General features: G+C 36.4%; 53 protein-coding genes, 1 pseudogene and 1 other annotated feature (1 of these 55 running past the window's edge). Of the genes and pseudogenes, 34 read left to right on the top strand and 20 right to left on the bottom strand.

Going from position 1 to position 57,671, the window contains the following annotated elements:
- The 5 genes from ACMW72_RS09055 to serA form a co-directional block, all read left to right on the top strand.
- A protein-coding gene (locus tag ACMW72_RS09055; protein WP_418368511.1) for a metallophosphoesterase crosses the window boundary here: on the top strand, positions 1-584 show its 3' portion. Its footprint begins 217 nt before the window's first position; only the last 584 of its 801 coding nucleotides appear in the window; its start codon lies beyond the left edge, outside the window; its stop codon occupies positions 582-584.
- Positions 585-675: 91 nt separating this feature from the next.
- Positions 676-2,523, top strand: a complete 1,848-nt coding sequence (gene pepF, locus ACMW72_RS09050) for an oligoendopeptidase F (protein WP_418368510.1) — start codon at positions 676-678, stop codon at positions 2,521-2,523.
- An 87-nt stretch (positions 2,524-2,610) separates the two neighbouring features.
- On the top strand, positions 2,611-3,963 hold the full coding sequence (locus tag ACMW72_RS09045) for a glucose-6-phosphate isomerase (protein ID WP_418368509.1): 1,353 nt from the start codon (positions 2,611-2,613) through the stop codon (positions 3,961-3,963).
- A gap of 115 nt (positions 3,964-4,078) precedes the next feature.
- Positions 4,079-4,320, top strand: a binding site (T-box leader).
- A 75-nt stretch (positions 4,321-4,395) separates the two neighbouring features.
- On the top strand, positions 4,396-5,559 hold the full coding sequence (locus tag ACMW72_RS09040; RefSeq protein ID WP_418368508.1) for a pyridoxal-phosphate-dependent aminotransferase family protein: 1,164 nt from the start codon (positions 4,396-4,398) through the stop codon (positions 5,557-5,559).
- Entirely contained in the window at positions 5,540-7,129 is a 1,590-nt protein-coding gene (gene serA, locus ACMW72_RS09035; protein WP_418368507.1) for a phosphoglycerate dehydrogenase, read from the top strand. Before ACMW72_RS09040 ends, serA begins: the two co-directional genes overlap by 20 nt.
- A gap of 118 nt (positions 7,130-7,247) precedes the next feature.
- Here the strand turns inward: serA and ACMW72_RS09030 are convergent, their stop codons facing one another.
- Positions 7,248-8,066, bottom strand: coding sequence for a histidinol-phosphatase HisJ family protein (locus tag ACMW72_RS09030; RefSeq protein ID WP_418368506.1), 819 nt, complete (start codon positions 8,064-8,066; stop codon positions 7,248-7,250).
- A 162-nt stretch (positions 8,067-8,228) separates the two neighbouring features.
- Between ACMW72_RS09030 and ACMW72_RS09025 the strand changes: the two genes are divergently transcribed.
- Positions 8,229-9,704, top strand: a complete 1,476-nt coding sequence (locus ACMW72_RS09025) for an alkaline phosphatase family protein (RefSeq protein WP_418368505.1) — start codon at positions 8,229-8,231, stop codon at positions 9,702-9,704.
- Positions 9,705-9,728: 24 nt separating this feature from the next.
- On the opposite strand, the gene ACMW72_RS09020 is transcribed toward ACMW72_RS09025, so the two are convergent.
- Positions 9,729-10,409 carry an endonuclease/exonuclease/phosphatase family protein gene (locus tag ACMW72_RS09020; protein ID WP_418368504.1) on the bottom strand — a complete coding sequence of 227 codons (681 nt, stop codon included), beginning with the start codon at positions 10,407-10,409 and terminating at the stop codon, positions 9,729-9,731.
- Positions 10,410-10,506: 97 nt separating this feature from the next.
- Here ACMW72_RS09020 and ACMW72_RS09015 point away from each other — a divergent pair, with 97 nt between their 5' ends.
- Together ACMW72_RS09015 and trmB are read left to right on the top strand one after the other, a co-directional pair.
- Positions 10,507-11,250 (top strand): glycerophosphodiester phosphodiesterase, encoded by a 744-nt coding sequence (locus ACMW72_RS09015; protein ID WP_418368503.1) that lies wholly within the window; start codon positions 10,507-10,509, stop codon positions 11,248-11,250.
- Positions 11,247-11,894: a tRNA (guanosine(46)-N7)-methyltransferase TrmB gene (trmB, locus tag ACMW72_RS09010; RefSeq protein WP_418368502.1), complete on the top strand. Its 648-nt coding sequence runs from the start codon at positions 11,247-11,249 to the stop codon at positions 11,892-11,894. Before ACMW72_RS09015 ends, trmB begins: the two co-directional genes overlap by 4 nt.
- A gap of 130 nt (positions 11,895-12,024) precedes the next feature.
- On the opposite strand, the gene ACMW72_RS09005 is transcribed toward trmB, so the two are convergent.
- Positions 12,025-13,350 (bottom strand): dicarboxylate/amino acid:cation symporter, encoded by a 1,326-nt coding sequence (locus ACMW72_RS09005; RefSeq protein WP_418368501.1) that lies wholly within the window; start codon positions 13,348-13,350, stop codon positions 12,025-12,027.
- Between the two features lie 303 nt (positions 13,351-13,653).
- Between ACMW72_RS09005 and ACMW72_RS09000 the strand changes: the two genes are divergently transcribed.
- The 6 genes from ACMW72_RS09000 to ACMW72_RS08975 all read left to right on the top strand — a co-directional run bounded on the left by ACMW72_RS09000 (position 13,654) and on the right by ACMW72_RS08975 (position 21,525).
- On the top strand, positions 13,654-14,349 hold the full coding sequence (locus ACMW72_RS09000; protein ID WP_132768624.1) for a FadR/GntR family transcriptional regulator: 696 nt from the start codon (positions 13,654-13,656) through the stop codon (positions 14,347-14,349).
- Between the two features lie 120 nt (positions 14,350-14,469).
- Positions 14,470-15,495 carry a TAXI family TRAP transporter solute-binding subunit gene (locus ACMW72_RS08995; RefSeq protein WP_418368500.1) on the top strand — a complete coding sequence of 342 codons (1,026 nt, stop codon included), beginning with the start codon at positions 14,470-14,472 and terminating at the stop codon, positions 15,493-15,495.
- Between the two features lie 63 nt (positions 15,496-15,558).
- On the top strand, positions 15,559-17,511 hold the full coding sequence (locus ACMW72_RS08990; RefSeq protein ID WP_418368499.1) for a TRAP transporter permease: 1,953 nt from the start codon (positions 15,559-15,561) through the stop codon (positions 17,509-17,511).
- Positions 17,495-18,760, top strand: a complete 1,266-nt coding sequence (locus ACMW72_RS08985; RefSeq protein WP_418368498.1) for a lactate racemase domain-containing protein — start codon at positions 17,495-17,497, stop codon at positions 18,758-18,760. Before ACMW72_RS08990 ends, ACMW72_RS08985 begins: the two co-directional genes overlap by 17 nt.
- A 63-nt stretch (positions 18,761-18,823) precedes the next feature.
- A complete protein-coding gene (locus ACMW72_RS08980; RefSeq protein ID WP_418368497.1) occupies positions 18,824-20,230 on the top strand; it encodes an FAD-binding oxidoreductase in 1,407 nt (468 codons plus the stop codon).
- Positions 20,227-21,525, top strand: a complete 1,299-nt coding sequence (locus ACMW72_RS08975; protein ID WP_418368496.1) for a (Fe-S)-binding protein — start codon at positions 20,227-20,229, stop codon at positions 21,523-21,525. Before ACMW72_RS08980 ends, ACMW72_RS08975 begins: the two co-directional genes overlap by 4 nt.
- Before the next feature lie 110 nt (positions 21,526-21,635).
- Here ACMW72_RS08975 and ACMW72_RS08970 read toward each other — a convergent pair whose 3' ends face one another.
- Positions 21,636-22,265, bottom strand: a complete 630-nt coding sequence (locus tag ACMW72_RS08970) for a hypothetical protein (protein WP_418368495.1) — start codon at positions 22,263-22,265, stop codon at positions 21,636-21,638.
- 141 nt (positions 22,266-22,406) lie between these two features.
- Entirely contained in the window at positions 22,407-23,771 is a 1,365-nt protein-coding gene (locus ACMW72_RS08965) for an alanine/glycine:cation symporter family protein (protein ID WP_418368494.1), read from the bottom strand.
- A 223-nt stretch (positions 23,772-23,994) separates the two neighbouring features.
- On the opposite strand from ACMW72_RS08965, the gene rlmD reads away from it, so the two are divergent.
- Positions 23,995-25,383 carry a 23S rRNA (uracil(1939)-C(5))-methyltransferase RlmD gene (gene rlmD / locus ACMW72_RS08960; RefSeq protein WP_418368493.1) on the top strand — a complete coding sequence of 463 codons (1,389 nt, stop codon included), beginning with the start codon at positions 23,995-23,997 and terminating at the stop codon, positions 25,381-25,383.
- Here rlmD and ACMW72_RS08955 read toward each other — a convergent pair.
- Both ACMW72_RS08955 and ACMW72_RS08950 read right to left on the bottom strand, forming a co-directional pair.
- Positions 25,380-26,777, bottom strand: a complete 1,398-nt coding sequence (locus ACMW72_RS08955) for a recombinase family protein (protein WP_418368492.1) — start codon at positions 26,775-26,777, stop codon at positions 25,380-25,382. The genes rlmD and ACMW72_RS08955 overlap by 4 nt on opposite strands.
- Positions 26,774-26,923: a hypothetical protein gene (locus tag ACMW72_RS08950; RefSeq protein ID WP_418368491.1), complete on the bottom strand. Its 150-nt coding sequence runs from the start codon at positions 26,921-26,923 to the stop codon at positions 26,774-26,776. Before ACMW72_RS08950 ends, ACMW72_RS08955 begins: the two co-directional genes overlap by 4 nt.
- A gap of 144 nt (positions 26,924-27,067) precedes the next feature.
- Here ACMW72_RS08950 and ACMW72_RS08945 point away from each other — a divergent pair, with 144 nt between their 5' ends.
- Positions 27,068-27,412: a hypothetical protein gene (locus ACMW72_RS08945; RefSeq protein ID WP_418368490.1), complete on the top strand. Its 345-nt coding sequence runs from the start codon at positions 27,068-27,070 to the stop codon at positions 27,410-27,412.
- Positions 27,413-27,820: 408 nt separating this feature from the next.
- Here ACMW72_RS08945 and ACMW72_RS08940 read toward each other — a convergent pair whose 3' ends face one another.
- The 4 genes from ACMW72_RS08940 to ACMW72_RS08925 form a co-directional block, all read right to left on the bottom strand.
- Entirely contained in the window at positions 27,821-28,531 is a 711-nt protein-coding gene (locus tag ACMW72_RS08940; RefSeq protein WP_418368489.1) for a helix-turn-helix domain-containing protein, read from the bottom strand.
- 329 nt (positions 28,532-28,860) lie between these two features.
- A complete protein-coding gene (locus ACMW72_RS08935; RefSeq protein ID WP_418368488.1) occupies positions 28,861-29,100 on the bottom strand; it encodes a hypothetical protein in 240 nt (79 codons plus the stop codon).
- Position 29,101: 1 nt separating this feature from the next.
- Positions 29,102-29,302, bottom strand: coding sequence for a helix-turn-helix domain-containing protein (locus tag ACMW72_RS08930; RefSeq protein ID WP_012749084.1), 201 nt, complete (start codon positions 29,300-29,302; stop codon positions 29,102-29,104).
- A complete protein-coding gene (locus tag ACMW72_RS08925; protein ID WP_012749085.1) occupies positions 29,299-29,469 on the bottom strand; it encodes a helix-turn-helix domain-containing protein in 171 nt (56 codons plus the stop codon). Before ACMW72_RS08925 ends, ACMW72_RS08930 begins: the two co-directional genes overlap by 4 nt.
- Positions 29,470-29,900: 431 nt before the next feature.
- Here ACMW72_RS08925 and ACMW72_RS08920 point away from each other — a divergent pair, with 431 nt between their 5' ends.
- On the top strand, positions 29,901-30,506 hold the full coding sequence (locus ACMW72_RS08920) for a hypothetical protein (protein ID WP_418368487.1): 606 nt from the start codon (positions 29,901-29,903) through the stop codon (positions 30,504-30,506).
- A gap of 164 nt (positions 30,507-30,670) precedes the next feature.
- Here ACMW72_RS08920 and ACMW72_RS08915 read toward each other — a convergent pair whose 3' ends face one another.
- Positions 30,671-31,909, bottom strand: a complete 1,239-nt coding sequence (locus tag ACMW72_RS08915) for an HNH endonuclease (protein WP_418368486.1) — start codon at positions 31,907-31,909, stop codon at positions 30,671-30,673.
- Positions 31,910-32,055: 146 nt separating this feature from the next.
- On the opposite strand from ACMW72_RS08915, the gene ACMW72_RS08910 reads away from it, so the two are divergent.
- The 3 genes from ACMW72_RS08910 (at position 32,056) to ACMW72_RS08900 (ending at position 34,074) form a co-directional block, all read left to right on the top strand.
- Entirely contained in the window at positions 32,056-32,958 is a 903-nt protein-coding gene (locus ACMW72_RS08910) for a restriction endonuclease (RefSeq protein ID WP_418368570.1), read from the top strand.
- 92 nt (positions 32,959-33,050) lie between these two features.
- Positions 33,051-33,368: a hypothetical protein gene (locus ACMW72_RS08905; RefSeq protein ID WP_418368485.1), complete on the top strand. Its 318-nt coding sequence runs from the start codon at positions 33,051-33,053 to the stop codon at positions 33,366-33,368.
- 286 nt (positions 33,369-33,654) lie between these two features.
- A complete protein-coding gene (locus ACMW72_RS08900) occupies positions 33,655-34,074 on the top strand; it encodes a hypothetical protein (RefSeq protein ID WP_418368484.1) in 420 nt (139 codons plus the stop codon).
- A gap of 437 nt (positions 34,075-34,511) precedes the next feature.
- Here the strand turns inward: ACMW72_RS08900 and ACMW72_RS08895 are convergent, their stop codons facing one another.
- Positions 34,512-35,366 carry a YitT family protein gene (locus ACMW72_RS08895; protein WP_418368483.1) on the bottom strand — a complete coding sequence of 285 codons (855 nt, stop codon included), beginning with the start codon at positions 35,364-35,366 and terminating at the stop codon, positions 34,512-34,514.
- A 371-nt stretch (positions 35,367-35,737) separates the two neighbouring features.
- On the opposite strand from ACMW72_RS08895, the gene ACMW72_RS08890 reads away from it, so the two are divergent.
- Positions 35,738-36,601: a sugar diacid recognition domain-containing protein gene (locus ACMW72_RS08890; protein ID WP_418368482.1), complete on the top strand. Its 864-nt coding sequence runs from the start codon at positions 35,738-35,740 to the stop codon at positions 36,599-36,601.
- A 44-nt stretch (positions 36,602-36,645) separates the two neighbouring features.
- Here the strand turns inward: ACMW72_RS08890 and ACMW72_RS08885 are convergent, their stop codons facing one another.
- The gene (locus tag ACMW72_RS08885; protein ID WP_418368481.1) at positions 36,646-36,825 is read right to left on the bottom strand and encodes a hypothetical protein; all 180 of its coding nucleotides are present in this window, start codon (positions 36,823-36,825) and stop codon (positions 36,646-36,648) included.
- Positions 36,826-37,148: 323 nt separating this feature from the next.
- Here ACMW72_RS08885 and ACMW72_RS08880 point away from each other — a divergent pair.
- Positions 37,149-37,736 (top strand): annotated as a pseudogene (locus ACMW72_RS08880) (superoxide dismutase); the annotation flags it as partial.
- Positions 37,737-37,796: 60 nt separating this feature from the next.
- On the opposite strand, the gene ACMW72_RS08875 reads toward ACMW72_RS08880, so the two are convergent.
- Positions 37,797-38,789 (bottom strand): metal-dependent hydrolase, encoded by a 993-nt coding sequence (locus tag ACMW72_RS08875; RefSeq protein ID WP_418368480.1) that lies wholly within the window; start codon positions 38,787-38,789, stop codon positions 37,797-37,799.
- 97 nt (positions 38,790-38,886) lie between these two features.
- Here ACMW72_RS08875 and mutY point away from each other — a divergent pair, with 97 nt between their 5' ends.
- Both mutY and ACMW72_RS08865 read left to right on the top strand, forming a co-directional pair.
- Positions 38,887-39,942, top strand: a complete 1,056-nt coding sequence (mutY, locus tag ACMW72_RS08870; protein ID WP_418368479.1) for an A/G-specific adenine glycosylase — start codon at positions 38,887-38,889, stop codon at positions 39,940-39,942.
- A 67-nt stretch (positions 39,943-40,009) separates the two neighbouring features.
- Positions 40,010-41,479, top strand: coding sequence for an esterase/lipase family protein (locus ACMW72_RS08865; protein WP_418368478.1), 1,470 nt, complete (start codon positions 40,010-40,012; stop codon positions 41,477-41,479).
- Here ACMW72_RS08865 and ACMW72_RS08860 read toward each other — a convergent pair.
- The 5 genes from ACMW72_RS08860 to ACMW72_RS08840 form a co-directional block, all read right to left on the bottom strand.
- Positions 41,474-41,776 carry an AzlD domain-containing protein gene (locus tag ACMW72_RS08860; RefSeq protein ID WP_418368477.1) on the bottom strand — a complete coding sequence of 101 codons (303 nt, stop codon included), beginning with the start codon at positions 41,774-41,776 and terminating at the stop codon, positions 41,474-41,476. The two genes, ACMW72_RS08865 and ACMW72_RS08860, sit on opposite strands and share 6 nt — an antisense overlap.
- Positions 41,773-42,465: an AzlC family ABC transporter permease gene (locus ACMW72_RS08855; RefSeq protein ID WP_418368476.1), complete on the bottom strand. Its 693-nt coding sequence runs from the start codon at positions 42,463-42,465 to the stop codon at positions 41,773-41,775. The genes ACMW72_RS08860 and ACMW72_RS08855 overlap by 4 nt, the downstream gene beginning before the upstream one ends.
- Positions 42,466-42,492: 27 nt before the next feature.
- Positions 42,493-43,530 carry an FUSC family protein gene (locus ACMW72_RS08850; RefSeq protein WP_418368475.1) on the bottom strand — a complete coding sequence of 346 codons (1,038 nt, stop codon included), beginning with the start codon at positions 43,528-43,530 and terminating at the stop codon, positions 42,493-42,495.
- 161 nt (positions 43,531-43,691) lie between these two features.
- Positions 43,692-48,191 (bottom strand): glutamate synthase-related protein, encoded by a 4,500-nt coding sequence (locus ACMW72_RS08845; protein ID WP_418368474.1) that lies wholly within the window; start codon positions 48,189-48,191, stop codon positions 43,692-43,694.
- Between the two features lie 258 nt (positions 48,192-48,449).
- A complete protein-coding gene (locus ACMW72_RS08840) occupies positions 48,450-49,748 on the bottom strand; it encodes a glutamate-1-semialdehyde 2,1-aminomutase (RefSeq protein WP_418368569.1) in 1,299 nt (432 codons plus the stop codon).
- 268 nt (positions 49,749-50,016) lie between these two features.
- Here ACMW72_RS08840 and ACMW72_RS08835 point away from each other — a divergent pair, with 268 nt between their 5' ends.
- From ACMW72_RS08835 to ACMW72_RS08790, 10 genes are all read left to right on the top strand, one after another.
- Positions 50,017-51,402 carry a class II fumarate hydratase gene (locus tag ACMW72_RS08835; protein WP_418368473.1) on the top strand — a complete coding sequence of 462 codons (1,386 nt, stop codon included), beginning with the start codon at positions 50,017-50,019 and terminating at the stop codon, positions 51,400-51,402.
- A 110-nt stretch (positions 51,403-51,512) separates the two neighbouring features.
- Positions 51,513-52,322: a DUF421 domain-containing protein gene (locus tag ACMW72_RS08830; protein ID WP_418368472.1), complete on the top strand. Its 810-nt coding sequence runs from the start codon at positions 51,513-51,515 to the stop codon at positions 52,320-52,322.
- Between the two features lie 12 nt (positions 52,323-52,334).
- Complete coding sequence (locus tag ACMW72_RS08825; RefSeq protein WP_418368471.1) at positions 52,335-53,060, top strand: DUF421 domain-containing protein; 726 nt, start codon at positions 52,335-52,337, stop codon at positions 53,058-53,060.
- A gap of 15 nt (positions 53,061-53,075) precedes the next feature.
- Complete coding sequence (locus ACMW72_RS08820) at positions 53,076-53,441, top strand: DUF4363 family protein (protein ID WP_418368470.1); 366 nt, start codon at positions 53,076-53,078, stop codon at positions 53,439-53,441.
- 139 nt (positions 53,442-53,580) lie between these two features.
- Entirely contained in the window at positions 53,581-54,081 is a 501-nt protein-coding gene (gene bcp, locus ACMW72_RS08815; protein ID WP_418368469.1) for a thioredoxin-dependent thiol peroxidase, read from the top strand.
- Between the two features lie 190 nt (positions 54,082-54,271).
- Positions 54,272-55,225 (top strand): D-2-hydroxyacid dehydrogenase, encoded by a 954-nt coding sequence (locus ACMW72_RS08810; RefSeq protein ID WP_418368468.1) that lies wholly within the window; start codon positions 54,272-54,274, stop codon positions 55,223-55,225.
- A 20-nt stretch (positions 55,226-55,245) separates the two neighbouring features.
- Positions 55,246-55,800, top strand: coding sequence for a cob(I)yrinic acid a,c-diamide adenosyltransferase (locus ACMW72_RS08805; RefSeq protein WP_418368467.1), 555 nt, complete (start codon positions 55,246-55,248; stop codon positions 55,798-55,800).
- An 86-nt stretch (positions 55,801-55,886) separates the two neighbouring features.
- Entirely contained in the window at positions 55,887-56,054 is a 168-nt protein-coding gene (locus ACMW72_RS08800) for a hypothetical protein (RefSeq protein ID WP_418368466.1), read from the top strand.
- 214 nt (positions 56,055-56,268) lie between these two features.
- Complete coding sequence (gene nth / locus ACMW72_RS08795) at positions 56,269-56,925, top strand: endonuclease III (protein WP_418368465.1); 657 nt, start codon at positions 56,269-56,271, stop codon at positions 56,923-56,925.
- Positions 56,926-56,960: 35 nt separating this feature from the next.
- Positions 56,961-57,410: a Fur family transcriptional regulator gene (locus ACMW72_RS08790; RefSeq protein WP_418368464.1), complete on the top strand. Its 450-nt coding sequence runs from the start codon at positions 56,961-56,963 to the stop codon at positions 57,408-57,410.
- Positions 57,411-57,671: the final 261 nt, after the last annotated feature.

The raw sequence follows: 57,671 nt of genomic DNA, 5'->3' as shown, positions 1-57,671 counted from the left end.
TGAAGAACAAGCAAGCCTATGCCATCGATGGAAACCATAATTGGAAAGTGGTTCGCTACCTAATGGGAAGAAATGTCACAATGGCTAACGGGGATGAACGATTTGTTGAAGAACTTGAACGATACGAAAAAGAACATGGGAAAGAAAAGGCTGAAGTCTTTAAAGAAGAAATGAAAAAATTCTTATTATCTTTGCCCTCTCATTACATCATTACAGATAGAGGGAAAGATCTAGCAGTCGCCGTTCATGCAGGAATCCGTGATCAAGATATTGGCAAAGATACTCATGCGATCCGTTCGTTTACTCGTTATGGCGATACAGATGGTGTTGATGAAAAAGGGAGACCAATCCGTAAAGACTGGACCGTGAATCATCGCAATGATCTACTGATTATTTGGGGACATGATCCTAAGCCAGAGGCAAAAGTCATTAATCGCACCATCAACATTGATCAGGGTTGTGTCTTTGGTGGGCGATTAACATTTTTGCGTTATCCTGAAATGGAGATTGTGCAAGTGGATGCCAAAGAGAATTATGCCAATGATCAAGAACACCCGATTACCAAACACTTTGGCAGAGCGTAAGTTTTTTTCTAAACCTATGATCCCAAAAGAAAAAGTGATATGATGGGAATAACAGATTTTAGCAATTTTTTAGAAGAAGGAGGAAAGTGTCATGTTAGAACAGCAGAAGAAATCCTTACCAAAAAGGAGCGAAATTGATCCCAAATATAAATGGGATCTTGAAGCCATCTATGCTACAGATCAGGACTGGGAAAATGATTTTAGAAAAGCAAAAGATTTGGCCGATCAATTAAAAGAATATGAGGGAAAGCTTCAGAACTCACCTCAAGTTTTACTCTATGTTTTAAGATTATCGGATCAAGTTTCTGAATTGGTTGAACGGATTTTTGTTTATGCGAGAATGAGAAAAGATGAAGACAATACCAATGCCAAATATCAGGCACTAGCTGATCGAGCTAGTAGCCTTAGTATCGAGGTAAATAGCGCAAGTTCCTATATAGTTCCAGAAATTTTAGCGATGCCAACAGAAACGTTAGAAAAATATATTCAAGAAGAAAAAGGACTGCAACTGTATCGACAATATTTAGATGAAATCATTCGTACCAAACCTCATGTCTTATCGACAGAAGAAGAAAAATTATTGGCACAAGTTGGTGAAGTAGCACAAGCGCCAGATCATATCTTTGGAATGTTAAATAATGCCGATATTAAGTTCCCAACGATTAAAGATGAAAATGGGGAAGAAGTGGAGTTAACCAAAGGCCGTTACATTCAATTTATGGAAAGCGAGGATCGCCGAGTTCGCAAAGATGCCTTTGAGGCATTATATCAAACCTATGGAAGTTTGAAAAATACTTTTGCTGCAACCTTAAATGCGAATGTAAAGAAAAATGTCTTTTATGCCAAAGTAAGAAAATATCCATCCGCTTTAGTGGCTTCACTTGATGATGATAATGTTTCCCAAGAGGTTTATGATAACTTGATCGCGACTGTACATAAGAATTTAGATTTGATGTATCGTTATGTGAAACTGCGTAAAAAACTTCTTTGTATCGACGAGCTTCATATGTATGACCTTTATAACCCGATTGTGAAAGATGTGAAAATCAATGTTCCTTACGAAGAAGCGAAGGAAATAGTGAAAAAGGGGCTAGCACCATTAGGTGAAGAATATCTCGCTCTATTACAAAAAGGATTTGAATCACGATGGATTGATGTTTATGAGAATCAAGGGAAGACAAGCGGAGCCTATTCATGGGGGGCTTATGGCACACATCCTTATATCTTGTTGAATTATCAAGATAATGTCAACGATTTATTTACATTGGCCCATGAACTTGGCCATTCTATGCACACTTACTATTCCCACACCAATCAGCCATATATTTATGCTCATTACAAAATTTTTGTCGCGGAAGTCGCCTCAACTTTAAACGAAGCACTATTAATGAATTACTTATTAAAAATAACGACGGATAAAAATGAAAAACTATATTATCTCAATCACTATTTAGAACAATTCCGTACAACGGTTTATCGTCAAACCATGTTTGCTGAATTTGAAAAAATGATTCATGAAAAAGTAGAATCAGGTGAGGCGCTAACACCAGAATTGTTAAATCAAATGTACCATGAATTAAATGTGAAATATTATGGTCCAGATATTGTAGTTGACGATTTAATTGATCTGGAATGGGCAAGAATTCCCCATTTCTATATGAATTTCTATGTTTACAAATATGCGACAGGATTCTCTGCAGCGATCAGTTTATCCCAACAAATTTTAGAAGAAGGTCAGCCAGCTGTAGAGCGGTATCTTAACTTTTTAAAATCAGGAAGCTCCGATTATCCAGTTAATCTCTTGAAAAAAGCAGGAGTCGATATGAATACCCCAGAGCCGATCCAAAAAGCTTTAGATGTATTTAGGGAAATTCTTGACGAAATGGAACAGCTCCTTAGGAACAAAGAGGCAAAGAATCAGCAAAAATCCATAGATTGATTTTATTTTTAAGTTTAGTAAAATTTTCTTTGTATTATTTTTGTATTATTTTTTATGACCTTTTTTAAAAATATTGGAGGTGTCGTCGTGGTCAGACCAGTACAATTTGATTACAGTAAAGCCAATCCTTTTTTAAAACAACATGAGCTTGATCAAATGAAAGATATGGTTAAAACCGCTCATCAAATGTTACATAACAAAACAGGGGCAGGGAATGATTTTGTTGGTTGGGTTGATTTACCTGTAAACTATGATAAAGAAGAATTTGAACGAATCAAACAAGCGGCGAAGAGGATCCAAGAGAACTCTGATGCCTTTGTTGTGATTGGAATTGGGGGTTCTTATCTAGGAGCAAGAGCAGCGATTGAAATGCTAACTCACAGCTTCTACAATCAATTACCCAAGGAAAAACGGAAAACCCCTGAAATCTATTTTGTTGGTCATCATATTAGTTCTACTTATACCAAGCATCTTTTAGAAATTATTGAAGGGAAAGACGTTTCCGTTAATGTCATTTCTAAATCAGGAACCACAACGGAGCCAGCTATTGCCTTCCGTATCTTTAAGGACTATCTTGAAAAGAAATATGGAAAAGATGAGGCCAAGAAAAGAATATATGCCACTACGGATCAAGCAAAAGGAGCATTGCGCAGATTAGCCGAAGAAGAAGGATATGAAACGTTTATTATCCCTGATGATGTGGGTGGAAGATATTCTGTATTAACGGCAGTAGGATTATTACCAATTGCCGTAGCCGGACTTAATATCGATCAAATGATGGCTGGGGCTAAGAATGCTTACGAGGAATATTCTAATGATGATCTTTCTCAAAATGAAGCGTATCAGTATGCAGTAGCAAGAAATGTGCTTTATCGCAAAGGCAAAACTATTGAGATCATGGTCAATTATGAACCAAGCCTTCATTATTTCTCTGAGTGGTGGAAACAACTTTTTGGGGAAAGTGAAGGAAAAGACCATAAAGGAATTTATCCTGCATCTGTCGATTTCACAACGGACCTTCATTCGATGGGACAATATATTCAAGAAGGTCGTCGTGATTTAATGGAGACTGTACTTGTGGTAGAACAACCAAAAGAAGAGATCACCATTGAAGAGACCTCAGATAATTTGGACGGCTTAAATTATTTAGCAGGCAAAACCATGGATTTTGTCAATAAGAAAGCCTTTGAAGGAACCCTTCTTGCCCATACCGATGGAAAAGTGCCAAATCTTGTGGTTCGATTAGATCAATTAAATGAGTTCACCTTTGGTCATTTAGTCTATTTCTTTGAAAAAGCATGTGGAATTAGCGGATATCTCCTTGGTGTCAATCCATTTGATCAGCCTGGTGTAGAAGCTTATAAGAAGAATATGTTTGCCCTTCTTGGTAAGCCTGGATATGAGGAAGAAAAAGCAAAATTAGAGGAAAGATTGAAATAAAAAAAAAATAAAAAAAATAACAAATTTTTATCTTGACGAATGATTCAATTCGTCTTAAAATCTTACATAAAATCAAAGATTTTAACGTTGCAATTCTTTAAATAATAAAAATACGTTAACAACGAGGAAGGAAAGTTTTGCTGTACGAGGATCACAGAGAGCCAGTGGGTGGTGCAAACTGGTAGAATCGACAGCAAAATAGCGCTCTGGAGTTGTCAAGCTGAACAAAGAGTAGGTTTGATCGGTGAAAGCCGTTATCGTTGTAGATAGTGTTTTTAACACTACCTACCGAGGTCGTTATTGCGAAATAACGGCGAATTAGGGTGGCATCACGGAAACTAGCCTTCCGTCCCTATTGGTAAAAAGACCAATGTGGGATTGGAAGGCTTTTCATTTTATGCAAAAGATTAATGGAGAAGAGGAGTGAAGAGGATGTTTAAAGAGTATCAACATCTGCGAATTCCTGGTCCAACGCCCATTCATCCAGAAGTAGGGCGGGCGATGGAACGTACCATTTTAGGCCATCGGAGTGGCGAGTTCTCGAAGATTTTTGCTGAAACGCTCAAGAAAGCCAAGAGGATTTTTCAAACGGAACAAGACGTATTGATTGTTGCTTCAAGTGGAACAGGAGCCTTAGAAATGGCTGTAGCCAATATTGTCGAACCAGGGGACAAAGTTCTCGTGATTGTAACAGGAGTATTTGGTGGCCGCTTTGCTAAAATTGCAAAAGCTTATCATGCAGAAGTGCTAACCGCCGATTTTGAATTTGGAACAGCCGCAGATCCCAATCAAATAAGAGAAATTCTAAAACAACATCCTGATATTAAAGCTGTCTTTGCAACCCATTGCGAAACCTCAACAGGAGTTGTCAATCCCATTCAAGAATTAGCCCATATCGTTAAAGAGACAAATGCTGTCTTTGTTGTCGATAGCGTCTCTGCTCTTGTTGGAATGGATCTCAAGTTTGACGAATGGGGAGTCGATATCGCAGTTACAGCGTCGCATAAAGCACTTGGATTACCTCCCGGTTTGGCTTTAATTGCGGTTAGTCAAAAGGCATGGAAGGTGATCGATGAAAATCAGGGTACTCGCTTCTATTTTGATTTACGCTCTTATCGAGATAATGCAGCTAAGGATACAACTCCATTTACCGGACCTGTTTCCCTCGTTTTTGGTCTTTCCAAATCTCTTGATTTGATTGAAGAAGAAGGGTTAGAACAAGGATTTAAACGCCATTTCTTATTAAGAAATATGGTTCGAGCAGCCGTTACTGCCTTAGGTTTAGAATTATTGGTAAAAAATGATCAGGATGCATCCTGCACTGTAACCGCAATTAAGGGAAATGAGCGTTTCGATCCTGAGAAATTAAGAAAAGTATTGCGTGAAGATTATAAGATTGTAGCAGCAGGTGGACAACAACATCTAAAAGGGCAAATTTTCCGCATAGGTCATATGGGTTATACCCATCCAATGGATATCTTAACCACAATTGCTGGATTAGAATTAGCGTTAAAACAAGTTGGTTATCCAGTAGAATTAGGTGCAGGAGTAAAAGCCGCACAGGAGGTATGGGCAAATGAAAAAAATATTGGTTAGTGATCCTATTTCTGAGATTGGTTTAAAAAAACTAAGAGAAGCAGAGGATATTGAATTAGATATCAAAACCGATTTGTCACCAGAAGAGTTAAGGAATATTATTGGAGAATATGATGGACTTTTAGTTCGGAGCCAGACAAAAGTAACCAAGGAGATTTTGGATGCTGCGACGAATCTGCAGGTGATTGGTCGAGCAGGGGTTGGCGTCGATAATATCGATGTACAAGCAGCGACGGAACGAGGGATCGTTGTCATTAACGCTCCAGATGGGAATACCATCTCTACTGCAGAACATAGCTTTGCCATGTTGATTGCCATGGCAAGATGGATCCCCCAAGCTCATCAAGATTTGAAACAAGGGATCTGGAATCGGAAGAAATATGTAGGGGTTGAATTAAACCGCAAAACCTTAGGGATAATTGGTATGGGAAGAATCGGTTCAGAAGTAGCAAAACGGGCAAAAGCGTTCAATATGAAAGTCATTGCCTATGATCCCTATATTACAAAAGAGCGAGCAGAAAAAATGGGAGTTATATTAGGTACTGTGGAAGATGTCGTGAAACAGGCGGACTTTATTACTGTGCATACTCCTCTTACAAAAGAAACAAAGTATCTCATTGATGACAAAGAATTTGCCATGATGAAAAAGGGCGTGCGGATCATTAACTGTGCTAGAGGTGGAATCATCCGCGAAGAAGCTTTACTTCGGGCGTTAAATGAAGGAATTGTAGCAGCAGCGGCATTAGACGTTTTTGAACAAGAACCGCCAAATGAAAGTCCTTTGATTAAACATCCCCATGTTGTGATTACTCCCCATTTAGGAGCTTCGACAGAAGAAGCCCAATTAAATGTTGCTATCGACGTGGCCGAAGAAGTTTACAATAAACTAACAGGCAAACCTTTCCGTAATGCGGTCAATATGCCATCGTTATCTCTTGAAACATTGAATCATGTACGTCCATATATCCAATTAGCAGAGAAATTAGGGATTATTGTTGAAAATGTGACCTTTGGGGCAATTGAAAAGGTAGAGATTAGTTTTTCCGGTGACATTGCTGAAAAAGAAATCGACATCTTAACACGAACCGTCTTAAAAGGAATTCTCTCTCAACATTTAGGAAGTGTAGGAGTCGTAAATGATGTCAATGCCCCAATCCTAGCCAAAGGGCGAGGAATTGATGTCGTTGAGAGTCGTACCTCAAAGACGCATGGTTTCACGAACTTGATGACGGTCAAAGTGAAAACGAACCATGAAGAAAAGTATTTATCTGGTACACTGTTAAATGGTTATGGTGCAAGAATTGTGAACTTTAATGGTTATACCATTGATTTCATTCCTGAAGGACATTTAATTGTTATGGAACATATCGATCAACCTGGAATCATCGGCAAAATGGGTACTATATTAGGCAATGCAAACATTAACATTGCTACAATGCAGGTTGGACGAAATGAAGTTGGCGGAAGAGCGATTGCCTTTTTAGGAGTGGATAAGGAAGTAGGAAAAGAGACGATTGAACAATTAAAACAAGTAGATTATGTGCAAAATGTATATCAGGTAGAATTGTAGAACTTTAAGGGGCTATTGGAAATGATCAAATGGCCCCTTTATATTTGACGCTAAACAATCATAAGCCCTGTTAGTAAAATGACAGGGCTATTTTTGTGTGCGGAAACGTATGGCGGACTCACCCCAACGGAACCATTTTCCGCTTTCTTTGTTCAAAAATACTTATCTGATTCACACCATAACTTTGCAAATAATCAATTCCCTTATCATAATCTTCTCCAACATGTTCAGGGCGGTGAGCATCAGAATTGATCATCATCGGAACTTGCGCCTTTGTTAACCGTTCCATTAATAGGGGGGCTGGGTATAGCTCACCTACAGGTTTTCTTAAACCAGCAGTACTCATTTCCACAGTGATTCCGCTTTGCTGAATCAATGGAACAAGACGGTCATAAAGAGACAATAGCTGTTCTTGTTCCTCTTTAGTTGGTCGATGGCCAAACACCTTAATCACATCCACATGGCCAAGAATATCAAAAAGTCCAGACTCCAATAATTTCTCAATCCGCCAGAAATATTCTTCATAAGTTTTGAGAATGGACCGTCGTTTCCATTCATCTCTCATTTCGGTTAAATCAAATCCCCAATCGTCAATCCAATGAACTGACCCGATTACAAAGTCCCAAGGATAAGGACGGAGAAATTCTTCGATCTCTTTTTCTTTCCCAGGGATATAATCCATTTCAATCCCTAATTTGACAGGGAGTCCTTTCTCTTTCCCTTGCAATACTAAATTCACATAATCATCGATATCCTCTGTTTGGCGCTTTGCAACCCAAGGATTGTACAAAATCGCCTTTGATTGAATAAATCGATACCCATGTTCCGAAAAACCTAAATCTGTAATTCCCCGTTGTTTTGCAACTTCTACATACTTTTCCAACCAATCGATGGTGTATGGCCCCGTTTCTAAATGGACATGATAGTCTGTAATCATTGTCAAAACCCCTTCATTGTTTTTTATCCATTTTAGCAAAATAGGTTTGAAACTTCGACCACTTTCTGTCATATAATCCGAATAAAAGAGCAATTTTCGCCAATAATATCTAGACGATAAGAAATATTTAAGTCTAGATCAAACAGTTGGGGAGCTTTTCATATGAAAAAAATCATCTTAATCCTTATTGATGCACTTATGCCTGAGGCACTAGAGAATGGAATAAAGTCTGGGAAAACTCCCGGCCTTAAATTTCTGATGGAAAATGGGGTGTATCAGCCTCATTGTGTAACCTCATTTCCAACAATGACAGCTTCTGTTGATTCCTCCTTAATGACGGGGACCTATTCAGATCAGCATAAGATCCCTGGATTGGTTTGGTATGACCCTAAAGAAAAACGCATCATCAACTACGTCAATGGAGCAAAAACGGTTCTCGCTTTAGGTATTCGAAAAGCTGCAAAAGATGTCCTTTATCATCTTAATCAAGTTCATCTTAATTCAAAAACAAAAACCATTTATGAAGAATTAGCCGATCATGGGAAAACCTCTGGTGCAGTTAATTTTATCATTCATCGGGGTCGAACCGTACATACCTTAAAACTGCCTTTTCTTTTAAATCTGATTACTAGGTTTTCGTTACAAAATAAGAAAATAAAAGCTGCCGATATTCTGAGTATCGGTGCATTGCATAAACCCCGTTTTCCTGGCAGAAAAATCTTTTGGAACTGGAATCAATCAGTATTTTCACATTTTGGAATCAATGACAATTATACAACGGAAGTGGTGAAATTTATTATTGAAAGTGGGCACCAACCAGATTTTTTAATGGTTTATCTTCCTGATCACGATCATTATTTACATAAACATATTGATCAGCCTTTACCCAGTTTAGAGAAAGTCGATCAAAAAATTGTTCAGATCTTAAATTTATTTGGAACTTGGGAACAAGCTTTAAAACAGAACACGTTTATTATTATTGGCGATCATGGTCAAACAAAAATTGGAAAAACCCAAAACCATAATATTGATTTAGATCAAATCTTAGCCCAATTTCAAGTCGTGAAATTAGGGAAAAAAGTTCATCCTAACGATCAGCTAGTGATTGGAAATAATGAACGAATGGTGTATCTTTATCCATTAAAGAAAGAGATTGAAAAGGATCTATTAAACGTTTTACTGCAAGATGAGCGAATTGATTTTATAGCGAGAAAAGAAGGAGAAACTGTTATTGTGGAAAATCACAAGGGTTTGAAACTTCGTTTTGCCAAAAATGGAGCTTATCAAGATCCCTATGATGTCAATTGGCATGTGGATGGAGATTTAGGGGTTTTAGATGTGAGGCTTGATGGAAATACGATAGAATTTGGCGAGTACCCAGATGCTTTTTCTCGTTTATACGGGGCATTATTCTCCCAAGATGTTCAAATGTTTGTTTTAAATGCAAAACCTTCCTATGAATTTATTACCAAGACATTCCCTGTTCATCTCGGGGGTGGAAGTCATGGTTCTTTACATAAGACAGATTCAATTGTCCCTTTATTGGTAGCTGGTGCAAAGAAATGGCCAAAACCAAACACAAGGATTGTTGATCTTAAACAATATATTCTTGATTTGTTAGAGGTTCCTACAACATAATCAATAGCGGTAGAACATACAAGCCTAAATGATCTGAACTTGTACAGAAATGGGATAATGATCAGACAGGTTTATTTTGAATACATCGTAATCAATGACGCGAATGTTCGCTGAATGAAAGATATAGTCAATCCGTTGTTTAGAAAAGGGCATCGTGGGTAAATGCCCTTTTTTCATCGTTAGAGCGGCGTCAAAACAACCAAATCGATCAAGTGAGAGAGAGGGTGTATTGAAATCCCCCATCAAAAGAAAAGGGGAAGTAAGTGCCTGAATATATTCAGTGATTCGCTGAAGTTGCTGAATTCTCTCTACATAAGACAAGCCTAAATGGGTATTTAAAATATGAACCTTTCTCTCGTTCACCTGTATTACAGTATCTAAAAGGCCCCGTTGTTCTTTTTGACTTGGGAGAAAAAGATGTGAAGTAGACAAGATGGGAAAACGACTAAAAGTAGCTAGGCCATAGTTGCCATTGCCAATAGGTACATGAGGGGCAAAACGGCCTGTAAGTTTGAGGGCGTTTTGTAAAGCGGTAAATTGGTATCCGCGTTTATTATTTTCATTTATCTCTTGGATGGTGATAATATCGGCATCTTGATCGGCTAAAAAACGGATTAAAGGGCGAAATGTCGGGACTAGCCAAAAATTCTTTCCACTATGGATATTGTAACTTATGATTTTTAACAGGTTGTGCTGGTTAACCATTTGTTGAATCTCCTTCCCATAGAAGAACAATCATACTATACTATAGTATGAGTATAGGGTTATAATACCATTCAATCATAGATAGGAGCTTTGGGCCATGAGAAGGGTTCAAGTCATTGCACATCGTGGAGCTTCAGCCATTAGTCCAGAAAATACAATGATTGCTTTTCAAAGGGCGATTGACATTGGAATAGATGCAATAGAAACTGATGTTCAAATGACAAAAGATGGGCACCTTGTTCTCATCCATGATGAGCGTGTAGATCGAACGACAAATGGGAGTGGATTTGTAAAAGATTATACGTTAAACGAACTTAGAAAACTTGATGCAGGAAGTTGGTTTTCCTCTGTTTACCAGAACGAAAAAATACCGATGATCGATGAATTTTTTACTTTGATCAAATCAACCGATATATGGGTAAATGTTGAGATCAAAAATGGCTACTTTATGTACCCGGGAATCGAAGAAAAGTTGGTTAAAAAAATAAATGAATATGGTTTGATTTCTCGTGTCGTTGTTTCTAGTTTTAATCATTATTCTTTATTAAAAATCCATCAAATTGCCCCTTACATCAAAACGGCAATACTCTATATGACAAACCTATTTGAACCATGGAACTATGCGCGAATGATCGGTGCAAGTAGTTTGCATCCATATAAAAAATCCTTGTCGAAAGAGATTGTTGATTATGCCCATCAAATGGGATTCACGGTCTATCCTTTTACTGTTGATGACAAGGAAGAGATGAAGAATTTGATTCAAATGGGAGTCGATGGTATCATGACGAATGTGCCAGACCGATTGATTTTGCTCATTCGTGAATTAGGAGGAGAAGCATGAGACTACGCAGAAAACCATGGGTTAAAGATGAAATTTTCCAGTATACTTCTTATTCTGTAAAAGAACCAAGGGAATGGAAAGGAAAATGGAATGAACTCTTTGGAAATAGCCATCCCATTCATGCAGAGTTTGGTACGGGAAGAGGGCGTTTTATTACGATACTAGCTGAGCAAAATCCTCATATTAATTATATTGCCCTTGAGCAAAAACAAGAGGTGCTTGTACAAGCTGTTCGTAAAGCTGTAGCACTTGAACTGAAGAATATCCGCTTTATTTTAGGGAATGTGAATTCTCTTTTAGAATTTTTATCACCAAATGAAATTGAAAGAATTTATTTGAATTTTGTCGACCCATGGCCAAAAAAACGACATGCAAAACGCCGGTTAACCCATCACAATTATTTAAATATGTATCAACAAATTTTACAAAAAAATGGGTCGATTCATTTGAAAACTGACAATGAAATTCTATTTGAATTTTCTTTAAATGAATTTAGTAACCATCCATCCTACCAATTGCATGATATATCGCTAAACTTATATCGCAATGAAGAAAATCTAGAGAAATATGTGCAAACTGAATATGAGATGAAATTCATTGAACAAGGCAAACCCATCTATCGACTCGAGGCGACATTGATCTAGTTAAGAAACTGGCTTGTATGATTCTATAAGCTGCGACTTTCGTGAGCGAGCTTTCCCATTTGCTGTTTATTCATGGAAAGCCGTAAGGTTAGGAGCAGCGTTAGAACATACAAGCCTTTTTTACCGCAAACTATTTCGTTGCAAGATTCTGTGGATCACTGACCGATGCAACATCTGAAATGGATGGTAATTTTTCACCATTTAAGATTTTCTTTGCTCGATTTTCGTCAAATTCTTTTTCCCATTTTGCAACAACAATGGTAGCGACACCATTACCGATTAAATTGGTGATCGCACGAGCTTCTGACATAAAGCGGTCAACACCTAAGAGCAGTGTTAATGCAGCAACAGGTAATGTATGAATACTAGATAATGTAGCAGCAAGTGTAATGAATCCGCCGCCAGTAACTGCGGCAGCTCCTTTTGATGTTAACATGAGTACGGCTAAGATCGTTAATTCTTGACCAAGTGTTAATGGTGTATTGGTTGCTTGTGCGATGAAGATCGCAGCCATGGTTAAATAAATTGATGTTCCATCAAGGTTGAAGGAATAACCCGTTGGAATCACCATACCGACAACAGATTTGGAAGCACCAAGCTCCTCCATTTTTGTCATCATTCGCGGAAGAACCGATTCAGAAGATGAAGTTCCTAGAACGATAAAAATTTCTTCTTTTATATATTTTAAGTACTTCCAGATACTAAAACCATTCATTTTGGCAATTAGACCAAGAACGACAAATACAAACAATCCACTTGTTGTATAAACCCCTGCCATTAGTTTACCAAGTGAAACTAATGTATGAATTCCATATTTTCCAATCGTAAAGGACATTGCACCAAAGGCGCCTAAAGGAGCTAATTTCATAATCATACCGACAATACCAAATAATCCATGAGAGAATTGGTCGATGATATTGATTAAAGGTTTTGCTTTTTCTCCCATTGCAGATAATGAAAGCCCGAGCAAGATCGAAAATAATAAGACCTGTAAAATCTCTCCTTCAGCAAAAGCACCCACAACATTTGAAGGAATGATATTCATTAGGAATTCGGTTGTACTTAAATGTTTCGCAGCATTCGTGTAACTTGCGATTGCCGAAGCATCCATTGTTGAAACATCGGCATTGATTCCAGCACCTGGTTGATAAATTTTCACAACGATTAATCCAATGACAAGTGCAATTGTTGTAACCACTTCAAAATAGATCAATGCTTTTAGTCCGACACGCCCTACCTTTTTCATATCTCCCATATTGGCAATTCCCACAACAACGGTTGAGAAAATAATTGGAGCAATCAACATTTTGATCAATTTAATGAATCCATCACCTAGTGGCTTCATTTTCACCGCTACATCAGGATAGAAGAAACCAAGGAGTATTCCGATGAGAATAGCGACTAAAACGCGAAAATAAAGACTGTGATAAATTTTTTTCTTTTTTGTTTGTTCCATACTTACTCCCCCACTTTCAATATTAGGCGTAAAATTTCAAATATTTTCTCTCTTTCTAATAGCATTATAATACATAGGTTCTTATTTTGTACATGTAAATTATATGAATTATATATATTTTATTGTTATTCAAAAACAAATAATATTCATAAAATAACATAATTATTAAAATACTTAAAAAAATATTGCGTAAATTAATTTTCAGAATATAAAATAAAAATGTAACGGTTAGGTGGTCAGGACACCTAATGGTTGATCCGATAATAGCGAGGGAAGAAACTAGATTTTCTTAGGAGAGTTTTTATGATTTTTGAACCGATTAAAAAGAAAAGAGTTTATCAAATTGTTATTGAACGAATAAAATCTTCCGTTGAATCTGGGCAATTAAAGCCAGGGGATAAATTGCCTTCAGAAAGAGAAATGGCCAAATTACTACAAGTGTCTCGTTCTGCAGTTAGAGAAGCCCTTAGTGTTATGGAATACTATGGAATGGTGGAAATTAAAACAGGAATTGGGGTTTTTTTAGTTGAAGGTCAAATTCATCAACTATTAAATAAGATGAACATTCTACTGTTTGATGATGGAATACAATTGGTAGAAGTATTAGAAGTAAGACAAGGGATTGAATCACAAGCTGCTTATTTAGCTGCTAAAAGAGCCACTTTAGAAGATTTGACAAAGATAAAGAAAGCGCTTACAAAACTAGAAAAAGCTGTAATAGAAAATAAAATTGCGGCAAAAGAAGATTACGAATTTCATCGTGCTGTCGTTCAAGCGAGTAAAAATCAAATGCTAATGCAAATGATTTATCTTATTGCAGATTATTTTATCCTAGGACTAAACAAAAGCAGGGGGGAGTCTTTAAAAATACCGGGTAGAAGTCAACAAATTTTAAATGAACATAAAGAGATATATGATGCGATTGTCGCAAAAGATCCAAATCTTGCTAGTAAAAAGATGTGGGATCATTTAGAACATGTGAAGTCGAGGTTTAATTAAAGGGGAGGGATAAATAGAAGTTTAAGAAGGAGGTGACTTTTTTATTCATTCAATTTTATTACGAGGAAATTTTAAGCTTATTATTCTAAAGCCAAATTAAAATAAAAGAGAGGGAGAATGATGAGGAAAAAAGGGTTGAAAATTATAGCAATGATCGTAATGATCAGTATGATGGTTAGTCTGATTGGATGTTCATCATCATCCACTTCAGGTAATAGTGGGGGCGGTGTAAAATTTATTAATATTGCTACCGCTTCAACAGGTGGAACCTATTATCCAATTGGAGTAGGCATGGCGACCTTATGGACAGAAAAGTTGAAAGGGGTTAATGCAAGTGCCCAATCCTCGGCAGGTTCAGTAGAAAACATTGAACTATTAAGAAATGGGGAAGCACAACTGGCGATTTTTCAGGGACTAATTGGTTCTATGGCTTATCAAGGAAAAGGTATCTTTGAAGGGAAAAAATATGATGGATTGCGTTCAATTTCCATGCTTTGGCCAAATGTTGAACATTTTGTTTTAAAAGAAAATCTAGCTAAAACAGGAAACATTCTCGATTTAAAGGGATCAAATTTTTCCGTGGGACCGCAAGCAAGTGGAACAGAACAATCCACAATGGTTATCTTTGAAGGAGTCGGCCTTTCAAAAGCAGATATTAAACCTGATTATCTTGGTTATAATGATTCGGCTGAAGCTATAAAAGATGGTAGAATAAGTGGTGCATCAATGCCAGCAGGTATTCCCGTAGCAGCAGTTACTGATTTATATGCAAGTAAAGCCGGTGTTAAGATACTTGAGTTTACAGATGAACAATTAGCAAGTATTAACAAGTTGTATAATACTTGGTTCCGTTTCGTCATTCCTGTTGGAACCTATCCAGGTCAAAAAGAAGAGATTAAAACAATTGCTCAACCTAACTGGTTAGGTGTAGCCAATACAGTAGATGAAAAATTAGTTTACGATTTAACGAAGACTTTATTTGAAAATTTAGATTATATGTACTCTGTGCATAACAGTGCTAAGAATATTAAGTTGGAAACGGCCTTAAATGGTTTACCTGTACCATTACACATCGGGGCATATAAATATTTTAAAGAAAAAGGACTCAAGATTCCAGAATACCTAATACCGCCAGAAGCTAAATAAACGAAAATTAAAGGGTGGCATAAACCACCCTATCACCATCTTTATTTAGGAGGACATAGATAAATGGAATCTAAAAAGACGAGAAAAGAAAAACAGGAAGCATTAAATTTTCAGCGTCAATTGACTGGATTTCAAGGGAAAATCGTTGCAGTGATTGCCATTCTTTTTTCTATCTTTCAGATCTATGCCAATAGTATTGGTACAATTCAAGAAATTCACCGAAATGCGATTCACTTAGGATTTTTATTGGTTTTATCCTTTTTGCTATATCCAGGAAATAAGAAATCGAATACCCATAAATTTAGCCTATGGGATATTCTTCTAGCTATTGGCGGGGTTATCGTAGGTTTATATATCGTTATCTTTTATAAAGATATCTTTGTTGTCCGAGGTGGGCAAGCCAATTTACTAGATTATGTTGTGGCGGGATTAGCAATCGTCCTTACCCTAATTGCTGGAAAAAGGACGATTGGTTGGTTTATACCCATTCTTGGTATCATATTTTTACTCTATGCTAGATTTGGTGAATTTTCTTTTTTAGGAATGTTTGCTCATCAAAACTTTACAACAGAACGTTTACTTTACCGTATGTATATGACAACAGAAGGATTGTTAGGAATAACGATTTCTATATCATCTACTTACATCTTCTTATTTATTTTATTTGGTGCCTTTCTTAGTGCTAGTGGTGCCGCTGATTTATTTAATGATTTAGCCTTAGCGATAGCAGGTAAGAGACGTGGTGGCCCTGCTCAGGTAGCTATTCTTTCTAGCGCAATGATGGGGACATTAAGTGGAAGTGCTGTAGCAAATGTAGCTACTACAGGTACATTTACGATTCCCTTAATGAAAAAGATCGGTTATGCACCACATTTTGCTGGTGCAGTAGAAGCTGCGTCTTCTACTGGCGGGATGATGATGCCACCAATCATGGGTGCTGCCGCTTTTATTATGGCAGGTTTTGTAGGTGTTCCTTATTCAACAGTAATGTTGGCTGCTGTGATTCCGGCCTTGCTTTATTATGCAGGGGTAATCATTATGGTGGATATAGAAGCTAAACGTTTGGGTCTTAGCGGATTAAGTGATGAAACATTACCAAGAGTTTGGGATGTTTTAAAAAAACGGGGGTTACTATTATTACCAATCGTTGTTATCGTATGGACACTTATAGAAGGAAGAACCCCGCTATTTGCTGGTTTTGCTGGAATTATTTCCACCATTTTAGTAAGTTGGTTTCATAAAGATACAAGGATTGGCCCGAAGAAAATTTTAAAAGCTTTTGAAGAGGCTGGAAGAGGCGCTATACAAGTTGGTATTGCAACAGCTGCAACAGGAATTATCGTCGGTGTAGTGGGTATGACAGGAGTAGGATCTGTACTTGCTTATAACATCTTAAAAATTTCCTTTGGCCAAGTATCGGTTGCTTTAGTATTAGTTATGTTAACGGCGATCGTTTTAAGTTTAGGATTACCTTCAACTGCTTTATATATTGTGGTTGCGGTTACAGCAGCACCCGCATTAATAAAAGCAGGTATTCATCCCCTTGCAGCACATTTTTTCGTCTTTTGGTTTGGCGTATTATCTAATGTTACACCTCCTGTCGCATTAGCATCTTATACGGCTGGAGGAATTGCAGGAGCCGACCCGATGAAAACAGGATGGACAGGATTAAAATTAACAGTTGCAGGCTTTATTATCCCGTTTATGTTTGCTTATAATCCTGTCATTTTGATGCAAACGCCAGATGGAAGTCCTGTTCCGTTTGATAAAGTTATCTTGGCAGCTATTACTGGAATAATCGGAGTATTTGCTCTTGCTGTTGCTGTTCTAAATTACTATCGTACATCTTTAAATTGGCTGGAAAGAATTCTATTCTTCTTAGCAGCGATTTTTATGATTAAACCTGGGATGATTACTGATGCTATTGGAATTGGGTTACTCGCTATTGCTTTATTTATCCAGATAAAGAAACAAAAAGATATCAATAGAGGTGCCAATCATGAATACTTGGCCTAAGATATACAAAATCAAACAGACTTTTGCCAATCAACCTATTGTAAAGGATATTGAAGAAACGATTATTAAAGAAGTAGACTATGTGATGAATCAAAGTCAACTACCAGTAGGATCAAGCATTGCAATTCCTGCTGGTAGCAGAGGGATATCCAATATTGTCATCATTTTAAAAACGATCGTTACAAAATTAAAGGGGATGGGATATCACCCTTTCCTTTTTTCTGCAATGGGTAGTCATGGCGGAGGTACAAGTGAAGGGCAAAAAAGTATATTAGAAAGTCTTGGTATTACAGAAGACGTGATGAAATGTCCAGTTATCTCCTCTTCAGAGGTAGTTCAACTTGGAAATACAGATCAGGAGATCATAGGGTTACCTGTATATATAGCCAAAGAAGCAGTAAAAGCAGACGGAATACTTGTCGTTAATCGAATAAAAGCCCATACTTCTTTTACAGGAACATATGAAAGTGGATTACTCAAGATGATGGCAGTAGGGATGGGAAGAGCAAAGGGAGCATCAATGGTTCATTCATTGGGTGCGGAGTATCTTGCTAAGTCCATTCCTTCGATTGCCAAAAAGATGATAGAATTAGCCCCGATTATTGGGGGTATTGGGATTATAGAAAATGCGTTAGAAGAAACAGCAATGATAAAAGGTTTATCTAAAAATGAGATTTTAAAAGAAGAAAAGAAACTGTTACAAATAGCAAAATCCTATATGCCTAAACTTCCAGTAAAAGATATTGATTTAGCCATTATTTTACAGATGGGCAAGAACTACAGCGGTACAGGAATGGATACGAATGTCATTGGTAGACTTCGGATCGAAGGAGTACCAGAACCTACTCATACGAATATCCGCTATCTAGCTGTTTTAGATTTATCTGAAGAATCTCATGGGAATGCAACTGGTATTGGTTTAGCTGATTTTACAACAGAAAAGTTAGTGAGAAAAATCGATAAACAGGCAACCTATCTAAATTGCATGACAAGCGGTTTTGTTACTAGAGCTGCAATACCTATGACTTTCCCGGATGATAAGACATTATTTGAAGGGATTGCAAAAGTATTTAAACGAGATGATTTATCATTTTTAAAAATCGTCATTATAAAAAACACCTTACAAATTGATGAATTATGGGTTTCGGAAGCAATATTTCAAACTTTGAAAGGAGAAAAAAATATTGAATTACTGGAAGGTCCCCTAAGTATAAAGTTCGACGAAACGAATTCGATCATCTTAAATTAAAAGTAAAGAGTAAGCAGTGGTGAGGAATGTCTTTATGCAAGGCAATTTTGGGAGGGGATAATAATGGAAAATAGAGTAATAGAGGAGATTAAGAGATTAATACCCGATCCGAAAAGAGTCATGACCGATATTTCCGACTTATATAGTTATTCTTATGATGCTTCTTTTGGCACGTATTTGCCAGATATCGTTGTTCAGCCGAAAAGTACAGAGGAAATTGTTCGTCTCGTCCAATTAGCCAATCAAGAGAAGTTCCCTATTTACCCTCGCGGACAATCTACGGGGTTGAGTGGTGGGTCTTTGCCAGTCAAAGGGGGGCTTGTTCTTGATTTATCGAAAATGAACCAAACCCTGATTATCGATCCAGATAATCTAGTAGCAATCGTCTCCCCTGGAGTCTTAACCGCAGATATTCATAAAGCGGCCGAACAATATGGTTTGATGTACCCGCCTGACCCTAGCAGTTCCAATGTTTCAACGATTGGCGGTAACTTAGCGGAAAATTCGGGTGGCCCAAAGGGATTAAAATATGGAGTAACCAAAGATTATGTGATTGGACTTGAAGTAGTAACCCCTGAAGGGAAAGTAATTCGTACAGGTGGGAAAACGGTGAAAAACGTTACGGGGTACGATTTAACCAAGCTGATTGTTGGTTCAGAAGGCACACTTGGGATTATTACCGAGGCAATCTTACGCTTAATCCCCAAACCACCAGCGACAGAAACAGCAATGGTTATTTTTGATGATATTGTCGATTCAGGCCGGGCGATTTCGAAAATACTAACAAGTGGTATTTTACCTTCCAAATTAGAATTAATGGATCAGGCATCCATTCAAGCGGTTGAAGACTATGAACCTGTAGGCCTTCCCCGTGACGCAGAAGCGATTCTCCTTGTAGAAGTAGATGGGCACCCTTTAGCAGTGAAAGATGAAATTGAAAAAGTAAAAGCAATTTGCATAGGGCTTGGAGCGAGAGAAGTGAAAATCGCCACGACCAAAGAAGAACGGGAAGAACTATGGCGGGCGAGAAAACTGGTTTCTCCAGCAATTGTAAAAATTAAACCAACCAAAATTTCTGAAGATGCAACGGTTCCAAGAAGCAAAATTCCAGAGATGTTTAAACGGTTAAAAGAAATAAAAGAAAAATATCAGCTTCATCTTGTGATTTTTGGTCATGCTGGTGATGGGAATCTGCATCCCAATATTATTGCGAATAAACTAGATAAAGAAGAGATGAAACGGGTAGAAAAGGCCGTAGAAGAAATCTTTCGCGCTACAATTGAACTTGGAGGGACACTCTCAGGAGAACATGGTATTGGAACCATGAAGGCTCCCTTTATGAAAATGGAATTAGGTGAAGTGGGTTTAGAGATGATGAAACGGATTAAAGAAGCATGGGATCCCAATAACATTCTCAATCCAGGCAAAATTTTCCCAGAACCTGGGCAAAAGTTGGTGTTAAGCGAATGATTCTGCTCACTGAGTTACAGAAAGAATTGCGTTATGATTTAACCAATGCCTGTGTTCAATGCGGGTATTGTTTGCCCGTTTGCCCCACATACATGACGATGGAAAGAGAAACTCATTCTCCACGGGGTAGAATTAATCTTGTCAAAATGGTAGCAGAGGGAAGAATTCAAGATATTACGCAAATTATGGAACCGCTTGAGCTTTGTGTGGGTTGCCGTGCTTGTGAAACAGCCTGTCCAACAGGAGTTCAGTATGGAAAGATTCATGAGGCTGCTAAAATTGTTTTAGCCAAACATAAAAAGTATACACCAACCGTTAAAATGATACGCAATGTCTTATTTAAAAAGGTCTTTCCTAAGCAAAAAGTAATGGTCTCATTAGGTAATCTAATATGGCTTTATCAAAAATCGGGACTCCAAAAGGTGTTGCAAAAAACCCAAATATTAGATCGATTTCCCAATCATTTAGGCGAATTCGAAAGAACACTTCCACCATTGCCATCGATCAAGGAAAGAAAAATGGTAGGAAAACATATCTTACCAGAGCAAAAACCAAAGTTAAAGGTAGCCTTTTTTCAAGGATGTGTCATGGAAGGGATTTACCAACGGATCAACCGATTGACGATCGAATTATTGAAGTTAGCAGGAGTAGAAGTGATTATTCCTAAAAAACAAACCTGTTGTGGAGCTTTACATGCTCACTCTGGCGAGCATAATCAGGCATTAGAATTGGCAAAACAGAATATTGATGTTTTTTCCCAACTTGATGTGGACTACATTGTGAATAATGCCGGAGGTTGTGGAGCAGCCTTAGTAGAATATGACCATTTATTAGAAAATGACCCTGATTATAAAGAAAAAGCGAAAGTGTTTGTCTCAAAAGTACGAGATATTAGTCAAATCTTAGTAGAAGCAGGGAATTTACCATTACAATATCCAATCAATGAAACTGTAACCTATCAGAGGTCTTGCCATATGACCAATGTACAGAAAGTAAAAGATGAGCCTTTACAGTTAATCCAATCAATTCCAGGCTTAAAATTGGTAGAAATGGAAAGACCCAATATGTGCTGTGGTTCAGGAGGAATCTATAATCTGATTCATTATGAAGAATCGATGAAAATTCTTTCATTAAAAATGGACACGGTAAAAGATACACACGCTACTACAATAATCACAACGAATCCAGGCTGTTTAATCCAGATGCAAAAAGGAATTTTAAATGAAGGATTAAAAGGGAAAGTTCGTGCGGTCCATTTAGTAGAGCTGCTTGCTGAGTCTGCAGGGATTGAATAGTGGCTTGTACGTTCTAACGCTGCTCCTAACCTTACGGCTTTCCGTAAATAAGGTCGGTGGGAAAGCTCGCTCTAAAGAATCAGCTTATAGAACATACAAGCCTATTTCATTCAATCCATGTTTTTTCGAATCGTCTCTTCAATATCGGCTAACTGTTTTTCATAAAAAATTTCCCATTCTACTCTTTGTGGACCGGGTAATAATGTAACTGTTAGATCAATATCCACTTGTCGTAATCGATTTTGTTTCCATTTCAAGTAGCTATAATACAAAAGTCTGGTTTCAAATATTGGGTATTCAAATCCCTTAGACAACAACTGAATTTGTGTTTGTTCATCTTTTTCTTTTAATTCAGGTAGATGTTGAAAGATTTCTTCTAACCGTGAAAAAGCTGAGAGGAGGTTAGAAGGGAGATGTAAAGAATCAGATTCTGGATTGAAAAATGATTTAAAATAAGTTTCACTAGCAACATGCATATAAGATTGAACATCTTCGATTTGGAACTTGACTCCTCTTTCCAGCGCTTTAGTCACTGCATTTTCTAATGAACGAAAGAAAATCATATCATCCACATGTTGGTATAAGGGCTTGATTCGATATAGCAGATTCATATAATAGTATTTTAGGTTCAAAAATGCTTCTTGATCTCCTTGAAGTGTTTGTTTCCATAACTGGTTCAGTTCCAAACTTGAAAAATTAGACTTTTCCTTCATTTTATGTTCGATTGCCTTAATATCCATCATCAAACCTCATTTCTTAAACGAATCTTCCTTTTCATTCAAAATATTATAGCAGAACATCAAGGGTCTGGCATGGTAGATAAGGGTGTAGATTCATTAAAAAAAGTGCCCCCGAATGGGAAGCACTTAGAAAAAAGGGGGTTAACCCAAGATTGAATTCAGTTTTTGCTTTTCGATTCTTCGTTGTTCTTGGAATCGTTTGGTCTCGGCAACGATTACTCCATTTAAACCAATAAGGCCAATTAAGTTAGGAATCGCCATCATTCCATTCATCACATCAGCAATATTCCAAACTGTTTTTAATTCAACAGTTGTACCAACAAAGACAGCAATGGTAAATACTAAACGATAGAAAAAGATTGATTTGGTACCAAAAAGGTATTCAAAACTTTTTTCACCATAATATGCCCAACCAATAATAGTAGAATAGGCAAAAAGAATAATTCCTATTGAAACAATCCATTGGCCAATATGAGGTAAGAACATTTCAAACGCTCTGACCGTTATTTCGGCGGCTTGAGGATTCTTAAGATCTACGCCAGAATAGAGGCCACTCATCACTAAGACTAAACCTGTAATTGAAGCTACAACAATTGTATCTAAGAATGTACCTGTCATCGATACAAGAGCTTGACGCCCAGGCATATCTGTTTTAGCTGCAGCAGCAGCAATTGGCGCAGATCCGAGACCAGCTTCGTTTGAAAATACTCCTCTTGCTACCCCGTAGCGGATAACTGTACCCAACGCCCCTCCTGCAGCAGCCTTACCAGAAAATGCATTACTAAAGATAAGAATTAAAGCTTCTGGGACTTTATCTAAATTCATGAGAATGATAATGATGCCACCAGCTACATAGAATAAAGCCATTACTGGAACTAAAAAAGAGCTTACTTTACCAATACTTTGGATTCCGCCGAGTAAGACAAAGCCAGTAAAAAGAGCAAGTATAAGTCCTGTTATCCAAGGAGTCACACCCATTGATTCTTTTACAGCATAGGCAACAGAATTCGACTGCACCATATTACCAATTCCAAAGGCTGCTATGGAAGCAAATATTGCAAATAAGATACCCAACCATTTCCAACCAAGACCCTTTTCAATGTAGTACATGGGTCCTCCTGCCATTTCTCCTCTAGCATCTACGGTACGAAATTTGACTGCAAGAATCGCTTCAGAATATTTGGTAGCCATACCAAATAAGGCAGTCATCCACATCCAAAAAACAGCACCTGGCCCACCAAAAATAACAGCCGTTGCTACGCCGGCAATGTTACCTGTACCAATAGTTGCCGCTAACGCGGTCATTAAAGCAGCAAAATGGGAAACATCCCCTTCAGAAGAGTGATCTTGATTTTTTGAAAAGGCCAACTTTAGAGCATAAGGAAGTTGGGAAAATTGTAAAAACTTTAAACGGAAGGATAAAAAAACACCAGTGCCAACGAGAAGTACTAACATGGGTGGTCCCCAAACAAAATCACTAATTTTTCCAATTAGCTCGTTTAACATTCTTTTCCTCCCTTTTCTTTTTCGCAAAATTATAACTATTATTTCTTAATAAGTTTACATGAAAATGATCTATTCGTAAATAAAAAATCGCTTTAAAATATAAATATTTTACAGCGTGAAAGCGAAAGGGCTTTCTTAGCTGATTTATTTGATAAAATATGATAAATTAAGAAATGCTTAATAGTAAACCAATCAGAAAATGAGTGATATGGAGTCATGGAAGATGAAGCAAAAGACAAAAACATCGTTTTATGTTGGTCAAGTTGTAGAACTAGAAATAAAAAAAATTGGGATTAATGGTGAAGGAATTGGTTACTTGAATCGCCAAGTCCTATTTGTGCCAGGAGCATTGCCTACGGAGATTGTGGTAGCAAAAATAGAAAAGGTTGAAAAAAACTTCGCGATAGCGAAACTGATCAAAATTAAAAAAAAGTCAAAACAAAGAATAAAACCCCTTTGCTCAGTATATGAACAATGCGGAGGATGCACATTACAACATTTGGCCTATGAAGGACAGTTAGAGGCAAAGCGAGAACTGGTACGGGAAGCGATTGAAAAATATGCCCATCTTAAAGATGTGGAGATTCGGCCAACGATCGGAATGGACAATCCTTGGGATTATCGCAATAAAGCTCAACTTCCTTTACAAGAAATCAAAGGAAAAGTATTAACAGGTTTATATGAGATGGGAAGTCACCGATTAGTAGACATTAGCTCTTGCCCAATTCAACATCCAAAAGTCAACGAAATGATCCAAGTAGCTAGAGATGTGATTCAAGAATTAGGAATCCCCATTTATAATGAACGAAAACGAAAAGGAGTTGTGAAACACCTCGTGGCAAGGATAGGCTTTGAAACCGAAGAAGCTCAACTAACCTTCATCACAGCCACGGAGGAAATTCCAAGGGTTAAAGAACTGATTCTTGAATTGCGCTATCGTCTTCCTTATCTAAAAAGTATCATGCAAAATATCAATCCAGTGAAGACATCGATTATTTTTGGGAATAAGACAAAAGTTCTTTGGGGAGAAGAAAGAATCATTGAAAGATTAAATGGGATTGAATTCTCCTTATCACCACGAGCCTTCTTCCAACTTAACCCAGAACAAACGGTGAAACTCTATACGGAAGTCGAAAAAGCAGCGGCATTAACGGGAAACGAAGTGGTTGTCGATGCTTATTGTGGAGTAGGTACCATTGGTTTATGGTTGGCCAAGTCAGCCAAAGAGGTTCATGGAATGGACATTATTAAAGAAGCAATAGAAGATGCGAGAAAGAATGCCGAAGCTGGCGGTTACACCAATGTAAAGTACACCTTAGGAAAAGCAGAAGAAATACTCCCAAGGTGGGTGAATAACGGCTTTCAAATCGATGTATTAATTGTCGATCCGCCAAGAACAGGACTGGATCCAAAATTACTTGAGACGATTCTCCAAGTGAAACCAAAGCGCTTCATCTATGTTTCTTGTAATCCTTCTACATTAGGAAAAGATCTGGCGATCCTGTTAAAAGGAGGCTATCAAGTCGAATACATTCAACCGATCGATATGTTCCCACAGACGAGCCACGTTGAGGTGATAGCGAAACTTGTTTTAAAAGATACAGTCGATTAAACTGTACCAAAGGCTTGTAGCTGTTCTGTGATATCTTTTCTAGTTTCTAAAGCGGATTGTATTTCAGCTTTCTTATTTGCTAACTCTTGAAGTTGATGGGCTATTCGTTCATTTTGATGTTTAAACTGTTCTGTGTTAATAGCCCCCTCGGCATGGAGGGTTAATAAACTGACAAATTGATTATTTAGCTTTTCAATCTGCCTTTCAATCTGTTTTAATTCCTTTGTAAAAGAAGACTTCAAAGAGCTAGCCTTCTTTTCCGCTATTCCGTAAAGGCTTTCTAATTTGATATTATCCTTTATCAGAGCCTTTAGATCATCTTTTACCGCTTGTAAAAGCAAACTTTCCTCTATGATATGAGAAGAGCAATAGGAGGATGAATGTTTTACATAACCCCCACAAACATATGCACCTTTACGTCTGTCGCTTCTAAAGTGCATACCGCTATTACAGTCAGCACATTTAGCAATATGAGCAAAAAGGCTTTCCCTTCCGTTGCTTTTGCTTTTTCCTTTTTTCTTCATAAGTTGTTGAACAGCCTGAAAATCATCCTCTGAAATAATAGCAGGGTGGGCGTTCTCAATCACAATTTGTTTATCAGGCTCAACTTTTCTTCTTAATTTGTAAAGTTCCGATTTTGCAAGAGTGTGCGTTGTTTCTTCACGGCAGTGAACTAATTTACCTGTATAAACAGGGTTCGTCAGAATACTTTTAATTGTGTTTTGATGCCACTTTGTACCTGCGTTTATCGCTCCTGATACTGTTCTAGGGGTGGGAATACCTTTTCTCATTAGATAGTTGGCAATTCGATACATACCCCAGCCTTCATAAAGGTAAAGCCTGAAAATCTCTTGTACAATCGGAGCAGTTTCCTCATTCGGTTCAAGTTTTTGGGTTTCATTGTTCATTTTGTAGCCATACGGAGGTAAAGACGCTTTGTATTTCCCTTGTTTAGCCCTTTCTCTTAGCCCTAGTTTAGTACGTTCAGATAGTTTTATACTCTCTTCCTCAGCAAAGATTGCTTTGAGATTAAACATTAGTCTACTAGGGTTTAATTTAGTGTCATAGTCATCCTCAGGCAAGATTAAGCGAATGTTTTGTTGTTCAAGTTCGTGGGCTAATTGCAAACTCTTATAAAGGTTTCTTCCTAAGCGTGAAACAGACTTGGCTATGACAACATCAAATTTTTTCTTTTTTGCATCCTCCATTAAACGAATGATTTCGGGGCGATTGTTAAAACCTGTTCCGCTAATACCGTTATCAATATACCGCCCAACGATAGTAAAGCCGTGCTCTTTAGCGATACTTTCAGCTAAAGAAATTTGATTGTGTAAACTGTTTTTTTGCTCTTCTCTGTGAGTGCTTACACGAGCATAAATTGCACATTTCATCATTCAGCCACTCCTTTTTTATCAGGAGTGACATTAGTTCTATCATCATCGTAGGAAGCATTTAACAATTTGTCAATCTGATAATCTATCAATGATGATAAAACCTCTAGTAAAGTTTCTGTTCCTGTAAATACTCTTTCAATTATCATGGTTGTTTCCTCCTTCCACCCTAGTAATCGTTTTATAGGTAGAAAGAGTTGCGATGATTTTTCGTGGAAAAAAGATGTTGAAAATGTAAAATAAGTTAATTAGAGTTTATATTGGTATACGTACATAGGAAGGAGAGAGGTTTTATGCAAGGACAAGTTACAACAAAAACAGTAAAAGCGGGAAAGCCACAAAAAGACAGATTAGGTTCGGCTATAGCATCTATGATATTAGGAATTTTTGCGTCCATATTTACTCTTTTCGCAATTATAACTTCGGTAAACGAAAGTTATATGGGGTATACTTCAGATATAGGTGCAACATATATGATAATTGCAGGTGTTTTTTCCCTAGTAGGTTTTCCTATGGGGTTACGGGCTAGGAAGTCAACTAGAGGTAGAGGTATGGCTATTGCAGGAATAATCCTAACGTTTTTTCCGTTTATGTTTTTGATATTAGCTTTAATAGCTTTTTTACTGCTCCTCTTTTAAGAAGATTTTATGTTTTGAATGGTTAGGGAGGGGGTATAACTAGGAAACATTTTAGAAGGCTATAAAGGACGTTTCTGTGCGTTTAGTGAGGTTTTACGTTCCCCCGCCGTTGAAAAGATTGCAAGCGGTGAGCGGGTGGCGGAATATCCAAACAAAAACAAAAAAGTAAAGTTGCTTTCACTATTAAACTCCCTAAACTCTTTACCCTCCCTCTATATCTCATAAAGAAAGAGAGAGAGAGTCGAAGCGTTCGCCAGCGGCGGACGCTGTTTATTCTCTCTCTTGATTTTTAATGAAAGATATGTTTATTTTATGGATTATGATTATTATTAGTGCGACTATCAGTCTGTTCACAATAGTTTCAACAGACTTTGTGTCTATTTCCCAGTAGTTTCAACAGACTTTCTGTCATTTCAACAGACTTTCACGTTTATTAGTGTCTTGAACTGACTTTAAGTCTATTGAGCATGAAGTTTGTTTAAACTTTTCTTCAAACTCTTTTTGCATAAAGGATTTGTATTCTTCGAGTATTTCTCCCACTTTCTTTTCCACATAGTCATGTTTACTATAACCGGATAACGCAATTTCCAATACGTTAACACCACTCGACTCTTGAGTGTATTTAATTCTCAACGTATTACGTAACTTTGTGATGAACTCTTGGTATGTTTCAGACTCCACAACTTCCGCCACCCACTTATCCAGGTCGCCGCTATTAACCTTTCCCCGAACTGAATTCATGAATTCATATGTTTTTTCAGACAATAATAGATAAGGGTTTTCATGCAAATTATTAGGGAGGTAATACACATTATTTTTGTTAGGTTTTTCGATTTCAATAAACTCTTTAGCCTTAAGTGACTTCAAGTGTCTTTCTACTGTTTTTGAACTGCATGACATATGCAGGGCAAGCCTTTCCTGCGTGGGGTAGCATTTGTTGCTATCTCCCATATAGGATAACAAGCATTCCAATAGCATCTTTTCATATAGACTCAAGCCTAGACATCGTTTTATTTTATGTGGAATGATTACATAGCCCCTATTGGCATCTGTATATTTGCCATCTTTAGCAATTTCGGCTAGATATTCATTAGCCTTTCCTGTAAATCTTTCTCTCATTTATGCTTCCCACCCTTTCTTTTTTCTTTGTAGTTTTCAAGCTCTTCACATTCAAAAATAAAAGGACAACAAGTCCCTTTATTTTCACCGTTATCAATTGATTAGACTTATACCATCGCTCTTAAAATAGTGCGTGGGCTAACTCCTACAAACTGTGCAGCCTGTTTTCTGTTAAAGTATTTTTGCATGTTTACATCCCCCGACGGCAATAGTTAGTGACAAAGTGGAATAAAAAATAATCCTCTGTACTAGTTATCGTTCTATGGTAATATTTTGTTGCGGAACAACTTGTGAAAAATTTAAAACACCCGCCATAAAAAGGCGGGCGGTTATAACTCTATGTCTAAAACATCTTTAATTTCATCATCTGGCACTCCTTTGTTTCGTAACATATCAATTAATGAATTTAAGTCAATTCCATAGCCGTAACGAGAGCCACGAATAATGTGGCTATTGTGGCGGGGGACTGTTTTTAGTAGCCCACGTTGTACTAAAGACCTCACCCCTTCGGTTGTGAAAGTAATATTGAACTTTCCTAATACTCTAGCCGCAGTTTCAAAAGTAACCATATTAGTTCTCCTCCTTCATATTCATAGATTGTAAAATAAAGTTATTTAATTCACTTTCCGCTATCCGTAAGGTACTGCTGCCTAATCTCATAGCTTTTAATTTTCCTTGGTTTATCCAATTGTAGACTGTTCTACTTGAAACGTTTAACCGTTCAGCGATTTGTTCCGCTGTAAAAAGTTTACCTAATTTGTCTAGTATCATTGTTGTTCACCACCTTTTTTAAGGAATGTTTCAAGTTCTTCTTTCACAATCCTAATCGATCCACCTATACGAGTATGGGGGATGACACCTTGCCTAATGAGAGAATACGTTTTATTGACTGATAACCGTAACAATTTAGCTGCATCAGATACTCTTAATAGTTCCATAAAATACCTCCTATCTTATTAGCGTTCATTGTAAATATAAGAAAAAGAATACAAGATTAACAAAATTGTGTGTAAAATATTAAAAATTTTTGGATAAAAAACAAAAAATGATAGGAGTGGGGTTTGTGCGTCAAGAAAATAGAAAATTAGACGTAGCGGGAGGGAGGACGTAAGCATTTTTAAAAGGGAAATAGAGGTATCTGAATATAATATGTAAATGATTTTACCTTTACAAAATATGTATGATAACCATAAAAATGATTGGGATGTAAAGAGCGTCTGTTTATATAGTGAAAAGGTGCGTACAAAGCAATTCATAAAAATTTCGTACAGGGGAAACAAAGGATACCGCCCGCATGAAGTAGAAAAAGTAATTTATTCGGCACTGGGTAGGGGTAAATTTTCTAATGTAATAAGAAAGAGGGGTAAATATGTGGGATGATATAAATGAGATTAATATTCAGTTTGATTATTGGAATGCAACACTATCAAAATTATCAAGAACAAGGAAAAGGGTTTTAGACCAAGCTATTTATATGGTTAATTCCATTAACCTAGCAGATGATATTCGGGTTGCAGAAACATATGCAACTGCTGCAATTCATTTTATCGGCACAATTAAAGATATGCTAAAGCAAGACTTATTAGATTTAAATATTTTCAATGAATGGAATATATCTAAGGAACAAAAACTTGTTACGGAAGACCCCCTCCTAAAAGTGTTGAGGATTATAAGGAATTATGATGTGCATTATCGTACTTTAGAATACGGATTATTTGATGGAATGATGTATCACATTGTAGGAGAGAATATCGCTCAAACGGAAGATAATAGTCTTTTCTTTGAGGAATTTACATGGGAGGAATATGAAAAGATGCGCCCTAAAAAGAAAGAGCTAACTCCAGAATATTTGGAGTGGTTTAATAATCAGACTGGATATTGGTCTGTGAAATATATCTGCTATGAAGCGATAAACAGGTATTGTAAGTATATTAATTCTTTTATAACTTCAATAGTAGCGGAGAAGGAGAAATAATTTAAATAAGTTATCAAAAAGATTTGGAAAAGAGGATGGAGTACATAAAAATTTTCTATAATTCACCAAGTGACAATTAGGTTTACGAATGACAAACTGAGTAAGAGCAGTTTATTCGGTAATGTCTTATGGTTGTAAAGGTGGCATAAAATAGCCACCTAAATTTAATCGTTAATATTTCCTCTGAATAATGTTTTTCTATGTTGTTTTAGTGCCTCTAATGATGGGTAAGAATGAGGGTCTTTCGGTAAATTGATTTTAACACCATTTAATGTTTTATAAGGGCTAGTATTTAGGAGAGGACTTACAATGATCCTATAATCATCGTTAATTGTAATTAATCCCTCATCAAACAGCTTATGAATATCAATTCTTAAACAAATACCATTTTGTATGTGATTGCTTTGTTCGTTAATATAAGGCTGTATATGTGCTGCTTGAAGAACTTCAATACAAGTCTCGCCAGTTACTGCACATCTATAATCGTATGCTTTCAATACTTTATTTCTAAATTCACTTTGCCCCTTGCGTTTTTTTGATTTTTGCATCTGGTATTCAGTATTATTTTCCAAAATCAGATTGAAGTTATTATTTTTATTCATAGTTTCGCCGATATGGGCTGGAAAGTCACTATCAAAGTATTTTATCTTTACTATCTGTGGAGCAAAGTTAAATTCAAATTTTTCCGGTGAGAAAAAATGTTCATCATCAAAGAAAACTGGATTTTCTAGGACAATACAACCGATTTCTAGATCATCAATATTTAAATCCTTCTTTGTATGTTTTCTAACATAGTTGGAACAGCGTTCAGCTAGTTCTGTTAAATCTGATACACCATTGCCTTTTCCAAATTTAATCCAAGCCTCATACACACTCATATTGTCATACTTTTTAAAATATCCAAAGCCCCCTATTTTTCTAATAGGAGATTTTAGTAGAAAATAAAATTTATCGCCTTCTTTAAGCCGTTTAATATTCCAGGGGGTCGGGGTCCAAAAGTTAACTATATTAGTATTAGATTGCTCTCTTAAATAATAGAACCAATTAAGGTCTGTTGGTGCTATAGCGATAGTTGTTTTGTTAGAAAAAGGAGATGGGCTATAATTATTTGTTCCTAGCTTACTAGTAGAATTTGAGTTGTCTTTTGTTTGATATTTTCTTAGCCCCCATATCCCTTTCCCTTTACCTTCTACAGAGTAGAAGATATCTTCTTTTCCATAAAATGCATCGCAATCACTTGAATAAGACTCGATTGTTCTGCGAACAGATGCAGTCCATGTTCTATGTAAATTCATGATGTTACGTTGTTCGATTTTTTTATAGATATCTGATAGAGATGCTTTTCCACCTAACTCTTCAAGAACATCTATAATCTCATCAAGCCATTTCCTAGGTTGAGCCATAAAGTCCTCCTATTTTTTTATTTATATTTATATTATACAAATTAGTTGTTTAGATGTTCAGTTGTCTTCAAAAAAATTCTATTATTTGTAATAATTTATATTATATGAAGTATTAACAAAGGAAGAGGTGTAGTAATTTGAGTAGAATGGACTTAATTTATGATCAATATGTTGCCAACGAAAAATTAAAAAAAGGTACCAAATATGAAAGGTTAGCTGCAATTGTTTATAAAGTTTTAGAAAATAAGGATATTGTCATTCATGATTTGAGACTTAGTGGGGATGGTAAGAAAACTAAGCATCAGATTGATGTTGTAATTGAGAAGAGTGGCGTAAAAAAGAGGATACTAGTTGAATGTAAAGACTACTCGGAAATCGTTGGAATTAGTGTTATAAGAGATTTTCATGGTGCTGTACATCAGATAAAACCAGATGAAGCTATAGTAATAACTACAAAAGGGTTTACTAGGGAAGCTGTTAACTTTGCAGAAGATGAAAATATCAAATTAGCTGTTTTAAGGGAATTTAATGAGTCAGATTGGGAAGGTAAAATTAAAGAAATTCATTTGAACATTAATGTTTTATTAATGGATACTCCTGAAATATCCTTTATTCCAGCAAATAAAATAGAGGAAGAAAAAGCAGTTAATGCAATGAATGGAAATACTATTGTACGACAAGAGACTGATACAAGAACAAACTATTTTTATGACAGTACAGGGACCAAACTGGGAACTTATCAAGAAGTGTTGTCACCTATTATTAATAGTTTTGAAAGAGTTGCAGGTAAAGAGACTAAAGGTGAATATTTGTTTGATGATGTAAAGTATATATATGTTAATAATGTTCTTATTGGAGTGAAAGGTTTTCGATACTCGTTTAATTCATATGTAATAGAAGATAAGAGTGTAATAGGAGTAGGGCAAAAAATTGGTTTGTTATTATTACAATACTTGGATGGTAGTCAAGAGAAGATTATTTTTGATGAGGATATTTCAAAATGGACTTTTGATACAGATGGTAGGGTAGTTGAAAAGAAAAACAGTTAGAAATCAGTGTCCTACTTCATTATTTTATTATGTGGAGTAAATAATACCGTTTAATATGTTAATGGTTATTGATTGGCAAAGGAGAAATTTCTATGTCAAAAAATATCATTTTTGATAAGTATGGATATTATGCCTATATAGGAGTTTTTAAAGAAAAAGATTATGAATGTTCTAGTTTGATTTTAGATACTAATACAGCAATTAACGTTGAAAACTTTTATTATAAACCTAATAAAATGGACGAAAGAAAGAGGAAAGCCACTTTAGATTTTCTTTCCGATAATATTAGTATAGATTTTGTTCCAGGACTAGCAATGGAAGAAGCTTGTTGGGATTTTTCTTTAAAAGGAATTAATCAACAACAATTAAAAAAGATGGAGAATGCATTTAATAATATATATATAGAATGAATGTAAAAGATTTAGAACTTCACTCCAAAGGTCAAGGAGGGGATTTGCAGCACTTTGTTCAAAGAAACCCTACTCCGCAGTTAAGCTCTTTAATTGATCAATTAGAAGCAAATCCCGTTCTAGTAGGTACTTATGCCACTGTTTTAAAAATAATGATATTACAAAAAAAGGAAAAAATAAACTTAAAGCCATAGAAAAGTATATTGATTTTGTAAAAGAAAAGTTATTCGTAAATCATGCAATCGAAACAAATATTGCGATAAATTATTTTTTGGGAACACCTAAAATGCAAGAGATAGGCGATAAAATTTTTAAATTTGGCAAGAAAAATCCTTTATTTAATGCCTGGAATACAAGTTGGGATATTTTCTTTTTAAGATATCTGCAAAAAATGTATTATGAAGGGCTTGCATACGATATTATTAAACCAAAATTAGTAACATCAGATCAGGGGTTAATCAGATTAGCCGAAATGACTTCACTAGAAGCGGTAATACAAGAAAAAAACAATATTATACCAGTCATTTCTTTTTATGATAGTGATATTCGCCAAGAGTTTATTAATGAAGCTAGTAAAATAGAAAAGGATTTACATTTACGCAATACCTTTTATCAAAGAAGAAAAGCGATATCTGAGATTGAAAATATCACCGATTATGTTAAATCTCTAATTAGGGATTTAGAAATGGAATTACTCAGTTTATAATCTTAAATTAATAAGAAATTAGTAGCTTTAGAACTAATGTCACTCCTGTATGCACTGTCTATTCAACGCATGTGGAGAGTGTGTCGAAGATTGTTTTGATAGGGTAATTCAACAAGAAGACCACCCTATTTATATAGGGTGCGCTTATTTCTTTCAAAAAACTCTATTACAATTCTAATCTTTTTCAAAATCATTTACATTTAGGTTTGCGAGTTTAGTTTGTTGATTTCAACATCGTGCTTTCCTGCTTTTTCACTCAAATAGTCAACATCAATACGAAGACTTTTGATTTCATCGGCAACACTTAGAAAACTATTATAGCTGATTCAACCTTAAAATCTGTAAAGATCAATGTATTTCACCATAATAAACTCGGCAAAACGATTATTTTGCGCTAATTGTTCCATTGAACGATGATGACTTCGATAGAAGTTTCTTTAATGGATGGATTTCTTCTGGAATCTTCCACCCATTACATCATTGACATGTTCAATCGCAACAAAAGCATTAGGATCTATTTCTTCTACAATTGATTTTAATTTTGCCACCTCTAGTCTTGTGACGATGACATATAATAATTCCTTGTCTTCTTTCGTATAACCGCCTTTTCCATAAATGTGAGTCACTCCTCGGCCAAGTCTTGCGATAATTTTTTCTGCAATCTCATCAGGTTGATCCGAAATAATCGTGACTGACTTTGATTCATCAATACCAGCAATCACAATATCAATCGTTTTAAAAGCAATAAAATAAGCAACTAATGAATACATAGCACTTTCCCATGTGAAGACAAGACCTGCTCCAGTCATGATAAAAACATTAAAAAACATGACAATCTCACCAACGGAAAAGCCAAAGCGTTTATTGGCTAAAATAGCAATGATCTCTGTTCCATCAAGGGACCCGCCATTTCGGATAATGAGACCTACACCTGCTCCTAAAATAATGCCGCCAAAAATGGTCGCCAGAAACATATCTCCTGTAACTACGTTAAAATCGTCTACATAAGAAACAAATAAGGATAAAAAAACTACCGAAACGAGTGTTGTGATCGCAAACGTTTTTCCAATCTGATTGTATCCAACAAACAAAAAAGGAATGTTTAATATTACAATAAAGATTCCAAGCGGGTAATTAGTAAGTTCACTAAAGATAATTGATATACCGATAATGCCGCCATCAATGATTTGATTGGGAATGAGAAATGTTTCCAACCCGATGGCAACAAGAAATGTACCAATAATGATAAAAAGATAGCGTTTTACCCACTTTTTAAGCCATCTAACATTCATGCTTGTTTTCTTCCTTTCTGTATTTATTTGTAAAAATAAAGTAACTTTTCTCAAGGGTACCAAAAAACTTATATTGAAACCATTGAATAAAACGTTCAACTATATAGTCAATGCGCAAACGCCATCCATATTAAAAGGATGAAGTAGTAATGATGATGTGTGGGACTTATCCTAAAATAGGGGATCATATTTTTACAAAATAATGGATTATATTTCATTGGTACCTTTCTCTCAGTTCGTTTTTATGCATCGTACTAAAAAAAGAGGGAAATTGGTCCCTCTTTTTTTGTTTCTTTATACAATGAATGTTCAATTTTGTTTCGTTAAAATTTTAAAAAATATAAAAAACGATAGGGAGGAGAAATCTGAGAATGAGTGATAGTGATTTTGCCTTTGAGAAAGAAGGCTTTTTTGATGAAATTGTTCAGATTCTTCATGAAGAAACTGGACAGCATGTTAATATTATGGGGGAAAAAGGGATCATTATAGCATCTACACGCCCTGAGAGAATTGGAACGGTCCATGAAAGTGCGAAACAGATTATGTTAGGCTTAATCGATGAAGCGTTGGTTACAGAGGAAGAAGCTGCCCAATTACAGGGAGTTCGGGCAGGAGCAAATCTTCCGATCGAATACAAAGGAAAACGAATTGGCGTGATTGGAATGACAGGTGACCCGCATGCTATAAAACCGATTGTTCGTATCGCTGCTCGGACTGTAATTTTATGGCTAAAGAACCATGAACAAATGATAAAACAACAAAAAGCTGCAGAAGAAGTGTATGGGCAACTTCAGAACATGGCAGCAACAATTGAGGAATTAGCAGCTAGTTCGGAAGATTTTGCCGCTTTTAGTAAACAAACCTCAAATGAAGTTGCGAGAGGAGAAAAACAGATAAAAGACGTATCCATCGCCTTAAAAATTATCCGTGAGATTGCTTCACAAAGTAAATTGATAGGCTTAAATGCGGCGATCGAAGCATCTAGGGCAGGAGAAGCAGGTAGAGGTTTCTCGATAGTGGCCAATGAAATTCGTAAATTAGCAAGCAATAGTGAAGATTCGGTCAAAGAGATTCAGCAAACCCTTGAACAAGTAAACCAAGTGTTCACAAAAATTTTGCTCGATGTTCAAACCAATGAACAAAAAGCAAATGAACAATCCATAGCAGTACAGGAACTTGCAAAATATGTTGAAAAAGTAGAAAAGATGATGGAAAAATTAACACAAAGCGAATAGCTTTGAACAAAAAAACCCATCTAGGTGTTCTAGATGGGCAAATTTTATAATATCGTATTTACGAGTTCAATCGAATAATCGACATTCTCCATTGAATTCTCTTTAATTAATTTTTGTAATAGCTCCTCTGCATGTTCTTTTTTATTAAATCCCTTCACGATATCTCGTCGAACTAATTTATCTCCTTTTTTAGTTTGGTATACATCCTTATAGACCACCCACATTGGTAATCCCCCCTTTGTGAAGAGATTTTTCTTATTTTAATTTTACCTGACCACCGAAAAGAAATGCAAGGTTTTTTTAAATTTTTAAAATATTTTTATTATATGTTGTTTTATACAAAACCTGCCTATATAATAACATTTTTATAATAAATACACTTTTTATACTTTTTAATTGACATTTTTGAATAATTGGTGCATAATGAGAAAAGAAGGTAAGTTTTACCACAATGATTAGCATATTTTACAAAAGAATAGGAAACATTATTCTTTGATAAGTTTTTACATATTTTAAGGGAGGAATGAACAAAATGAAAAAATTTGAATTACCACCATTGCCCTATGATTACAATGCCCTTGAGCCACATTATGATGAGCAAACCGTTCGTTTACATCATGATATCCATCACAAAGGGTATGTTGATGGGTTAAATAAAGCGTTGGAAAAGTTAGCTGAAGCACGTCAAACTGGTGATTTTGCACTGATTAAGCATTGGGAAAGAGAAGCTGCTTTCCATGGTTCTGGTCATTATCTACACAGTATTTTCTGGACCAATTTATCACCAAATGGCGGTGGCGAACCTACTGGAGCGATAGCTGAACAAATTCAAAAAGACTTCGGTAGTTTTGAAGCCTTCAAGAAGCAAATGTCTGCAGCCTCTGTAGCTGTTGAAGGTTCTGGTTGGGGAATCTTAGCATGGGATCCTACAGCTGAACAGTTAGTTATTCTTCAAGCTGAAAAGCATCAAGATTTAACGATTTGGGGAGTAACACCTTTATTAGTGATCGATGTTTGGGAACACGCTTATTATCTGAAGTATCAAAATAAACGTGCAGCATTTGTAGAAGCTCTTTGGAACATTATTAACTGGGATGATGTAAACCGTCGTTTTGAAGAAGCAAGAAAAAAATAATATCCGAGAGTAGACTTTGATAGGCAAAAAGGTGGCTTATGTATGGCCACCTTTTTTGTCTTAAGTATTATGCAAACTGTAAAGGGATTTGATCTTCTTTGATAAATGTTTCTGATTATAGACCCAACCCACATACGAATCGATAATTTGTAACGAGTCATCCAATAACACGATCGCCAAAAAAGGATAATGATTTTGGAACCGATACCGTAAATCAATCCACTTTACTTCATAACCATATGTCGTTTTATTCCACATTGGATAAGCATAGCGGGTAAAATAGAGAAATTTTTTTACTTTTGGATCTTGTTTCGCTGCTTGAATACTAGGGTGATCCTCGATTTTGATTTTCTCATCTACCCATTTAATCTCCATACGATGAAGAACCCCTAAACGATATTTTGTCGGTAACTCTTCAATCAAATTCCAAACAGAAAAATAGATCGTAGGAAGGATGGTTACATTTCCTATTAACTTTTTCTCTAGTTTTATTTTTTTTTGTAGGATATGATGATAAATGGCCCTTATGCTAATATAGGCAAATGTAAAGAGAAAGACGATCAAAAAGATGGTTGTAGGCTGTAAAATGCCAACAATCCATAAAAAAATACCGATAACATGAGTCAAAAAAAGAATAGGATCAAAAATGTTCATTACATTTAGAGCAATCCATTTTTCGGAAAAAGGACGCAATACTTGGGTGCCATACGCATTCAATATATCGAGTAAAACGTGGAGAAAAACGGCCAAAAACGTCCACAACCATAAATGGGGAATTGGTATATTTGGATAAAAAAATTGGATCACAAATGTGATGAGACTTGGCCAAATCAATAAAAAGGGCAAAGAATGGGAAATCCCCCGATGATGTTTGATATAATTAGCAGTTCCACCAAAAAAGCGAGTGATACCATCCAAATCAGGAGCCTGTGATCCAGCGATTGTACCGATTAAGACTGCTTGTGCGAATAAGGGTTGAGATTGAACCACTGGATCAAAATGGGCGAAACCTGCTAAACTTACGCCAATGACAAAATGAGTGCCAGTATCCATCAACTCTTCCTCCTTAATATCCATTCTATCCATTATTATAGACGAGAAGTAACTCTCTCAACCATTTATCTAAACGTTAGAAAAGGTGAAGGTATTCATGGATATTGAACGTTTTCAAGAACAATTACTTCGATGGTTTAGACAACAAAAACGAGATCTTCCATGGAGAAAAGATCGAGACCCTTACCATATATGGGTATCAGAAATCATGTTGCAGCAAACGAGGGTAGAAACGGTCATTCCCTATTACGAAAAATTTATGGAACAATTTCCCACGCTAAACGATTTGGCACAAGCGAAAGAAGAAGAGGTCCTAAAGGCTTGGGAAGGATTAGGATATTATTCACGGGCAAGAAATCTTCATCAAGGGGTAAAAGAGGTGCAGGAAAAATATAGTGGGAAAATACCTGATGAAAAAGAAAAGATCCTCAAAATCCCTGGTATTGGCCCATACACAGCTGGAGCGATTTTAAGTATTGCTTATGGGAGAAAAGAACCAGCAGTTGACGGAAATGTGTTAAGGGTTTTTTCCAGATTATTAAATTCTTTTGAAGATATATCAAAGATAAAAACGAAGAAAATGATCGAAGAAAAAGTAAAAGAGTTGATTCCTGATCATGCCGCTTCAGATTTTAATCAAGCACTAATGGAATTAGGGGCAATGATCTGTACACCTAAGTCTCCCCAATGCTTCTTCTGTCCTGTGATGGATTTTTGCGAAGGGAGGAAAGAAGGAAACGAGGATCAGTTACCGGTCAAAGCAAAAAAGAAAGGCCAAAAAATCGTTTATCGGATCGGACTTATTCTACAAAAAGACGATAAGGTAGCTTTTGTAAAACGACCAAGTGATGGTTTATTAGCTGATATGTGGGAGTTACCTTCCTTAGAAAGTGAAAATCCTTTGTCTAATCAAGAATGGCAAGAGAAAATAAAAGCAGAGTTCGGAATCGAGCTGAAATTGAATCAGCCATGGATGACCATTGAACATACCTTTAGCCATCTTAAGTGGTATCTAGCTATTTACAAATTAGATCATCTTGCTCAAATATCCAAATTATCTAGCCAATGGTATTGGTTTACCCTTGAAGAAGCAGAAAAACTCTCATTTCCTAAGGCATATAAGCAAGTCATGATGAAACTCATAAGAAGTTGACCCAATAACGAAACTCCAAAAACACCATAGAATATTACAAATGGATTTGAAAATGGGGTGTACGAAGATGGAGGTCAAACAGCCAAGAGTGGTAAGAAAGGCGCCTTTCGGAGAGAGAGGAAACTATTATATTGGACAATATGAACATTCAATGAACAAAACTCCCATTGTTTTTGTTCATGGGCTTCATAGTCATGCAAGAAAATGGTTTACAAGAACCAATTATTATGGAAAAAATGACATGTATGAATTAGCCGCACATTATGGTCATCCCACTGCTTTTGTTGATTTAAGTACGAGAAAATATGGGATTTGGGAAAATGGCGAGCTGCTTGCGAAGCAACTTAAGGAAATTTACCACCGTTTTGGACAAAAAAAGTTGGCAATTGTCGCTCATAGCAAAGGTGGGGTTGATGCCCAGATTGCCCTTTCATATGGTGAAGCTTACCCTTATGTACGCTCACTGATTACATTAGGGACACCTCATTATGGTTCGCCCTTAGCCGATTTAGCTTTTAGCCAAAAAGCAAAACCATTAGCTTTTATGATCGGTTTTCTTGATAAGGGCACATTGCAAATGCAGACTGGACACATGGAGAAACTTCGTTCTGTTTTAGATGTAAAGATTTCTAAACTTTCAATTCCCCATTTTACCATTGTTGGCGTAGATCCTGCGGAACAATTGGGTTCGATTTTATCAATGGGAGGGAAATATCTCAAACCGTATGGAGAGAATGATGGAGTTGTTTTAGCCAAAGATGCAATCTTACCTTATTCAAAATCGATTCGCGGGTATTGGAATCATGATAATATCCGTCTAGGAAGAGAAATGTTTCCTTTACTAGAAGAGTTGATCGATGGGGATCATTCAATCAGTCGTATGCCTAGGTATAGCAAAACAAGAGAAAAAATTGTACAACCTTGTTTGCTGCATGGTGGATATACAAGTCTCCCATCAAAAGAGATTGAATTACACGTTCCTTCACAGGAAAGGGAATTTTGGATTCAACTGTTAAGCTCTTCAAAGAATATGAGAATTGAAGTCCATTCGCCTGATGGAAAAAAAGAAGAACTAGAATATAAGGGTTTTGTTACCGATGTTCCATTTTTCCCAGATACTCATCTATATTACTTTCAAGTTCCTCACCCGAAGCAAGGAAAATGGAAAATCCAAATACATAGTCTTGGGAGGAATGCTTATTTTCTCGTATCTTCATTTTCTTCTTTAAGAGAAGAAGCAATTCGGATTGAGAAAAACGATGTTTGCCAGGGGCTTACTACGCTTCATTTTAAGTTACAAGTACCTGATCATTGGAAACGGGACCGGATTGCACTTCAAGTGTATACAGACCATAAAAGATTGGGAACCAAGCCAATTCTTATCAACGAATTAAAAAAAACCTCCCAAAGAGAGGTTTTGACAGAATTAAAATTTCCTAAGCAGCAAATGATTCGAAATGTGCATTTAGAGATCATTGGGGAATCAAAATGGGGAGCAAAAGTACAGAGAGATTATGTAACTTCACTTTTTCTATAAATAAAACCATTGTAAAATCATCATCGTTAGGAAACCACCAAGTACAACCATGATTAAGTTCTGATAAAACCAAGCAATCACAAAAGCGACGAAACCAGCTAAAAGTCCAAAAAAAACATGCTCTGGATCAACAGTCATGATTCCAGGAAAAATTAATGCTCCTAATATGGCATAGGGTACAAAAGTTAACCACCGATTTAACCAATCGGGGAACTTCAAGCGTTTAAATAACATGGGAAACATGCGTGGGATGAAGGTTACAAGGAACATTCCAAAGATCAAGAGCCATATTTTCATAAAGAATTCACCTCTCGATTTGGCAACAAAGAACCAATCGTTGCAGCGATCATTGTAGCTAAAATAATGACCCAACCATTTGAGAGTTTGGGGAAAAGGGAAGTTAACCCCCAACTTAACAGCCCGCCAAGAACGGCAATGAATGAAACTTGCCAAGATTTTTTCATCGAGGGTACGAGTAGGCCGATAAACATGGCATATAGAGCAATACTCATTCCAGTTGCTAGGTTACTAGGAATAAAATCGGAAAAAAAACTGCCTGTAAAAGTTCCCAATACCCAACCACTATAAGCTGTTAAAGCAAGCCCTAAAAAATAGGATGGGGTGATCGAGGAATTCTCATGATTGACACTAGCAACGACAAAAGTTTCGTCAGTGATCCCAAAAGAGAGTAATGAACTTAAAAAAGGACCAGTTTGTAATTTTCTCGATAATGAAGTGCTCATCAAAAGGTGGCGTAGATTGATAATAAAGGTGGTAAGAATAATTTCCGTGATCAACACATGGGATTGAAGAAGATTAATGGCAATAAATTGGCTTGCTCCAGCAAACACCCACATCGACATCCCTGTTGCTTGCACTGGAGTGAGTCCTGCTTGTACAGAGAGAATTCCAAACGTTAAGGCAATAGGCAAATATCCAATTGCAATCGGAAGCCCATCCTTCACCCCTTTTGAAAAATTCCCCATAAAAAGCCCCCCTATGTCTATCATTTTCTAATTATGATGGGTATAGAAACTATCGATTAACCGATCCAAATGATCAAGGCGTCTCCCATAATCTTGGATAGATCCTAATAATATTACAAGTGCTAGAATGGAATTCTCGTCGATCGTTAATTGGCGAATCTCTTTAAATAATGCCCAGTGATTTTCATGTAAAATTGGATCAAGAGTGTGGTGAGGGGAAGGGTGAATTCTCCCAATATATTTTGAATAAATTTTGTCCTGATAATGTGCTAAATAAATGAGTTGATCTTTAAAGCGTTTTTGTAAGTCATCATGAAGAGCATATAAAACATTTTGATATTTTTGTACCATATAAATCATTTCAATGCCACTTTGAGCTGTTTTTAACATATTCTTCAAGATGACTAATTTTCGCGAAGAGGAAAAGGGAAATTTTCTTTTAAGATAACTTTTTGCTTCCTCTTCAAAGCGATAAAGGTCCCATAATTTTTGTAGTTCATTTTGGATCGAATCTAAAGTTTGCTTAATGGTTTGTTCGTTTTTTTCTTTATCTAGAGCAATCCTTAGAATTGAAGCCATTTGTTCTTCAATATTCTTTAATTTTTTTGTTAATTTTTTTTCATATTGGGGTGGGAATAATAAACTATTTACTAAAATTGCTGCAAAAATGCCAATTAAAATTAATAAGAAACGGTCGATTGCAAAATAAAAAAAGTGTTCTTGTTGGCTTCCTTCCATGATCGACAACACGGTTACAATCGCCAAAGGAATACTTCGATCAAAGCCCAATTGAAGGTTTATCCCAATTACGAGCATCACAACAAGAGCGGTAATCACGAGATTTGAACCAAGAAAAGTTGCTGTTAATGTAGCAAGGGTTGCACCTACGATGTTGGCTTGTATTTGTTCAACTCCATATCGCCAAGAACGGTAAACAGAAGGTTGAATGGCAAGGGTTGCTGCTATGGCTGCAAAGATTTCTGGTTGCAAATGAAATAAACGAGTGAGCAAAATCGCAAAAATCAACGTAATACCCGTTTTTAGGATTCTAGCACCAATTTTCATTTGAAAAACCTTTCTTCTTGAATGTTTTATGGTGAATTCGTTTAATTATTATATCAATTTGAATATTGAAATCAATAGAGTTTTATACCATCTGTATATGTAAATTAAAAGTGAAAAGAGGCACAATCGCCTCTTTTCATGTCGTTTATTTATTTTGTTTTTTATTCCGTAGTATCAACCGATAAAACTGCCTCTTTTTTCGGGACAATGCGAACAAAATGCTGGTCAAGGTTTTCAAGAAGACGACTCACTTTTGTTGCAGTGTCAGTTTGCTCCGCTTTTGTTAATTGAATGATGTATTCAGTCAACAATTCCGTTAAGTCTTTTCTTCCTTTTTCATCAAGGGGAAGAATCATAACTGAAGCACCTTTTGCAATTCTTCGTTCTAAAGCATGTTGATCAAAACCGAATTCAGGTACAAGACGCTGATACACGACTCCACCAGTCATTCCGGAACAGATCCATGGACCAGGATCACCTAGAACAACAGCACGACCATTTGTCATGTATTCAAAAGCAAAACCTTTGATATTAGCCCGTTCTCCAATCCCTCCTAGATGATCTTGAATGGGAGAAGTAATTTCTCCACCAAGAATCACATCCGCCCCAGAAAGTCTGATACCAAAGCGTGAATCGGCATTTCCTTGGATAATAAAGAGTCCTTTTTGGGCGCCGTAACAACAACTTTTTCCAACGGAGCCATTAATATAAACCCCATTTTTATTTTTTGTTTTTAAAATGGTTACCGAACCGCCATAAGCTGTTTTTGCCATTCCATCTTGTCCACCGCCATGAATTCTGATGTTTACGCCACTTGCGAGATAAGAAGCAAGGCCATTTCCTGCAATAGAACCATGTTTAAATGCTAGTTGTATTGGCGGTAATGTACGGTAACTTCCATCTAGATGTGGTCGAACTCTATCTCCTGAGATTCGACTTCCAATCATCCGATGTGTACTATTGACGAATGGTAACGTTCGTTCATAATCGTAGGAACTTACGGCTTCTGTACTGATCTCTTCTGCACCTGCAGCAACAGAGAGGAGAGGTTCTTTCTCTATCATTTGAGCCAATGATTTTTCTAACGGAATTGGCTGTGTTAATGGTGTAAGATCGATTCGATCTTTTAGACGTTGTTGAATGAGCAGGTCAGATCTACCGACTAAGTCTTGTAAGCGGCTAGCCCCTAATTGACTAGTTAGCTCTTTTACCTCATCACCTATAGCTTGGAAAAAACGAATTAACTGCTCAACAGCTGTTTCGTAATTTCTAGGAGTGAAAACTTTAACACCTCTAGATATAGCTTCATCAATTGATTCGATTTGGGTAGCGATTCCTACATGACAGGTATCTAAATGGCAACCTCGACATGCAGTACAGCCAATCGCCATCATCGCTAGTGTTCCAAAACCTACTCGATTTGCACCTAAAAGAATTAATTTGACTACATCTTTTCCACTTCTTATCCCGCCATCTGCCCAAATTTCTACGTCGTCTCTCAAACCAGCATCAATTAAAGCAGTATGAGTCGCTTTCACACCAATTTCAACAGGTAAACCAACATGTTGAATGGCATGGGCTCTTGCTGCTCCTGTCCCACCATCATAACCACTTAGTGAAATCACGTCTGCACCTGCTTTTGCAATGCCAACAGCAATTGTACCAATATTTGGTACAACGGGTACCTTTACAATGATTTTCGCAAATCGATTGGCCGTCTTTAATTCAGAGATGACTTGTGCTAGATCTTCAATAGAATAGATATCATGGTTGTTTGATGGTGAGATTAATTCGCTTCCAGGGGTCGCATTTCTTGCTGCAGCAATTTTTAGTGTGACTTTACTACCTGGCAAGTGTCCACCTTCACCTGGTTTTGCTCCTTGGCCAATTTTTATTTCAATCCAATTGGAAGAGTTGATTAATTCAATATTTACACCAAACCTTCCAGATGCAATCTGCATACCGCGGTGGTTAGGATACTTGCCAAGCATATCCTTTATTTCTCCGCCCTCACCATTTAGACTGATCATATTCAATTGATATGCAGCTTCAGCATAAGCGCGAAATGCAGTTTCACTTTGAGACCCAAAGGACATTGAACTAATCACAAAAGGATAGGAATGTTGCCCGATCCCTATGTCTACTTTTTTGCTGGGAACCATATTTTCAGTCGTTTGAAAATCTAAAAGATGGCGAAGGGAAACAGGATGATTCTCTTCCAATTCCGCTAACTTTTCCGCATATTCTTGATAAGTAATCGTTCCATTAGCCACTTGTTGAATCGATTTCCAAATTTTTGGAATTAAACGAAAACGATTGATGAGTCTTGGTGCATCAGCGTAAAGATCATTCTGTCTTTCTCTAGCGCTTTCTTCTAAATGTGAGAAGGAATAACCGATTTCCTCGTTCCCATAAAAATTGGTGATATTTAAGACTTTGGCAACCTCATCATGAAGGCCAATCGATGAAAATAAACGTTCATAGCCTCTTAATTCGTGGATGCCTAAAGTAGAGATAACTTTCTCAATTCCTTTTTCTAAACTACTGTATAAGTTTTTAATTGCTTGTTGACCTCCGTCTTTTGCAACCGTCGCAAACAATAGATAAGGAGAAATCGCATCAGCTCCTAAACCCATCGCCGTTACAAAATCGTGGAGATGGCGAATCGATGCGGAACGTAAGATGATGCTTACTTTTCTTCTTAGACTTTCTCCATTTTCTAACTTCTCCCTTAAGGCAATATCCACAGAAGAAACCGCTAAATGGGGATCAAGCCACAAATAGTTTTTACTGGAATATAATAGTTCGTCATCAAGAAAAAGAATTTTTGCTCCATTTTCAACCGCTTTAATGGCTTCTTGGTTTAATTCAGCTAACCGTTCTTTTATGGTTTGGTTTTTATGAAAACTTAAAGACAAAGTCGTGATATAGTTGGGTGATAGATTGGTAAAATAGCTGATGATTTTTTCTAACGAAGTTGTTCCTAGATCTTCAACAATGTCTTGTGCCATATTCCCTTCAAGTAAGATTGGGGTTCTGATTTCAAAAGAGATATCCCCAACTTGATGAGGAGTAAAGTCTTCCCGGCCACCGATGATCATTCTTGTTGAAAAATGTTCAATCTCTCTTTCGCGGTCAATGGCTGGATTAGTTACGACTGCTACGGTTTCTTTTAAGAAATCAGATAGATTCACCCGTTCTTTTGATAAAATGGCTAAACTTCCATCATATCCAAGGGAACGTATGGGTTCTTTTCCAGTCTTCGCCATTTGCTTTGCTAAATCAATATGTTCTTTTTCCCAACCAAAGTGAAGATAAATTCCATTCGATATTTCTTTGAATTGTGGAAGAACAAAGACATGCTCCTCAAAATGAGGGGGTTCTAATTTTTTACGATAATTTTGGATTGGGAAGCGTTTTGCTAGGTGGCTTAATATCATTTGTTGTAATTCGTGATGGGGAATCATCTGTATTGGTTCGTCTTTTTTTAGAATCACTCCTATTTTTTCTCCTGGGGCAAGGGGTTTAGGTTCGGAGATCATCTCTTGGGTAGGGATAATCCCTTGTTCAGAGGAAAAGTATAATGTATCTTCTGTTTCTACTTTCCATAAAGGACGTAATCCTAAAGCATCAACACTAAAAACGCCTTGATTCCCGTATCTTGAAACAATACCAGCAGGTCCTTGTGCAAATGGTCCCCATAAATGGCGCATAAATGTATATAGGTCCTGAAGTTGTTCGTTCATTCGCCGAATTTCGTTATAAATGGGTGGGAAGATCATTTCCATGACTTCAAAAAGAGAAAAATCATAATTGGTGATCAATCCCTCGATAATTCGGTTTAAATCTTGTGAATCACTGCCACCATGTACCAATGGAATATTTAACATGGTTGCTTCATCACGAAGTCGTTGAATCGTGTTGATTTCCCCGTTATGCCCTAATAGAGAGAAGGGTTGAACACGGAAGAAATGAGATAATGTATTGGTCGAATAACGGTTATGGCCAATTGACATCACTGATTCAAACAATGGATTGCTTAAATCATAGAAATACTCTTTTAAGACATTTGCAGCACCCATTACTTTGTAAACAACGGTATATTGGCTGAGGGATGCGACATGTACGTATTTCTCTTGTTCAATTTCTGTCATTAATTGAAACAATTTTTGGTTTATTTCTGAATTCCCTTGATAAATGGCAGCGATTTGCCAAAATAAGGGTTCACTTCGTTTACCATTTGGTCCTAGTACATGGGAATGAACCTGTCCTTCTTCTTCTAACAAAATATCCAATTGATAGTTAGCAAATTTACTTCGAATCTCTTCTTGGGCCTTATTGATTGACCCGATTTCCCGATCTATAAAAATATGTCCTACAACAAAATTCGGGTCATAAGCCATTTGAGGTGAATGAAGATGTTTTTTTAGTTTTGAAGCCCATAATTTTCTTGGAATGTCTGTAAGTACTCCAGAACCATCTCCTTCACCATTGATAAATCCAGAACGATGCTCCATCTTAACTAAAGCGTCAATTGTTTTTGTTAGATTATGGTTAGTTGGTTCCCCATTTTTTTCGATTACGGCTACTATTCCACAACTGTCGTGTTCCTCATAAAGGAGGTTTTGCAAATTGGTTTGATATTGCTCATGTTTCATCATGATCAATCACCTCCAATAAATAATTTCGTGGGTTAAATAGATAACATGTTAAAATAAATATTCCGAAAATTACATAAATCATATCATGATTTTAAGAGAAATACAATAGAATTTTTGATTTTTTATACATATGAAAGCGTTTTTATACAATGAAAACGCTTTACTTAAAATGGAAAACATTGTTATCATAAGGAAATAAAAACAAGATGTTAAAATTAACATCTTGTTTTTATGCAAAAATTATGCATTTTTATTCGTTTAAAGTTTAGACATTACCCGATCAACTGCTTCTAAAGTATCATCAATATCTTTTTGCGTATGAGCAATGGTTAAGAACCAAGCTTCGTATTTAGAAGGAGCAATTAAGATTCCTTCGTTAAGCAATCCTTTGAAGAATTTTGCAAACTTCTCTGTATCTGTCCCTTTGGCATCTTGATAATTGCTAACAGGACGGTCGGTAAAATAGACCGTAAATGCTCCACCAAGACGATTGATCACAAGCTCGTGACCATATTTTTTCGCTGAATCAAGAATGCCTTTTTCTAGCTTTGCGCCGAACTGATCCATTTGTTGGTACCAATGCTTTTCAGACAATACCTCTAAGGTAGCGATTCCTGCACGAACAGAAGCTGGATTCCCTGCCATTGTTCCTGCTTGATACGCAGGGCCAAGAGGAGCAACTTGTTCCATGATTTCTTTTTTGCCCCCATAAGCACCAATGGGTAAACCGCCACCAATAATTTTCCCTAGCGCTGTCATATCAGGAATAACACCTAAGAGATTTTGGGCTCCACCATAATGGAAACGAAAAGCGGTAATCACTTCATCGTAAATGACGAGTGCACCATATTGGTGGGTTAACTCATTCACTTTTTCCAAGAATCCAGGTTTTGGCATGACAATGCCAAAGTTTCCAACGATGGGTTCTACTAATACGGCAGCAATTTCATGCCCCCATTTTTTTAGTGCATTTTCGTAAGCTTCAACATCATTAAAAGGAACGGTTATCACTTCATTGGCAATGCTTTGGGGGATACCGGCACTATCTGGAATTCCTAAAGTAGCTGGACCGGAACCTGCCGCTACAAGTACTAGATCGGAATGTCCATGGTAACAACCTTCAAACTTAATAATTTTGCTTCGACCCGTATATGCTCTTGCAACACGAATGGTCGTCATCACAGCTTCAGTGCCTGAATTGACAAAACGAATCTTTTCCATTGATGGAATCGCTTCACGAATCATTTTGGCAAATTGAACTTCCCAAGGTGTTGACGTTCCATACAATGTTCCCTCTGTTGCTGCTTGAGAAATAGCTTCGACTAGTTTTGGGTGTCCATGACCTAATATAAGGGGGCCATAAGCGGCAAGATAATCAATATAGCGATTTCCATCTACATCCCACATATAAGGTCCTTTTGCTTTTTGAAAAAAGGTAGGGGTTCCTCCACCAACCGCTTTATAGGAGCGAGAAGGACTATTTACTCCTCCTACAATGACATCAAGGGCTTCTTGATAGTATCGTTCCGACTTTTCACGAATCAATGCTCTCACCATCTTTCTATAAATAGAGATTATATGTATCTTCTTTTTCATTTTAGCATAAGAAAATCTTTTTGATATAGCTCCCTTATTATGGCTTGTATATAGGTTTGTATATTCCAACGCGCTTTGTTGTCCGTCTCTACAAACCTAATTTTTATCGTAAAAGTTGAAGTGTCAGAGAATGCACTTCAATTCTAAATTTTCAATAAATGATTTGTTAAGATGAAAGAAGAATGAATATCGATTTTCATGGCAAGGTAAGAAAGAAGGAGGGTTTAAGATGCAAGAGGAATATCGAATTGCCAAGGACTCATTAGGAGAGGTAAAAGTGCCAAAGAATGCTTATTATGGTGCGCAAACACAAAGAGCGGTTGAAAACTTTCCGATCAGTGGGCTTCGCCTGCCGCGTCGTTTTATTCGTGCTCAGGGGATTATCAAATATTCTGCCGCTTATGCAAACTCCGCTGTTGGCCAGTTGGACAAACGACTCGCTGATGCCATTATGAAAGCAGCTGAAGAAGTTATCGAAGGAAAGTGGGATCACCAATTTGTTGTTGATGTTTATCAAGCAGGTGCTGGCACCTCTCAAAATATGAATGCCAATGAAGTGATCGCCAATCGCGCCATTGAACTATTAGGGGGTAAAATCGGCGATACATTCATTATTCATCCGAATGATCATGTCAATATGGCTCAATCTACCAATGATACCATTCATGTGGCCATTAATATTGCTGCAGTGGAAGCCGTTCATCATGATCTTATTCCTCAGTTGGATCATTTAATAGAGACATTAGAGCAAAAAGGCGAAGAATTTTATCCTATTATTAAATCAGGTAGAACCCATTTACAAGATGCTGTTCCTATCCGCTTAGGGCAAGAATTTTATGGATATAAGGAGACCCTAGTGGAAGCCAAAAAGACAATTTTAGAGAGTTTAGATTTATTATATCAAATTGGACTTGGCGGCAATGCGGTTGGTACTGGAATTAATGCCCATCCAAAATATGCTGAATTAGCGATTGGTAAAGTGGCGGAGATCACTGGATTTCCATTTCGAAGTCCAAGTAATCGTTTTATGTTTATGCAAAATACGCAAGGAGCGATTAAACTAAGTGGTGCACTGAAAAACCTCGCGATTCATCTGATCAAAATTGCCAGCGACTTACGTTTGTTAAGTTCTGGTCCTCGCACGGGTTTAGCGGAAATTATTCTTCCTGCTGTACAACCTGGTTCTTCCATTATGCCAGGGAAAGTCAATCCTGTTATGGCAGAAATGATGCATATGATCGGAAGCCAAGTGATTGGAAATGATGCTACCATCACTTCTGCTGGACAATCCGCCCAGTTAGAGTTAAATGTGATGATGCCTGTGATTGCTTATAACCTTTTACATTCCATTCAGATCTTAAGTAATGGGATTAAAGTCTTTAATGAGAGATCTGTAAAAGGAATTATAGCGAATGAAAAAAGATGTCATGAGTTAATGGAACGAAGTTTGGCTTTAGCGACAGCCTTAAATCCAGCAATTGGTTATGACAAAGCAGCAGAAATCGCGAAGAAAGCCTATGCAACAGGTAAAACAATTAGAGAGGTAGTTCGGGAAGAAGGGATTTTGACAGAGGAAGAGATATACCGCTATTTAGACGTTCAAAAGATGGTTTAATTTTCATCATTTTAAATTTTCACCCTTTAGGAAGTTGAAACCTAAAGGGTATTTTTTTTGGCAAAAAAACAAAACCTAAAATAGATCAGAATTAAGGAGGATCTTTTTTCATGGAATGGCTTCAAATTATTGGAATCAGTATTACCATGATTGCAATTGGTTTTCTGATTTTGCGCTTTGTCGCAAAAAGGAATTTTAGTGAAATGTCTCCTTTTCAAGTGTTTCTTATTCTGATGCTCGCCAATATTCTGGCAAAACCTATTAAGACTGATCATTTTATCGAAATCATTATTCCTACATTAGTCATTGTTTTCTTCTTTTTCCTTTACTCATATATATTAACAACAAATCGGCTGAGTAAAGGGATAAAAGCAAAACCGATTGTCCTTGTTCGCCATGGAAATATTGATGAAAAGGGACTAAACCAAGCGAAGATGACTATATCCGAAATGTTAGCAGAACTTAGGGTCAAAGGGTATAGTCATGTTCAAGATGTAGAATTTGCCATCTTAGAAGAAACAGGAAAATTAAGTGTCATTCCAAAAGCTAGCAAAAGACCATTAACTCCTAGTGATATTTCCTATGTTCCTGGTTATGAAGGACTTCCTGTTCCCTTAATCATGGATGGAGTGATTCTCTATGATAATCTTGCCAAAATCAAAATGACACCAAAAGATCTACTCGATCGACTAAGTATGCAAGGATATAACCAAGAAATGATAAAAACCATTTCCTTAGCCGTATTAGATGAAAGAAACAATCTCATCATTGATCAGAATGACGATACCAATCAAGGGAACATTCCGCAATTAAAACAAACGATTTGGTCTAAAATCTATGAAGATATGCATGCACAGCGTAAATCGCCTGAAGAAAAAGATTTAGGAATTGTCGATGATTATATTAAACCAAAACCATAGGGGTGAATTCTTATGGATGAAACATTAGTAACAGTTGTACGCTCAGTTATTGCTTTTACGACCTTACTGATTTTCACAAGGTTATTAGGAAAACAACAAGTTGGGCAGCTAACAGCGTTTGAATATATCGCGGGAATTACCATTGGTTCGGCGGCTTCATCCTTAAGTATTGATTTGTCCATAAAACCTTTTCCTCAATGGATGGCATTAGCGACATGGGTACTACTTGTTTATGGCTTACAAAAGTTATCGTTGAAGCAGCGTTGGATGGCAAAAGTATTAGATGACCAACCTACAATCGTGATCCAACATGGGAAGATTCTTGAACAAAACATGGAAAAATTGCGATATCGATATGATGAACTCATGTCTCAACTTCGAGATAAAAATATTTTTGACATTACCCAAGTGGAATTCGCTTTATTAGAACCAAACGGGAATCTATCGGTACTGAAAAAAGCAGAATATGAACCTGTTACACCATCTGATCTGAAAATCGTTCCCAAACAAAATGGATTAATGATTGAAGTCATTTTGGACGGAAAAATTATCGAACAAAATTTAAGAACTGCAGAAAAAGACGAAGAATGGCTTTTTAACCAACTTAAGGCACAAGGGATCAAAGATTTAAAAGAGGTAAACTTTGCTGCGATTTTGCCAAATGGCCAATTATATGTTGACCGTTTTCAAGACAAAATCGAAAAGATCGATATTGGCGATTTCAAGGGACCATATTAAAAAGGGGGATCTGACTTGAAAAAAATATGGATTATCATTACTTCAACTGCGATCATTCTCGTCTTTGTTGCCATTATGGTCAGTGGCTCTTTTTTAAAAAGGCCAATCACAAGTAATGATAATGTCATTGCCCAGATTAAGGCCTTAGAAGCTTCTGCAGAAAAAAAAGATTGGAAACTGGCAAATGAGCATTTAGAAAAAAGCATTAAAGCGTGGGAAAAAGTTAAAAACCGTATCCAATTTAGTGTGGAACGGGATTTTATTACAGAAGTCGATAACAAATTGGCGACATTAAAAGGGGCAATTAAGACTAAAGATGATAAAAAGATTACTTCAACGACAGAAGAATTAAGATTCGTATGGGAAGAGCTTGGTAAATGAAAAAAAGCACCAGGTTGATGTTGCTTGGTGCTTTTCTATTGTTTTTGTTAACTAATCACACTTTTACGTTTGATTCACGTAAATAAGATGGATACAATGATAATAGTGAAAATAGGAAAGAAAAAGGAGTGATCAATGGATGGCAAAAACAGCCGAGATCTTTACATTGGGCCAAAAAGCGCCTGATTTCACCCTTCCTGCAAGTAATGGTAAAGAAGTCAGCTTGCATGATTTTCGAGGAAAATATGTGGTTTTATATTTTTATCCAAAAGATAATACCCCAGGATGTACAACAGAAGCTTGTTCGTTTCGCGATTATCATGAAGAATTTAAAGGTTTAAATGCAGTGATTCTTGGTGTTAGCCCTGATCCAATGAAATCACATGAAAAATTTATTGAAAAATATCAACTTCCTTTCTTATTATTATCGGATGAAGATCACAAAGTGGCTGAAGCTTATGGTGTTTGGAAATTGAAAAAAATGTATGGCAAGGAATATATGGGGATTGAGAGATCAACATTTATCATTGACCCAGAGGGGAATATCATTCAAATCTATCGTAAGGTAAAAGTAAAAGGGCATGTGGAAGCTGCTCTTGAGTTTATTAAAAATCACATCCAAGAATCATCAAATCAATAACCCTATATTTAGAGCAATAGCCCTCTTATCCCTAATAAGATTGGCTTGTATGTTCTATAAGCCGTAAGGTTAGGAGCAGCATTAGAACATATAAGCCATTTTATGTTTTCATAGTAAAAAGGAATTATCATAATATTTAGAGAAATAAATATTGAATGAGTAATAGGTTATAAGTGAGGGTGAATTCTTTATGAAGATTGTTTCATCGGCAAAAATCAGTGAGAAACATCAAATTTCATTAAAAGAACAATTTCCCAAGGGTGACTTTTATTTTTTTGCAAATATAGAGGAAGCAAAGGCTGAGTTAACCGATACAGAAATTTTGATTACTTATGGTGAAGATCTAAATGATGAAATCCTTCAAACCATGAACGCTTTAAAATGGATTCATGTCGTAAGTGCCGGAGTGAATAAGCTGCCTTTTGAGTTGTTACATAGTAGGAAAGTAATTGTTACGAATTCAAAAGGGATTCATCGGATTCCCATGTCAGAATATACGATGGCGGTTATCTTACAATTAGCGAGAAAAACCAATCAGTTCTTTGAAAAACAACAAGAGGGTACGTGGGATCGCACGATTCGGGTGGCTGAAATTTTTGGAAGCACCCTTGGGATTATTGGTTTAGGCGCGATTGGTCAAGCGATTGCAGAAAAAGGGAAAAGTTTTGGAATGAGGATAATTGGAACTAATACGGATGGCCGTCCTGTACCTTTCGTCGACCAAGTCTATCCTTCATCACAATTAAAAAAGGTATTAGCTGAAAGTGATTACGTCGTTGTCATTGTTCCATTAACGGATAAAACATATCATCTCATTGGAAAAGAAGAATTAATAGCAATGAAAAAGTCTGCCTATTTGATTAATATTGCAAGAGGAGATGTGATCGATGAACAAGCATTATTAGAAGCATTAAAAGAACGGGAAATTGGCGGAGCGGTCTTAGATGTTTTTTCTCAAGAACCATTGCCTTCCGATCATCCATTTTGGCAATTTGATAACGTGATTATTACGCCACATGTATCGGGAAGATCGCCAAAATATATGGAACGGGCATTGGAGATTTTTAAAACCAATTTATACATGTACCAGAACAAAGAATTTTCTCAGATGAAAAATTTAGTTGATCTAAAGAAAGGTTATTAACATAAAGCGAGGTTTTGAAGGTGAAAATCTATACCAAAACTGGTGACCAAGGATATACATCATTAATTGGTGGAGAAAGGGTAGAAAAAAAACATCCTCGTGTTGAAGCTTATGGTACAGTGGATGAGGCCAATTCTGTGCTTGGTTTTGCAATAACTAAGATGGTTGACCAACCCTTAGAAAAAGTCATTTCTATGCTCAATCAGGTACAGCATGATCTTTTTCATGTTGGGGCGGAATTATCAACTCCCAAAGGTCGAAACGTTCCTTGGCCAATTACAGAAGAACATGTAAAACGGCTTGAACAGTTTATCGATGATTTAGAAACAGATCTTCCACCACTTAAGCAATTTATTTTACCTGGTGGCTCTGAAGCAGGGGCAATCCTTCATTTAGCAAGAACCATCATCCGTCGTGCAGAAAGGCAAACGATTCAAATTAAGGATCATTTGTCATCAATGATAGTGATTGCATATCTTAATCGCTGTTCTGATTTTTTGTTTATTGCAGCAAGATGGGTAAATCACAAGTTAGGGTATGAAGAAACTCCGTTTTATTCTCCTGCAAAGCATTAAATTCTTTCCCTTATTTTCCTTTCACTTTTGCGTATGTCCTTTTTTATCAAGGTCATACTAAGATTTGTGAAAGGAGGGAATAAAAAATGGCAAAGAATAACAAATCACAACAAAATGCAGCACAACAAGCTGCTGGGCAAAATGCTTTACAACAAAATGTAACTCAAAATGTTAACCAAGAAGCTCAAGCTCAAGCTTTTACTCAAAACACAGGTAACCAAGAAGAACAAGTAGGCAAAAATCGCCAACCATAACGTATCTTAACTATACTATAATGATTAAGAGGATACTATGTTCAATATAAGAACATATATCCTCTTTTTTTATACATGAATCAATTTCAAATCGATATTTATTGTTATAATAATATCATAATTAAAAAGTTAAAGTTGTCAAAATTTAGCCTTTTTTAGATGACAAAAGTTCTAATAAAACATGATATACTACAATGTAGAATAGGTGAAAAAAATGGATGACAAAAAAATCAAATTAACAAACCGAGTACCGACGAAACAAATATTAGATCTATTAGCTAAGATGTATCCTGAAGCAAAATGCGAATTATTGTATCGAAACCCTTTTGAATTATTGATTGCCACCATGTTATCGGCGCAAGCTACTGACAAAAAAGTAAATCAAATTACCCCATTTTTATTCCAAAAGTATAAAACGCCGAAAGATTTCTTATCCCTATCTCAACAAGAGTTAGAACAAGAAATTAAGCAGATAGGATTATATAAAACAAAAAGTAAAAATATTCTTGAAACATGCCGAATTCTTCAGGAAAAATATAATGGTGAGGTTCCGAAAAGCCGTGAAGAATTAGAAAGTCTTCCCGGGGTTGGAAGAAAGACGGCAAATGTCGTATTAAGTAACGCTTTTGGAATTCCGGCGATTGCTGTAGATACCCATGTTTTTCGTGTTTCCAATCGAATTGGACTTGCTAAAAGCGATAACGTATTAGAAACAGAATTACAATTAATGAAAAGAATTCCCAAACAGTTATGGTCTAATGCTCACCACTGGTTAATTTGGCATGGAAGAAGGGTATGTATAGCTAGAAATCCAAAATGTGAGATTTGTCCATTACAACCTTACTGTCAATATGCGAAAGAAAATAAATAGACTTAAAAAATTATAATATGAATGGGAGGAAAACTATGAACAAAGAAAAGTTAAATGAAGCAATAAATATATTAAAGAATAATGGGATACGAATCACTCCACAGCGACATGCCATTTTAACGTATCTATATCAGACAAATTCACATCCAACAGCTGATGAAATTTATAAATCATTAGAAGAGAAATTTCCAAACATGAGTGTGGCTACAGTGTATAATAATCTTCGTGTGTTTAAAGAAGCAAATTTAATCCAAGAACTTTCGTTTGGGGATAATTCGAGTCGTTTTGAAATAAATATATCAAAACATTATCATATTATTTGCAAAAAATGTGGACGTATTGAAGATTTTTCTTATCCTTGTATCATGGATATAGAAAAAATAGCTGAAGAAAAGACAAGATACAAAATTGACTCTCATTGCGTTGAAGTCTATGGTTTTTGTCAAGATTGTCAAGATACTATCGAAACGAATAGTAAAAAATAAAATTTAACTGAAGTAAAAAAAAACCTCTCTTACCGTTATAAGAGAGGGAATATATTATAATCAAATATTCAGGAAGAGTAAAAGAAATGCACGATTATTATTATACACAATATTAAAAACATATCAATAGTGAAAAAATTTGAAAATGAACTAACAAAATTTTCCTGTTGACATATACAAAATATTTATGTTAATATAATCTTTGCCGTTTCGTTGCGAGATCATCGGATGAAACGGCAAGATAAAAATAAGGAATAAAAA

The sequence above is a fragment of the Tepidibacillus sp. LV47 genome, from assembly GCF_048381575.1.
Classification (GTDB): Bacteria; Bacillota; Bacilli; order Tepidibacillales; family Tepidibacillaceae; genus Tepidibacillus.
Note: the sequence above shows the minus strand (reverse complement) of the source record. Positions and strands in the feature narration are given on the sequence as shown.

Coding starts and splice junctions, on each gene's coding strand:
- pepF (WP_418368510.1), top strand. CDS start 676: ATGTTAGAACAGCAGAAGAAATCCTTACCAAAAAGGAGCGAAATTGAT.
- ACMW72_RS09040 (WP_418368508.1), top strand. CDS start 4,396: ATGTTTAAAGAGTATCAACATCTGCGAATTCCTGGTCCAACGCCCATT.
- serA (WP_418368507.1), top strand. CDS start 5,540: ATGAAAAAAATATTGGTTAGTGATCCTATTTCTGAGATTGGTTTAAAA.
- ACMW72_RS09030 (WP_418368506.1), bottom strand. CDS start 8,066: ATGATTACAGACTATCATGTCCATTTAGAAACGGGGCCATACACCATC.
- ACMW72_RS09025 (WP_418368505.1), top strand. CDS start 8,229: ATGAAAAAAATCATCTTAATCCTTATTGATGCACTTATGCCTGAGGCA.
- ACMW72_RS09020 (WP_418368504.1), bottom strand. CDS start 10,409: ATGGTTAACCAGCACAACCTGTTAAAAATCATAAGTTACAATATCCAT.
- ACMW72_RS09015 (WP_418368503.1), top strand. CDS start 10,507: ATGAGAAGGGTTCAAGTCATTGCACATCGTGGAGCTTCAGCCATTAGT.
- trmB (WP_418368502.1), top strand. CDS start 11,247: ATGAGACTACGCAGAAAACCATGGGTTAAAGATGAAATTTTCCAGTAT.
- ACMW72_RS09005 (WP_418368501.1), bottom strand. CDS start 13,350: ATGGAACAAACAAAAAAGAAAAAAATTTATCACAGTCTTTATTTTCGC.
- ACMW72_RS09000 (WP_132768624.1), top strand. CDS start 13,654: ATGATTTTTGAACCGATTAAAAAGAAAAGAGTTTATCAAATTGTTATT.
- ACMW72_RS08995 (WP_418368500.1), top strand. CDS start 14,470: ATGAGGAAAAAAGGGTTGAAAATTATAGCAATGATCGTAATGATCAGT.
- ACMW72_RS08990 (WP_418368499.1), top strand. CDS start 15,559: ATGGAATCTAAAAAGACGAGAAAAGAAAAACAGGAAGCATTAAATTTT.
- ACMW72_RS08985 (WP_418368498.1), top strand. CDS start 17,495: ATGAATACTTGGCCTAAGATATACAAAATCAAACAGACTTTTGCCAAT.
- ACMW72_RS08980 (WP_418368497.1), top strand. CDS start 18,824: ATGGAAAATAGAGTAATAGAGGAGATTAAGAGATTAATACCCGATCCG.
- ACMW72_RS08975 (WP_418368496.1), top strand. CDS start 20,227: ATGATTCTGCTCACTGAGTTACAGAAAGAATTGCGTTATGATTTAACC.
- ACMW72_RS08970 (WP_418368495.1), bottom strand. CDS start 22,265: ATGGATATTAAGGCAATCGAACATAAAATGAAGGAAAAGTCTAATTTT.
- ACMW72_RS08965 (WP_418368494.1), bottom strand. CDS start 23,771: ATGTTAAACGAGCTAATTGGAAAAATTAGTGATTTTGTTTGGGGACCA.
- rlmD (WP_418368493.1), top strand. CDS start 23,995: ATGAAGCAAAAGACAAAAACATCGTTTTATGTTGGTCAAGTTGTAGAA.
- ACMW72_RS08955 (WP_418368492.1), bottom strand. CDS start 26,777: ATGATGAAATGTGCAATTTATGCTCGTGTAAGCACTCACAGAGAAGAG.
- ACMW72_RS08950 (WP_418368491.1), bottom strand. CDS start 26,923: ATGATAATTGAAAGAGTATTTACAGGAACAGAAACTTTACTAGAGGTT.
- ACMW72_RS08945 (WP_418368490.1), top strand. CDS start 27,068: ATGCAAGGACAAGTTACAACAAAAACAGTAAAAGCGGGAAAGCCACAA.
- ACMW72_RS08940 (WP_418368489.1), bottom strand. CDS start 28,531: ATGAGAGAAAGATTTACAGGAAAGGCTAATGAATATCTAGCCGAAATT.
- ACMW72_RS08935 (WP_418368488.1), bottom strand. CDS start 29,100: ATGGTTACTTTTGAAACTGCGGCTAGAGTATTAGGAAAGTTCAATATT.
- ACMW72_RS08930 (WP_012749084.1), bottom strand. CDS start 29,302: ATGATACTAGACAAATTAGGTAAACTTTTTACAGCGGAACAAATCGCT.
- ACMW72_RS08925 (WP_012749085.1), bottom strand. CDS start 29,469: ATGGAACTATTAAGAGTATCTGATGCAGCTAAATTGTTACGGTTATCA.
- ACMW72_RS08920 (WP_418368487.1), top strand. CDS start 29,901: ATGTGGGATGATATAAATGAGATTAATATTCAGTTTGATTATTGGAAT.
- ACMW72_RS08915 (WP_418368486.1), bottom strand. CDS start 31,909: ATGGCTCAACCTAGGAAATGGCTTGATGAGATTATAGATGTTCTTGAA.
- ACMW72_RS08910 (WP_418368570.1), top strand. CDS start 32,056: ATGGACTTAATTTATGATCAATATGTTGCCAACGAAAAATTAAAAAAA.
- ACMW72_RS08905 (WP_418368485.1), top strand. CDS start 33,051: ATGTCAAAAAATATCATTTTTGATAAGTATGGATATTATGCCTATATA.
- ACMW72_RS08900 (WP_418368484.1), top strand. CDS start 33,655: ATGCAAGAGATAGGCGATAAAATTTTTAAATTTGGCAAGAAAAATCCT.
- ACMW72_RS08895 (WP_418368483.1), bottom strand. CDS start 35,366: ATGAATGTTAGATGGCTTAAAAAGTGGGTAAAACGCTATCTTTTTATC.
- ACMW72_RS08890 (WP_418368482.1), top strand. CDS start 35,738: ATGAGTGATAGTGATTTTGCCTTTGAGAAAGAAGGCTTTTTTGATGAA.
- ACMW72_RS08885 (WP_418368481.1), bottom strand. CDS start 36,825: ATGTGGGTGGTCTATAAGGATGTATACCAAACTAAAAAAGGAGATAAA.
- ACMW72_RS08875 (WP_418368480.1), bottom strand. CDS start 38,789: ATGGATACTGGCACTCATTTTGTCATTGGCGTAAGTTTAGCAGGTTTC.
- mutY (WP_418368479.1), top strand. CDS start 38,887: ATGGATATTGAACGTTTTCAAGAACAATTACTTCGATGGTTTAGACAA.
- ACMW72_RS08865 (WP_418368478.1), top strand. CDS start 40,010: ATGGAGGTCAAACAGCCAAGAGTGGTAAGAAAGGCGCCTTTCGGAGAG.
- ACMW72_RS08860 (WP_418368477.1), bottom strand. CDS start 41,776: ATGAAAATATGGCTCTTGATCTTTGGAATGTTCCTTGTAACCTTCATC.
- ACMW72_RS08855 (WP_418368476.1), bottom strand. CDS start 42,465: ATGGGGAATTTTTCAAAAGGGGTGAAGGATGGGCTTCCGATTGCAATT.
- ACMW72_RS08850 (WP_418368475.1), bottom strand. CDS start 43,530: ATGAAAATTGGTGCTAGAATCCTAAAAACGGGTATTACGTTGATTTTT.
- ACMW72_RS08845 (WP_418368474.1), bottom strand. CDS start 48,191: ATGATGAAACATGAGCAATATCAAACCAATTTGCAAAACCTCCTTTAT.
- ACMW72_RS08840 (WP_418368569.1), bottom strand. CDS start 49,748: ATGGTGAGAGCATTGATTCGTGAAAAGTCGGAACGATACTATCAAGAA.
- ACMW72_RS08835 (WP_418368473.1), top strand. CDS start 50,017: ATGCAAGAGGAATATCGAATTGCCAAGGACTCATTAGGAGAGGTAAAA.
- ACMW72_RS08830 (WP_418368472.1), top strand. CDS start 51,513: ATGGAATGGCTTCAAATTATTGGAATCAGTATTACCATGATTGCAATT.
- ACMW72_RS08825 (WP_418368471.1), top strand. CDS start 52,335: ATGGATGAAACATTAGTAACAGTTGTACGCTCAGTTATTGCTTTTACG.
- bcp (WP_418368469.1), top strand. CDS start 53,581: ATGGCAAAAACAGCCGAGATCTTTACATTGGGCCAAAAAGCGCCTGAT.
- ACMW72_RS08810 (WP_418368468.1), top strand. CDS start 54,272: ATGAAGATTGTTTCATCGGCAAAAATCAGTGAGAAACATCAAATTTCA.
- ACMW72_RS08800 (WP_418368466.1), top strand. CDS start 55,887: ATGGCAAAGAATAACAAATCACAACAAAATGCAGCACAACAAGCTGCT.
- nth (WP_418368465.1), top strand. CDS start 56,269: ATGGATGACAAAAAAATCAAATTAACAAACCGAGTACCGACGAAACAA.
- ACMW72_RS08790 (WP_418368464.1), top strand. CDS start 56,961: ATGAACAAAGAAAAGTTAAATGAAGCAATAAATATATTAAAGAATAAT.